Genomic DNA, 56008 nt, shown 5'->3' on the forward strand with positions numbered 1-56008 from the left:
GCCCGCCCGGCGGCCCTGCCGGCGGCTGGCGGCGGCGCGGCCACGGCCGAGGACTCCATCGATATCGAGAAAATCGATGGTCAGGTGAAAGCCTCGTCGCTGAAGAAAGTCGCCAATATCGTTGAATCCCATCCGGAAGAATCGATCTCGATCCTCCGGTCCTGGCTGCATGAGAGTTGAGTCCGACCATGGCTGAGAAGCGCGCCATCGAAGACCCGTCCCGCCTGACCGGCCCCGAGAAAGCGGCCGTCATGCTCCTCGCCCTGGGCGATGAGGGCGAAGGGATGTGGCAGCATCTGGACGAGGAGGAAATCCGCGAGGTCTCCCAGGCCATGTCCAATCTGGGCACGGTCACCTCCAGCGCTGTGGAAAAACTGATCGTCGACTTCGTCGGCCAGATGTCGTCCACCGGCTCGCTGATGGGGTCATTCGAAGCAACCCAGCGCCTGCTCAACTCCTTCCTGCCCGGGGAGAAGGTCGAGTCGATCATGGAGGAGCTGCGCGGTCCCGCCGGACGCACCATGTGGGACAAGCTGGGCAATGTGAATGAGGTTGTCCTCGCAAACTACCTGAAGAATGAATATCCGCAGACCGTGGCTGTGGTCCTGTCCAAGGTGAAGCCGGAGCATGCCAGCCGTGTGCTGGGTGCCCTGCCCGAAGATTTTGCCATGGAAGTCGTCACCCGGATGCTGCGCATGGAGCCGGTCCAACGGGAAATTCTTGATCGCATCGAAGAGACGCTGCGCACCGAATTCATGTCCAATCTGGCCCGCACGTCCAAGCATGACAGCCACGAGATGATGGCTTCGATCTTCAATAATTTCGATCGCCAGACCGAGAACCGTTTCCTGGCCGCCCTGGAAGAACGCAATCGCGAGAGCGCGGAAAAGATCCGCTCGCTGATGTTTGTCTTCGAGGACCTGTCCAAGCTCGATCCGGGTGGCATCCAGACCCTGATGCGCGCCATCGACAAGGAACAGATGGCCCTGGCCATGAAGGGCGCGTCGGACAGTTTGCGCGATCTCTTCTTCTCCAACATGTCCGAGCGCGCGGCCAAGATCATGCGCGAGGACATGGGCTCCATGGGTCCGGTTCGCCTCAAGGATGTCGACCAGGCGCAGCAATCGATCGTCACCATGGCCAAGGACCTCGCCGCGAAGGGCGAGATCATGCTGGCCGATGGCGGCGCCGACGACGAACTCATCTACTAGGGAGGTTGAACAATGAATCCTGTCAAATTTGATTTCGATACAGAGTTCGACCAGGATGGTCAGATCCTCCGTGAAGGTGAGAGCTACAAGCGCTTCTTCACCCAGGATGATGTCGATGCCGCCCGCATGTGGGGAGTCGAGGAAGGCCGTGAGATGGAAGAGGGCCGCTGCGCGCAATCGCTGCAGGCGATCGCCTCCCAGATGCAGCTCATCCTCGCCCGCCTGTCGCATGAATCCGACGCCCTGCGCCAGGAAGCCGCCGGCCTCGCCATGGCTGCGGCCCGCAAGATTGCCGGTGAGGCCCTGGCCGCCTATCCGATCGACACGATCGAACAGGTCGCACTGGAAGCCGTGCAGGACCTGCGGTCCGAGCCGCGCCTGTCGGTGCGCTGCAATCCGGAACTGGTCGAAGCCCTCGCCGAGCGCCTGGAAAAAACCGCCCGCGACGCCGGTTTCGACGGCGCCATCATGGTGCGCGGCGATGACGGCCTGGCCAATGCCGATGTCCGCCTGGAATGGGGCGCCGGCGCGGTGCAGCGCAGCGCCGAGGAAATCGAGCATCGACTGAATGACGTCGTCGCACGCTGGCTGGCATCGCCGCCAAGCGACGAGGAAACCCAATCTGACGCGCCCGGCGACCCCGCCGCCGGCGTAAGCGCGGCTTAAGGAGGCCTGACATGGCTGACGACAATCTCGACCTTCCCGATCTGGGCGATGACGGCACGCAAGTGCCCGTCGAAGCGCCCCAGCGCGGCGAGCAGATGATGGATGAGGAAGAAAAGAGCGCTGCCGACCTGGCGCCCGTCTTCGACGTTCCCGTCAATATTTCCGCCGTGCTCGGCAAGGCCCATATCGATGTGAACTCGCTGTTGAAGCTGACCTCCGGCTCGGTGGTCGAACTCGACCGCAAGATCGGCGAAGCGATCGACATCTACGTGAATAACCGGCTCGTCGCGCGCGGCGAGGTCGTGGTGGTCGACGACCGGCTCGGCGTGACCATGACGGAAATCATCAAGGACGGGGACGCAGGCTAAGGCCTCGCGGAAAGGACGGAAATATCATGCGTATTCTGATAGTTGGCAGTTTGGGCGGACAACTCCACACCGCCACCAAGATCGCCCTCGACCGCGGCGCGAAAGTCTCGCACGTGGACACGATCGAACAGGCCACCGCCCATCTGCGTGCCGGACGCGGCGCCGACCTGCTCATGGTCGACCTGCATCTGGACGTCCAGTCCCTGATCGAGGCCAATGCGGCCGAGCGGATTTCGGTTCCCGTTGTCGCCTGTGGCGTCAATGTCCGTCCCGAAGCCGCCGCAGCCGCCATCCGGGCTGGCGCCAAGGAATTCATCCCGATGCCGCCGGACGCCGATCTGATCGCCGCCGTCCTGGCCGCGATCGCTGATGACGAACGCCCGATGATTGCCCGCGACCCGTCCATGCAGGCCGTCATCCAGCTCGCCGATCGCATCGCCGGCTCCGACGCCTCCGTCCTGATCACCGGCGAAAGCGGCTCCGGCAAGGAAGTCATGGCCCGCTATGTTCACACCAAGTCGAAGCGTGCCCAGGCGCCTTTCATCTCGGTGAATTGTGCGGCCATCCCCGAAAACCTGCTGGAAAGCGAACTCTTCGGCCACGAGAAGGGCGCCTTTACCGGGGCGATTGCCCGCCGCGTGGGCAAGTTCGAAGAGGCCGATGGCGGCACGCTGCTGCTGGACGAAATCTCGGAAATGGATGTGCGCCTGCAAGCCAAGCTGCTGCGCGCCATCCAGGAACGTGAAATCGACCGCGTCGGTGGCACCAAGCCGGTGAAGGTCAATATCCGCATCCTCGCGACATCGAACCGTGACCTGCGCAAGGCCGTCGCCGATGGCAGCTTCCGCGAAGACCTGCTCTTCCGCCTCAATGTCGTGAACCTGGCCCTGCCGCCGCTGCGCGAGCGTCCGGCTGATATCGTCGCCCTGTCCGAGCATTTCGTGAAGAAATACTCGGCCGCCAATGCGATCGATGAGCGCGCGATTTCCGACGCTGCGAAGACCTCGCTCCTGGCGCGTGAGTGGACGGGCAATGTCCGTGAGCTGGAAAACGCCATGCACCGCGCCGTGCTGCTGGCCTCGGGCCGCGAGATCACGCCCGACGCGATCCGCATGCCGGACGGCTCGGCCTTCACGGGCTCGGGCAATAATGTCGTCCGCCAGGCCGCCGATACCGCCCAGTCGGTCCAGGCCGACATGATCGGTCGCACCGTGTCGGAAGTGGAACAGGATCTGATCCTGAACACGCTCGACCATTGCCTGGGCAACCGGACCCATGCCGCGAACATTCTCGGCATTTCCATCCGGACCCTGCGCAACAAGCTGAAACTCTATTCGGACCAGGGCGTCGACATTCCCGCGCCCAACCAACCCGCCCAGGGTGTTTCCGTAGCCTGATTGGACTGACCATTGGCCGATACCGCTGCTTCTCCGACCCCCGCACCCGCTGCGGGTGGGTTTGACCTCCGCGCCTTCCTGAACCGCACACTGCGCGGTGATGTGGCGCTGGCGGTCGGCATCCTCGCCATCCTGGTGATGCTGATGCTGCCCATGCCCAGCTTCCTGCTGGACATGTCACTGGCGATATCGATCTCGATGTCGGTTCTGGTCCTGATGACCGCGCTCTTCATCAAGAAACCGTTGGAATTCTCGGCCTTCCCGGCCCTCCTGCTGATCACCACCCTGCTGCGCCTGGGCCTGAATATCGCCTCGACGCGCCTCATCCTGTCCAAGGGGCATGAGGGCACTGACGCCGCCGGCGAGGTCATCGAGGCCTTCGGCTCCTTCGTCATGCAGGGCAATGTCGTCATCGGCATCATTGTCTTCGCCATCCTGGTGATCGTGAATTTCGTCGTCATCACCAAGGGTTCCGGCCGGATCGCGGAAGTGGCGGCCCGCTTCACCCTGGACGCCATGCCCGGCAAGCAGATGGCCATTGATGCCGACCTTTCCGCCGGTCTGATCACCGAAGACGAAGCCCGCAAGCGCCGCACCGAGCTGGAAGGCGAAAGCAATTTCTTCGGCGCCATGGATGGTGCCTCCAAATTCGTTCGCGGCGATGCCATGGCCGGCCTGATGATCACCGCCATCAACCTGGTCGGCGGCATCATCATCGGTGTGGTCCAGTCCGGCATGCCCTTCGCGGAAGCGGCCTCGGCCTATTCCTCGCTGACCATTGGTGACGGCCTGGTCTCGCAGATCCCGGCCCTGATCATCTCGGTCGGTGCCGGCCTGCTGGTCTCCAAGGCCGGCGTCAACGGCCAGGCCGACAAGGCGCTCTTCGGTCAGCTGACCGCCAACCCGCAAGGCCTGGGCCTGGTTTCGGGCGTGGCCCTGATGGTCGGCCTCCTGCCCGGCATGCCCCTCATCCCCTTCGCCATGATGTCCGCCGGTGCCGGTGCCCTGGCCTGGATGAATCGCGACATCGCCGAACGCACGGCCCAGGCCGAAATCGACGCGGTCGCCGAGAAAGAGGCCGAAGCCGCTGAATCCCAATCCGAACAGGAAGCCCCGATCGAGGACAGTCTTGCCATTGACGAGCTGAAGATCGAGCTGGGCTATGGCCTGTTGCCGCTGATCAATGATGTCGACGGCCGCAAGCTGACCGACCAGATCCGCGCCCTGCGCCGCTCGCTGGCCGAGGAAATGGGCTTCATCACCCCGGCTGTCCGCATCATCGACAACATGTCGCTGGGCAATCACGAATACACGATCCGCATCAAGGAACTGGAAGCCGGTCGCGGCGAGCTGGAATTGCACAAGCTGCTGGTCATGGATCCCGCCGGCATGCAGATCGACATGCCCGGCAAGCACGTCAAGGAACCGACTTTCGGCCTGCCCGCCACCTGGATTGATGAAGGCCTGCGCGAGGAAGCCTCTTTCCGCGGCTATACAATCGTCGAGCCGGCGGCCGTTCTGGTCACCCATCTGACCGAGCTGCTGCGCGAAAACATGGCCGACCTTCTCTCCTATGCCGAGGTCGAGAAGCTGATCGCCAAGCTGTCGAAGGAACACAAGGCCCTGGTCGATGACATCACGCCGAACCAGATCAGCCGCGCCGGCATTCAGCGTGTCCTGCAATCGCTGATCAAGGAGCGCATCTCCATTCGCGACCTGCCGACCATTCTGGAGGGCATTGCCGAAGCCAGCGCCACGACCCAGAATCTTGACGCCATTGTCGAACATGTCCGGACCCGCCTGGCGCGCCAGATCTGCCACGCCAACAAGGCCCATGACGGTGTCCTGCCCGTCCTGGCCATGGGTCCGCAATGGGAGCAGGCCTTCATGGAAGCCCTGGTCGGTGATGGCGATCGTCGCCAGCTCGCCCTGGCGCCGTCGAAACTGCATGATTTCGTGGCGGCCATTCGAAACTCTTTTGAAACCGCATCAGCTCAGGGTCATGTACCAGTGCTGCTGACGAGCCCTCTGATTCGTCCGTATGTGCGTTCTCTGGTTGAGCGTTTTCGCCCGCAGACCGTGGTGATGTCGCAGAATGAAATTCACCCGAGCGCGCGCCTTCAGACGATGGGCCATGTCGGTTGAGCGACCGAATTTGACCTGTGATATGATCCGAGCCCATGCATCTTAAAACCTTTGCCGCCCCGTCCCTGACCCAGGCCATGGCCGATGTCCGCCGTGAAATGGGTCCCGACGCCGTGATCATTGCCACCGGCGATGGTCCTGACGGCGGCGTCCAAGTGCGCGCAGCCAGCGAAATGTCCCGCATCGCCGAACCGGTCGAGCAGGTCCGTGACCGCTCCATCCGCCTCGCCGGCGAAGCCGATATCGAACGCGGTCTGCGCGAGGACAATGAGCTGGACCGTGTGATCCGCGCGCTCGGCTTCCACCGCGCGCCGGGCTCTGCCGCCCAGGCCCTGATCCGCTCGGCCCACGATCTGTCCGATGGTCAGGCCGTGGCCCGTCTCGCCCACGCCATCGAGAGCCGCTACACTTTCCAGCCCCTGCCCGCCGTGCCCGAACATGCCGTCCTGTTTGCCGGGACACCGGGCGTCGGCAAGACCTCGGCCCTGGCCAAGACGGCGGCCCGCGCCATCACCGCCGGTGCCGTGCCGACGCTGATTTCCTGTGATGGCGAGCGCGCCGGTGCCAATGACCGGCTGCAGGAACTGGCCCGTCGCATGGGCGCTGGTTTCCGCGCCGTCGACGATCCGCGTGAGATGATCGACGCCGTCGACGAGATTGACGGCCCGGTCCTGATCGACAGTCCGGCGGTCAATCCGTTCGAGCTGGATGATCTCGACATGACGCTGGCCTTCGCCGACAGCGCCAATGCGGAAATTCTCTATGTCTTTGACGCCGGCCTGACGCCGGAAGATGCCGAAGACGCCGCCTCGCTCTTTGCCTCCATCGGCGCCAGCCGCTGCATCCCGGTCAAGGTTGATTGTGCCCGCAGGCTGGGTGCCGTGCTGGGTGTCGGCGAGACCGGACTGGCCTTCGCCCAGATTTCCTCGACACCCTTCATCGGCGGCGGCCTGGCTCCGGCCACCCCGCTGCGCCTGGCCCGGGTCCTGATCGAGGATCGCAACACCCCCTTCGAGGAGGAAGACTGATGAAGATCGCGTCCGCACCGCAGGACCGCTCCGCCGGTCGCATCCTCGCCATCGCCTCCGGCAAGGGCGGCGTCGGCAAGACCATGCTGTCGATCGGCATGGCCCGCGCCTTTTCCCAAATGGGCGAACGTTGCCTGTTGATGGATGGCGATCTTGGCATGGCCAATATCGACGTCCAGCTGGGCCTGCAGCCCAATTCCGACATTTCCAGCGTCATCAATGGCCGTGTCCATATCCAGGACGCCGTCTGTCCGGCCATGGGCGGCGCCGCCCAGAAGGGCGGGTTTGACGTGATTTCCGGTCGCTCGGGCTCCGGCGCGCTGGCCAATCTGTCCGGTCCCGGCCTGACCAAGCTCGCAACCGGTGTTGCCGCCCTGGCCCTGTCCTATGACCGCGCCATTCTCGACCTCGCCGCCGGCGCTGACCGGGCCACGATCCGGCTCGCCCTGACCGCCGATGATGTCGTGATTGTGCTCAATGACGAGCCGACCTCGCTGACCGACGCCTACGCCTTCGTGAAGACGCTGCGCCTGCATGATGACGGCGCCTCGCCGCTGGTCGTGATCAATAATGCGCCGGACATGAATGCCGCCAATGAAGCCTTCGGCGCCTTCCGCAAGACCTGCGAGGCCTTCCTGAGCTTCACGCCGACCCTGGCCGGCATTGTCCGCAAGGACGCGACGGTGCCGGCCGCCATCCGGGCCCAGACCGCGGTCTCCCTGCGCTCGCCGCAATGCGAAGCGGCCAAGGACATCCAGGCCTTGGCGGGCTCGCTGGCGCGTGGCAAACAAGCCGCCTGATCGACCCGGGGGGAGGCTCGACCATGTATGACAGTTTCGCAGATCGCCTGAGTGCCGGTTTCACACCCTTTGACTGGTGGCTGATCATCGTCCTGTCGCTGGTCGCCGCCCTGATCATGCGCAAATGGCCGCAATGGCCGGCCGCCGCCTCGATCGCCTTCCTGATCGATGCCTGCGCGCCCTTCTTCTATCGCTGGTCGACCGGCATCCCGCCGGATTTCGCCTTCGACTTCGCCTTCTCGCGTCTCGATGAGCGTGGCGGCGTCGTTGTGATCATGCGCCTGGTCATCTACATGGCGACCATCGGCGCCATCTTCTGGGCCAAGCGCCGCTACGGGCGCTGACACGAGAAAGGGCGGCTCCCGATGGTGCCGCCCTTCTTCGTTCCAGACTGGTAGCTGACCCTATTCAATCACCGTGATCTGGCTGTTGAGATAGGTTTCGGCCTCTTCGAAAGCCGTCTCGGCATCCTCGATACCGAAGAGAACCCGCTGGCCCGCTTCCAGGATCGGGCCGTAGAGAAGCGTGCCCTCAGCATCATCCTCAATATGGAAACGGCGCGTGCCATCGGTTTCCAGGGCATCGAAGCGGGCCCGCACCAGCGCCCAAAAATCCTGCGTGGCATCCCAATAGTCGTAGGCGGCCTGCGCATTGGACAGGTCCGTGCGGCGATAGGTATTCACCCCGACTTCGCGCACCAATTCATGGGCGACACCGTCTTCCAGGGCGAGCTTGGAATTGTCCTGCTCATGGGTCCAGCCCCAGTCGGTCACGGTGTGGCGATTGACGGCAGCGATGACGTCGTAATCGTCCCGCGTGGTGTCGTCGCGGCGCGGCAGCGGACGCCAGGAGACCGGCGGTTCCCAGGTGGAGATGCCATCGGCGTCATGGGTCCAGGGCGCGACGGCCGCATAGCGCGGGCTGTCATCGACCTGGTAGACGGTCTGTGACCAGGCCCCGGCCCGATCGGCAGCCGCAACATCCTCGACGGTCCAGTCATCAAAGCCCTGGAAGGCCAGCACGGTAGCCGGCTGATAACGCCAGTCCTGGCGCCAATGCTTGACGATAAAGGGATTGTCGCCCTCACCCGCGATCAGCAAGTGTTGCAGCATGATGAAGTCGCCCGTGTCCTCGACCACGACCACGATTTCCCGGGCCGGTGTGATCTTCGGGTCGGCCAGCTCATAGCCCGGCGCGATCGGCACCATTTCGCGGAAATCGAAGGTGACGGCGTATTCGCCCTGCATGGCGAGAATAGCCTGGCGATCCCGTTCGAATTCGGTCTGGCTATGCGCCGGAAGCGCCGCGGCGGCCGCCGGTGTTGACGGGTCGATGGAATTTGTAGCGCAGCCGGCCAGCGTCAGCGCGGCGACGGCGATATAGGCGAGTTTCATAAGCCCCTCTTTGTCTCTGGATTGCGGTGGGTCTCTGGAATGACCCTGAGGAAAATGACGTGTTGTTGATAAAGATTCTCACTTGCATTCGCATAACGCAAGCGGCAGAACGCAGCAAGTGCAAATCATTCGCAAACACGGGACTTCATCATGAAACGCGTTTTTCTCGCCACGACCGCCCTCCTCACCCTGGCCACGCCCGGCCTTGCCCAGCAGGGCGAGGCGGAGACCGGCGAGGATGTGATCATTGTCGAGGCGACCCGGACCCGGCTCGACAGCTTCGTCTATCCGGGGGCCACGGCGAGCGTGGACACCGAAACCCTTGACCTTACCCGCCCGGCTGATCTCGATGATCTTCTGCGCCAGCTGCCCGGCGTGGAAGTCTCCGGCGGACCGCGACGGACCGGGCAAACCATTTCCCTGCGCGGCCAGGGCCGGGAGAACACCACCCTCCTGCTAGACGGCGCACGGCAGAATTTTGGCTCGGCCCATGATGGCGTCTTCTTTGTCGACCCGGCCCTGCTGGTCGGCATCGACGCGGTGCGCGGGCCGGCTTCGGCGCTATACGGGTCCGGCGCCTCGGGCGGCGTGGTCGCCTTCCGCACCGCCAGCGCCCATGATCTGCTGAATGCGGGCGAGACCTGGGGCTATGGGCTGGGGGCGGGCTATCGCTCGGTCGACGAAGAAGGCCGCGGCTCGCTCAGCCTCTATGGCCGCTCGGGCGCCTTCGACGCCCTCGCCTCCGTCTCGGCCCGCCAGTCCGGCGATATCACGCTGGGATCCGGGGCCGACCTGCCCGCCGAGGATGAAAGCGTCTCCGGCCTGTTCAAGCTGGGCGCCGATCTGAGCGATGGCGTCCGCGCAGAACTCAGCTGGCAGAGCTTCAATGGCAGTGCGACCGAGCCCAACAATGCCCAGGGCGTGGCCGGTGTCGGATCGCTCAACGCGCTGGTCGACAAGGAGATCACATCCGATGCGATCACCCTCAACGCGTCCATCGCGCCGCCCGCAATCAGCTGGCTCGATCTGGACGTCACTGTCTATCGCAATGAGACCGGCGTCGATGAGACCGAGAGCGTGTCGGGCCGCGAGCTCCGCCGTGATCTGGAGACCTCCGGCATCCGCCTCGACCAGCGTTTCGACTTCACCCTCGGCGCCTTTGACGCCGGGCTGACAGTCGGCGGCGAGTATTACGAGGACAGCCAGGATGGGTATGACAGTGCCGAGACCGGCGGTGTCCGCGGCGGCGCGCCGGATGCCGACAGCCAGTTCTCGGCCGGCTGGGTCCAGCTGGAACTGGACGGACCGGCCCCCTTCGGCCTGCCGGGCCGGGTCATCCTTCTGCCGGGCGTGCGCCAGGACTCGTTCGAAACCTCGACCCCGACCACCACAACCGTCTCAAGCGATGCGACCTCCAGCCGTTTCGCGGCGACCTATGCCCCGATCGAGGATTTCAATGTCTTCGTCAGCTGGGGCGAGGCCTTCCGGGCGCCGTCGATCAATGAGCTCTACCTCGACGGCACGCATTTCTCCCTGCCGCACATCATCCTGGGGCCGCCAACCTTCATCTCGAATGAATTCATCGCCAATCCGGACCTGCTGCCGGAAGAAACCGAAACCCTGGAAATCGGCTTCCGGATGGACCTGGCCGACCGGATCAATCTGGACCGGCTCGATGTCAGCGCCTCCTGGTATCAGACCAAGGCCGACAATCTGATCGATCTTTTCGTCGATTTCGCCTTCGACCCGACGTGCTTTGCCCCGCCTTTCTTCGCCCCCTGCTCGGCCGGTACCACGCAGAGCCGCAATGTCGGATCGGCTGAACTGGAAGGCTATGAGGTCCAGCTCGGCCTGAGCGAAGGCGCCTTCTCGCTCGACGCCTCGCTCACAGGCATTGACGGCAAGGACGTGGCGACCGGCGATCCGCTCGGCTCGCTCGCGCCGACCCGCCTCTTTGTGGATGGCCGCTGGCATTTCGAGAACAGCCGTCTGACCCTGGGCGGACGGATCGCCGCGGCGACCGCGTATGACCAACCGCTGGACGTCGCCGAACACCGGGCCGGCTATGTCGTCGCCGACGCCTATGCCCGCTGGCAGCCCTTCGCCGATAGCGGCCTGCGCCTCAATGCCGGCATCGAGAACCTGCTCGACCATGATTATGACCGCGTTTTCGCGGGCACCAGCGAGCCGGGCCGGTCGGTCCGCCTCGATGTGAGCTGGTCGCAAGCGTTCTAGCCAAGTGGGGACAGTTTCGATCAGTTTGACCGCAAGTTTGTCATCCCTGATGGACGCCCGGCGCAGGCCGGGCGAAAGTCAGGGACCAAACTGATGGCCACCACTTGGGTCCCCGCCCTGCGTCCCGCCTTCGCGGGACTTCCGGCGGGGATGACAATTGGTTGCACGGAGCCCCATCCAAAACACAAAAGGCCCCGAACCAGCAGGTTCGGGGCCTTTTGTGTGGTCACAGTGCTCGCTGGATCAGTGCGAGGCGCGGCCGTGACGGATCTGGGCGATTTCGTCGAGTTCGTCCTGTTCGGCCGCGCGCACGGATTGTTCGATCCGGGCGAGACGGCGTTCTTCCAGGAGCTCGTACTTCTTGAGATCGGTGAAGGCTTCCGACAGGCGGTCACGCAGTGCGTCGGCCTGGACATCCACCTCGTCCAGCGAAGCGCGGATGTTTTCCTTCCGCTTGATCACTGCCTGCGCATAGGAGCCATAGGCGACATAGCCTTCCTTGGACTGGGCCGCGGCTGCCTGCTCTTCCGGAACGGACGCTTCGAGGCGTTCGATCTGACCGATCAGGGCTGCGCGCGAGCGATCCAGCTCGGCCATCTGTTTTTGCAATTCTTCCACCTTGAACCGGGCCAGCCGGATCAAGGGTTCATGTGAGCGTGTCATTGCCGCACTCCTTCACCACCACCCAAAATCTCGGACAGCATTGCGAAAGTCGACGGAATGTCCGCCGCATCGTCTTTTTGCTGGCCGAGGAACGCTTCCAGCGGTTCGTTGAGCTCTATGGCCCGGTCCACCGCGGGATTGGATCCCTGGGTGTAGGCACCCAGACGGATCAATTCTTCCATGTCGGCATAGGCCGACAAATGCTTGCGCGCTTCCGCGACCAGGGGTCGCTCGGCGGGATCATAAACCTCGGGCGCCGTCCGGCTGACCGACTTCAGGACGTCGATCGCGGGGTAGCGTCCCCGTTCAGCAATGGCTCGGCTCATGACCACATGTCCATCCAGGATGCCGCGAACGGCATCGGCTATGGGTTCGTTATGATCATCACCATCCACCAAAACAGTGAAAAGACCGGTAATGGAGCCTGTTTTTTTGCCGTCTGTGCGCTCCGGACCCGGGCCGGCACGCTCAAGTAGCCGTGGCAATTCAGCAAATACCGATGGCGTGTAACCGCGCGTGGTCGGCGGTTCACCGGCCGCAAGGCCGATTTCGCGCTGGGCGAGGGCAAAACGGGTGACACTGTCCATCAGGCAGAGCACGTCGAGACCCTGATCGCGGAAATACTCCGCGGTGGTCAGGGTCAGGTGCGCGGCCTGTCGGCGGGCCAGGGCCGGCGCATCCGAGGTTTCGGTGATGACGACCGAGCGCTTGCGGCCTTCCGGGCCCAGGACATCATCGACGAATTCACGCGCTTCCCGGCCCCGTTCACCGATCAGGCCAATGACGATGACGTCTGCATCGCAGGCCCGCGCCAGCATCGACATGAGGACCGACTTGCCGACGCCGGAGCCGGCGAAGATGCCCAGACGCTGGCCTCGGCGCATGGGAACGAAGCTGTTGAGAACGCGGACACCCAGGTCCAGCCGGTCACCCAGACGGGCCCGGCCATGGGCGCTGGGCGGATTGCCTTTAAGGGGATAGGGCGTCCCGCCCTCGGTCAGCGGAGTGCCACTATCCAGTGGACGCCCGAAACCATCGAGCACTCGTCCCAGCCAGGACCGGCTCGGACGAACCCGCGCGGCCTCCGGCTGCAAACGCGCCCGCGCACCGGGACGAACCCCTTCCAGCGGACCGAAGGGCATCATCAAGGCTGTCTCGCCGCGAAAGCCGACAACTTCGCATTCCGCGACACCGTCCCCGGTCTCGATCTGCGCATGCGCGCCCAGGGACAGACCGGCCTTGGGGCCTTCGGCTTCGACGAGCAATCCGTTGAGCGCCGTGACCCGTCCTTCCAGGACACGGTCATCCAGGCGTCCGACGCGATCGATCAGGGTTTCCATCATTACGGGTCAGCCCGCCTTGCAAAGCGTGGCACAAAAGCCACTTCCAGAACAGTTTAGAGGCTGTCGGTTGCCTCGACGTAAACACCCGGCAGATTCTGCAGCCCCGTTTCGCAGCGATTCTGGTTTCGTCCGGATTCCGATTCCGTTATCGAGTCTCGGACTGGTAGAAATCCCTTGTGGATAAGTTGGGCAGCGTTCTCGAGGCTCAGATTGATCCGATTTGCCCGTCACCACAGGCAAAAACCGACGGCCACTGTGAATACTTTATATCGCGCATATTTGATCAATTTTCGCGCACAGCGCCAAATCCCAACCGATTTGCGTCCGTTAACCCTTGAATGGTTAACGCGAAATTCGAATCAAGCTTTCCAGCGAAATTTCGCTAACTGGACGATTCTAGATCTTGGTCAAGACGCAGTTAACTTTCGTTAAGGGTTTCCGCATAGCGTCCGAATAAGGTTAATCACCAGATGAGACCGGGCGCGCACTGATTCGCCCGGGTAGCAAAACCGGAGGCGGACCAATGCGGGTTCTTCTTATTGAGGACGATCGGGCAACGTCCCAGTCCATCGAATTGATGCTGAAATCCGAGGGTTTCAACATCTACACCACCGATCTCGGCGAAGAGGGCGTGGATCTGGGCAAGCTGTATGATTACGACATCATCCTGCTTGATCTGAACCTGCCGGACATGCCGGGCTTCGATGTCCTCAAGACGCTGCGCGTGGCCAAGGTCGATACCCCGATCCTGATCCTCACCGGCAATGCGGACATCGACAACAAGGTGCGCGGCCTGGGCTGTGGCGCCGACGACTACATGACCAAGCCCTTCCACAAGGACGAAATGGTCGCCCGCATCCACGCCATCGTGCGTCGGTCGAAGGGCCATTCCCAGTCCATCATCAAGACCGGTTCGATCGGCGTGAATCTCGACGCCAAGACGGTCGAGGTCGAAGGTCAGCGCGTCCATCTGACGGGCAAGGAATACCAGATGCTAGAGCTGCTCTCCCTGCGCAAGGGAACGACGCTCACCAAGGAAATGTTCCTGAACCACCTGTATGGCGGCATGGACGAGCCGGAATTGAAGATCATCGACGTCTTCATCTGCAAGCTTCGCAAGAAGCTCGCGGCGGCCACCAATGGCGAACACTATATCGAGACGGTCTGGGGCCGCGGCTATGTGCTGCGCGACCCGGTCGAGGAAAAAGCCTCCGCCTGATCCACCGGTCTCAGCGTTAAGGAAAGGCCCGGGCTGCCCGCCCGGGCCTTTTTGTTGTCTGGCTGTCAGGTCTACAGCGCGCGCCTAATGGCGGGACGGCTCATCATCAACCTCTTCACCGGCCTCTTCAAACGTGTCGGTCTCTTCGCCGGTTACGTCCTCGATTGCGGCATCAATATCTTCGCCGGCATTTTCGGCATCGCCATCTGTACATCCCGCCAGGGCGAGGGCGGATACGGTAAAGGCCAAGGGTATCATCTTGCGAAACATTGGAGTTCCTTTCTGGAGCTTCAGGCAGGTTGGTTGCAAGCGCGACAGATGCGCGGACTGCGTCCGCGAAACAGGCTTACCACGACCAAGAGCGCGAACAGGAAGAGGAAAAGAAAGAGAACGATCTAGGCGACCGAGGCCGCGCCGGCCGCAATCCCGCCAGAACCCAGCAGCGCCGCCACCAGGGCGACGATGAAGACGGCGAGCGCCAGTTTGAGCATAGACGTCTCCTTTATCCGCTACGCCCAGGCAACGTCCGGATCGGACGATCATTCCACTCGCCCCACAGCGCATCGGGCCGGACACCGGTCGAGTCTCGCTCGCCTCCCCTATTCAGGGGCTGTGCACACCTCGCAACTTGCGCCTATTCTTTCCTCAGCCAAGGGAGGGGATGATGATCAGACAGGTATTGATAGCCGCCGCTTTGACGGCGGGCCTGCTGGCGCCGGTCGCGGCGCAAGACCATGAACGAATTTCAGGACCCGAGATTGTTGCGGACCTCCATCGCATCGCCGCCATGGCCGGGGATCGCTTCAGCCTAGCAGGTGGGCAGGAACTTGCCCTGCAGATCGACGATCTCAGTGACCAGCTGGAGGCTCGCGGAGCTGCGCATGCGGGCGAATGGAGCGCGGCCATCGGTTTTCACATGGCCACCACCGAGCCGGAGGCCGATCCATGCGACACGATCGAGCCGGTTCGTACGGTCAGTCGCAGCGGTGTCGCCTTTGACGGCACGCTATGCCTGCTTGCCGAGGATGTGGACGGCGCTTCCGCGCTCACACGCGATCTCCTGCTGCAGGCGCCCCTCGACGGTCAGACCCTTTATCTGCGCAGCATGGCGACCATACAGGCGACCGATCCGGACCTGCTGGCCGATGGCATGACCTTGCTGGCCGCCATGTCCGACGCGGTTGTGGCGGATATCCGCTTCAACGAAGCGGTGAGCGTGGACGGCGATAACCTCGTCCAGCAATGGGCCGGCCTGATGGACGACATCACTGCCCAGTCGGAAGGCTATATTCGCTTTCCGGAAACCGCTGCGACTGCCGAGCAATTGGCACATGCTGCGCGCGAGCTTGACGCCGCGTCAGATGCCGCCAGCGCGACCTGGGGCATCAGTGTCAATTTCCAGGCGGTGGACAGCGCTACGCACAGCAATGGACAACCAGAAGCCGCCGAACCGGACCCCGCGCCAGACACCTGTACCCGTCTGCCTGACATCACCCTGTCTGACGCGAATGGCGCCTCCCATGTCTGGCATCAATGCGTCGCGCCGGTGCCGGGCGACGAGGAGGGGCGGCAAGCCTTCCTCATGATCTGGCGCAACACACAAGGACCGAGCTCTCGCGGTTGGGTCGAGCTGAACCTGGGCGCGTCGACAGACACCCCCGCCTTCCGGGACACGGTCGTTCGCGAAGCCGGCCTCATCCTGCAGATGCTCGCCTCCGGCGCCGTGATCCAGCCTCCGGAGAGCGACAACTAGTCCAAGCATCCGTTGTCGGTAACCAGAATGACAGGCCCGACCCGGTGGATCAGATCCAGGCGTGGCAATTCGGGAACCCAGGCACCGGACACGACCCCATCCAGATAGAGCGCATTCTCACTGCCCAGGCCGTCGCGAAAGAAACGGGCGAGACGTCCAAAAGAGACCGGCTCGAGGCTGAGCACGAAGGCGGCGCGGTCCGGACTTGTGATACCGACGCCATTGCGCACACGCCGGGAGGGGCCGTCATGCTGGATGGCCGGGTGCAGCGCGCCGTCGATCACCAGCATCGGACCGGACTGGGTGGCCCAGACAGCGTCGGCCTCATGAGCGGGCCAGTCGCCACTGGAGATAACCGAGGGACGCCCCTCCGCATCGGTGAAAAACACACCATTCGGCATGAGATAGAAATTGCCGCGATGTCCCGTGCGGGTGTTCAGCCCCCGCCCTGTCCTGCCCTCGGCCACATAGAGGCCCAGCGGGCGACCGCTTTCCTCGAACATGCCGGCATTCATGGCAAAACGGACACGCCCCGCCTCAATATCCGGATCCCGCAGCAGCGCATCCATCCGCCGCGAGCGGTCGGGGTCGAGATCATTGCGGACCAGGCAGAGCTCATGGCGAGCCGCGTCATACTCACAGACGAGAAAGGGCGACGTCTCGAAACTCCTGATCTCGCAGGCCGGGGACGGCGTGTTCGCGGCCTCATCGGGACTTTGAACCAACGCGAGGCTCAGGATGGCAATGGCGAGGATGGAGCTCATTCAGACACGATCACTTTCCCGGGCTCCAATAGGCCGCGGGGCCCCGTCCCGGTCAAGAAAAAGGCCCCGCAGGGGAGCTGCGAGGCCTTCATCAAATCTGTGTCGGTTGGCCGGATCAGGCGGCGGCCGACTTGGCGACGGCCGCGCGGCCATACAGGCCGCGGCGCCCTTCGACCGGCGAGAAATCGCTGGACAGGCCGACAACAGTCTCCGCAGCGCCCATGATCAGATAACCGTCCTGGGCCGTCTGGTGCGCAATACGGCTGAGCACCTTCTTTTTGGTGTCGGCATCGAAATAGATCAGCACATTGCGGCAGAACACCAGATCGAACGTCCCCATCTGGGCGAAATTCTCCAGCAGGTTCTGCTTCTGGAAGGTCACCATGGAGCGGATGTTCGGCTTGACGCGCCATTGCTCGCCCTGCTGTTCGAAATGCTGGACCAGGCGCTGGACGGCGAGGCCGCGCTGGACCTCGAACTGCGAGTAAATGCCAGCCTTGGCCTTTTCGAGCACGCGGGGTGCCATGTCGGTGGCGACGATCTCAACACGCAGATTTCCGAGCCGGGCGCGCTCTTCCTCGAGCAGCATGGCCAGCGAATAGGGTTCCTGGCCGGACGAGCAGGCCGCGCACCAGATGCGAATCTGACCGTTATTGCCGCGGGCACGGGCGAGAACCGGCAGCACATCCTGCTTGAACAGATCGAAGGGCGTGTTGTCGCGAAAGAAGAAGGTTTCGTGAGTCGCCAGGGCTTCGGTAATGGCCCACAGGAGGCGACCGTCGCTATCGCGACGCGCCGACGAGATCAGCGCCTCGATCGAGGGATAGCCTTCAGCCCGCGCCAAGGGCGCCAGTCGGCTTTCCAGCAGGTAGCCCTTGTCGGCAGACAGGACGAGACCCGAGCGTTTGAACGCCTCTGCGGCCACGAAAAGGATGTCATCGTGTTTTATCATTTTTACAGTCCACCTTTCGCGCGCCGGACAATGCCCGGACCCATCTGCGACAGAGACAGGATTTCATCGGCCAGGCCGGCTTCCGCCACGGCACCCGGCATACCCCAAACAATACTCGTCGCCTCGTCCTGAGCCAGAATGGTGCCGCCGACATTGCGCAGCATGCGTGCACCTTCCCGGCCGTCATGGCCCATGCCCGTCAGAATGATGCCGAGGGCTGCGCCGCGCGTGACCTCGGCCACGGACTGGAACAGGGGATCGACTGCCGGACGACAGAAATTGATTGGCGGTGTTTGATCGAGCACCGCATAGAAGCCCGCGGCATCCTTGCGGATGGTCATGTGGAAATCGCCCGGCGCGATATAGACGCAGCCCGGCTTCAGACGCTCATTGTCTTCCGCTTCCTTGCACACCAGCTTGCCGGCCTTGGTCAGGTGTTCGGCGAGAATCTTGGTGAACAGGGCCGGCATGTGCTGGGCAATAACGATCGGCGCGCGGACATCGGCGGGAATGGCGGAGATGACATCGCGCAGGGCTTGCGGGCCGCCGGTCGAGGACCCGATGGCGATGATTTCCGGACGCCCATTGTGCCGAGGGGTGCCGCGCGTTTGCGGTGGCTGCGCCACCGGCGCATGCATTTTTCTTGCTGGCGCGGCGGGCGGCGGGGCGGTTGTGGTGCGCGCGGTCGGCGCGACGGGCGCGGTCGGCGCGCTCGGTTGTGCGAGATTGCCTTGCGTGGGGACCGGAGGGATCGGACGCGGCGCGAGGGCTTTCAGCTTGGTCAGCAGATCGCGGCGGAACTCCTCGGCGCCGGCGAGTCGGCCGGCCTGGGGTTTGGACGCATAATCCGCTGCGCCCATGGAGAGCGCGCGGATGGTCACTTCACCACCACGACGGGTCAGCGTCGACGCCATGACCACTTTGCAGCCCGGCACGGCCTTGAGCAGCAGCGGCAGGGCCGCGAGGCCATCCATTTTCGGCATTTCGACATCAAGCACGATCAGGTCGGGCTTGAGTTCCTCGGCCTTGCGAAGGCCTTGCTCACCATCGACGGCGGCGCCGACGAGCGTGAGATCCTTGTCCTCATCGACCCAGCGCGTCATGAGACCGCGGGCAACCGCGGAGTCATCGATCACGAGAACCCGGGCGATGGATTGGGCGGGAGACGCCGTGCGGGCGAGTTCCGTCATTGGAAACCCCTCAGGAAGCGCGCAGCAAACCCGTTTGCTGGAACTTGGACTCGATGATGTCACCATCAAACGGCTTCATGACATACTCATCCGCACCGGCTCGAAGGGCTTCGGTGATGTGTGCCATGTCATTTTCGGTCGTACAGAAGACCACGACCGGCTGGTCGCCGGTCTCTTCGCGGCGCAGCGCCTTGACGAAATCCAGCCCGTTCATGACCGGCATGTTCCAATCCAGCAGGATCGCATCCGGCATCTGCTTGCGGCAGGCTTCCAGGGCTTCCGACCCGTCGCCTGCTTCGACACATTCGAACTGAAGTTCTTCGAGTATTTTGCGCGCGACTTTCCGGATCACCCGAGAATCGTCGACAACCAGACACGTTTTCATCCCAACACCCTCCGCTAGGCGGCTTCTGCCTTGGCGCCAGCCGTTCCGATAACGGCCGAGACGTCGAGGACTGCCAGCAATTCCTTGTCCAGACGGTGCACACCCTTGACCATCGACCGCCAAGTCGCATCGACATGGGCCGGCACCGGCTCCAGCTCCGCCCTAGGACGACGAAGCACTTCACCGACACTATCCACGATAAGTCCAAAAATTTCGCTACCACGCTCAACGCCGAGCGCCATTCCGGATTCGGTGGCTTCCCGCGGCGGCAAGCCGAGACGCCGCCGGGCGTCAATCGCTGTCACGATGCGGCCGCGCAGATTGAGCAAACCGGCCACTTCACACAGTGCAAGCGGAACCGACGTTACCGATTGCGGCGCGAAAACTTCGCGGATCGCGTCAACCGGCGCGCCGAAGAGCTGGTCACCAATACGGACCGAGACGTATTCATTCATGGACTCGGCACTCAATTCGGCATTGTCGCCATGATGCGTGGTCATGCCACCTTCTCCTCTTGAGACACCGAGTCGAGGGCGGCGATCAGGGCGCCACGATCCGATCTCGGCAGCACGGCCGTCAGGCCCTCGGACTGCGTATCTTCCGGCCAGTCAGTGACGGCCAGGGTCGGCAGGTTCGGCCACAGGCCTTCCTGGCGAATGCGCGACAACGCGGACGGGTCGCCAACCATGGCGTCAAACTGCTCGCCCGCCTCGGCGATGGCGTGCACTTCATGCATGCCGCCCGTCGGCGTGACGTCGTAGCCCGCCGCCGCCAGCAGGGGTGCGATCATGCGGCGCGCGAAGGCATCGGCATCGACCAGCAGGATGCGGCGGCGGCGATTGCTCGCCTTGCGCTGGATATTGCCGGCGCGGGACTGGTCGAGATACCAGGCGATATCGACCACATCCGTGGCCTTGCCCTTGATGATGGCGGAACCGATGATCCCGGGCTTGTCCGACGACATCTGCATGTCGACACGCTCTTCGACAACATCGACAATCTCGTCGACCGCCAGGCCGATCGAGGTGTGGTTTTCGGCAAACACGAGAACCGGCTGGCGCTGACCTTCGACCGTGCGGATTTCCGAACCAATCGGAACGATCGGCATCAGGCGGCCACGATATTGGACCACCAGGCGTCCATTGGTGCTTTCGATCGTGTCCGGATTGAACTCTTCCAGCCGTGTGACCAGGGCGAGCGGAACCGCTTTCGGCTCGGAGCCACCGGCGCGAACGAGAAGCAGGCGCTGCGTATTGGTGGCCTCGGCATTCTTGGATGCAGACGCTTCGATCGAGGCCTCTTCGTCCATCGCCGTGACGATTTCGCCAGCCAGGCCGTTCGGATCGAGGATCATGATAACCGAGCCATCGCCGAGAATGGTGGCGCCGGAATAGGCATGCACGCCACGCAAAGAGTCCGAGAGCGGCTTGACGACGATCTCTTCCGTGTCGAGGACATTGTCGACGACCAGGCCAACATTGCGGCCGCCGGCATCGAGGACAACCACGAAGCCGGTTTCGTCTTCCTTGCCGTTATAGGCCTCGCCAACGCCCAGCACATCGTGCAGGTCGACCAACGGCATGAGCCGGTCACGCAGACGCATGACGCGGGCGCCATTGAGGTTTTCGACTGTGTGCTCGGACCCGGCGCCGACCCGCACCAGCTCACGCACGGCGAGCTGGGGAATGGCAAAACGCTGCTCGTCGCAACCGACAATGAGCGCCGACACGATGGCCAGGGTGAGCGGGATCTTGATCGAGAAATGCGAACCCTTGCCGGCCGTCGAGGTGACGTCGATGACGCCGCCAATCTGCTCGATATTGGTGCGCACCACATCCATGCCGACGCCGCGGCCGGACAGATTGGTGACTTTCTCGGCGGTCGAGAAACCCGGCGCGAAGATGAAGCGGTGGATCTGCTGCTCCGTCATCCGCTCGAGTTCTTCGTGCGTGGTCAGCCCCTTCTCGAGGGCCTTCTCGCCGATACGGGCCGTGTTGAGGCCCATGCCATCATCGGAGATGGCGATAATGATATGGCCGCCTTCATGATAGGCGGACAGCTTGATCGTGCCCTTTTCGGACTTGCCCGCCTTGGCGCGGTCAGCCGGCATTTCCAGGCCATGGTCGGCGGAGTTGCGGACCATGTGGGTGAGCGGGTCCTTGATGAGTTCGAGAACCTGGCGGTCGAGCTCGGTCTCATTGCCCTCCATCACCAGTTCGATTTTCTTGCCAAGATCGGTAGAGACATCGCGGATGATGCGCGGCAGCTTGCGCCAGGCATCGCCGATCGGCTGCATGCGGGTCTTCATGACCCCGTCCTGCAGCTCGCCGGTCACGGCGGAGAGGCGCTGCAGCGGGCCCTTCAGATCATCATCTTCCAGACCGCGCACGGTCTGCATCAGCTGGTTCCGGGTCAGGACCAGCTCGGACACGGTGGTCATCAGCGCCTCGAGCACATCGACACCGACGCGCACGGTCTGCTGGACCTTCACACCGCCTTCACCGGCGACATGATCGTCACCGCCCTTGAGCTCCGCCATGGCGGTGGCGAGCGCTTCGGCCTGGCTCATATCCTTGGTAATCAGCTCGGCTGCAGCAGGCGCCACCTCGACTTCCGGCTCGGCGCTGGCAAAGGCGGCTTCAAGCTCGGCGGCGGACACTTCGCCCGGGCGCAGCTCGCGGCCCAGATCGGGGTCAAATTCACCGACGCCAATATGCACGACCGGCTCTTCAGGAGCCGCGTCGGCGACCGGTGTAGCGACACCATCGACTTCCGGCTCGGCGCTGTTGAAGGCGGCTTCAAGGTCTGCCAACGAGACTTCGCCCGGACGCAGTTCGCGGCCCAGGTCATTGTCCCAGTTATCAGGCTGTTGCGGCACGGTCTCGTCGGCCTGCTCAGGCAAACGCCCCATGGACGCGTCTTCGAGGCGACCGATCAGCTCGGAGTCATCACCGGCCGGTTCAACGCCGGTATTCTCAAGGGCTTCCAGCACAACCTTGATCTGATCAATGGCCTGCAGGACCAGCGTGACCATTGGCGGTGAAACACTCAGCTCGCCGTCGCGGAATTTGCCCAGCAGGGTTTCACCGGCATGCGCCACCGCTTCCAGCCGCGGAAGTCCAAGGAACCCGCAAGTCCCCTTGATGGTGTGCAGAAGGCGGAAAATATTATCGAGGATCGCCCGGTCTTCCGGGTTGTTCTCGAAGCGCACCAGTTCAGAATCGATGACATCGAGGCTTTCGCCCGTTTCCGTCAAGAATTCGCTGATGAGATCGTCCATGGCAGGCCCCGTACGGTTCTGATTCCACAGCAACCTGACAGGCCTTAGTTAACGGACTCTTGGCTGAAAGCGTCTTCCGGCAGCGAAATCATTCATACGATATGAGGGCGCGCCCGGGCCCTCATCCCGTCAACCGATCATACCTTCCGGTCCCTTCACGAGGGCAATGAATTCGACCCGGTTCTCATCCGCCTGGGCGCTGACACGGCCACCATTGGTGCGGGCAATCAGGCCAGTATAATAGGGTTGGATAGAGCGGCCGTCATAGCCGTTCTCCGGGGCATGCGCCTCAAGGGCACGGGCGGTACCCTCCTCGAGACGGGCACGGGGGCCTTCCGAAATCACGCGAAGACGCGCACCGCCCGCGGCATCGGCCGCTTCAATGGTGACTGTCCCGCCGCGCGGTGCCGCGTCTACCCCCAGAAGGCACATATTCAGGAGGAGGCGCGCAGCCTGCTTTTCGAGCCCGGCCGAGTCGACCTTCCAGACGATGTCCGGCTTGACCGACGAAAACATGTTCTCGGTCAGGCGCTGTAATTCGCGGCTGTCCAATATCCCTGGCGCAGACCCGCCAGCGCCAAAGGCGAGGCGACAGAATTCCAGTTTGGACTGGGCCTGGCGTGAGCTTTCGCGGACCAGCTCCATGGCGTCATCATGCATGTCGCCACTGTCCGGATCATCGAACACGCTGAGCGCAGCGCCCAGCGCCGAGACCGGGCTGACGAGGTCATGACAGAGCCGTGCACAAAGCAGGGCGGCGAGTTGGTCGGCCGGGATTTCGGCGGGGATATCGTCTTGCATGGCATTTTCCATACACGATTCTTCGGCGCCTCGACCGGTTTTCGCACTGAAACTGCATTCACCGCACCGGAAAGGTCTTGGCAACCGGATCAGTCCAAGACATGATTCGTTCCCGGCTGTGGGGACAGGTTTCGCGGGAATACGGGGCAGCCCGGCAAACGGTGCGAGACTTGCTTGATGAACCAGACACACGAGTGTCGTTTGAGCAGACCGGAGTTTTGCGCCAGTGGCTGAGTTTGACGTGACCCGCGCTGATACCCGCCGTACGCAAGGCCTTGTGGCCCTTGCCAGTCTCACTCTGTCCGCCGGCCTGCTGGCCGCGCTGATGCTGGGTGGCGAGCCCCGCAGTGAAGCCGCCAGCGGCGAGGCGATCAGCCTGGCGGTTGCCGCCCCGATCGACGCAAATACCGACGCGCCCCTCTCAGCCGATGTCTCACTGCAGGACACTGCTCCGGTCGAGCCGATCTCGATCCTGCTCGACTCCAGCGAACTGCTCCATGTCAATGACGCCGCCTTCACCCAGTGCGCCAGCTGCCCGACCCGTATCCAGGCTGAACGCACCGTGCCGCGCGGCGGCACGCTGGCGGGTGTGCTGGATGATGCCGGTGTCGACCGGGTCCAGGCCGCCCGCGCGATCGCCGCGCTGGGCACCGTCTTCGACCTGCGCTATCTGCGGGCCGGCGAACGCATCAACCTCTATTTCGAGACCGAGACCCCGGCCGATGGCAGCGAAGCGGTCACGCGCTTTGACGGGCTCTCCTTCCGTCCCGATGTCGAACGCTCGATCACCGTGGCGCGCACGTTCGATGACACATTCCGGGCCCGCGAGACGATAGCCGAGTTTGACCGCGAAATGGTGCGCGCCTCCGGCTCCATCACGGCCTCGCTCTATGTCGACGCCCTCAATGCCGGTGCCACAGACCGAGTTGTTGTCGAGCTGGCTGGCGTCCTCGCCTATGCCATCGACTTCCAGCGCTCGATCCAGCCCGGCGATGAATTCGACATCCTGTTCGAGCGCTTCGTCGACGAGGAAGGCAATACCGCCCGCACCGGCGACATCCTCTACGCCATGTATGACGGTCGCGGCGATGCCAAGGAATTCTTCCGCTACGAGACCGAGGACGGGATTGTCGGCTATTACAGCCCGGACGGGGCCAGTGCCCAGCGCCTTTTGATGCTGACCCCGGTCAATGGTGCCCGCCTCTCCTCATCGTTTTCGAGAGCCCGCCGCCACCCGATCCTGGGCTATACGCGTCGCCACAACGGCACAGATTTCGCCGCCCCGCGTGGCACCCCGGTCATGGCCGCCGGCAATGGAATTGTGGAGCGGGCCAATCGTTTCGGCAGCTTCGGCAATTATGTCCGCATCCGTCACGCCAATGGCTATGAGACCGCCTATGCCCATCTGAACGGTTTCGCCCGTGGCATCCGCGCCGGCAGCCGCGTCACCCAGGGCCAGGTCATCGCCTATGTCGGCACGACCGGGCGCTCTACCGGTCCGCACCTGCATTATGAAGTCCATCACAATGGCACGCCGCGCAATCCGATGACCCTGGACCTGCCCACCGGGCGCCAGCTGTCGGAAGACGAAATCCCGCTCTTCGAAGCCGAACGTGATCGCATCATCGCCATCCGCGACGCCGCCCGTCCGGCCGCCGAGAACGAGACGCCGCTTGTGGCCGATGCCGGGAATGGGGCTCAGTAGGGGCTGGGGCTTCTTCCACGTGACCGACATCGAGCCCAGCTGCCGCGAATTGATCGACTGCCAGGTTGAACTTGTGAGCGAATGGGCCCGGCAATTCGGCCGTCACTACAAATTCACAAGCTGAAACAATGGCAATTAATCGCGGCCGTCGCCTGCCACCGCGCGCGACGCGTGGAGCAGTCCAAAGATCACTTGTCAGCCAGCGGGCCGTATCGGGTTTCGAGGTCAAGGGTGCCGCAGGCGCCGCTCCGCGGGCATGCCCCTTGAGCTCAAGAACCGGGTACGGCTTTCTCTCGGCAAGTGATTTATGGCCGAGCGTGCGCCACGGGCGCGGTAGCTTCACCTGTTTCCTCCCTATGCCAGCCCTGCCTCGGGAGGCGAATGGTTCGTGCATCAGGGACAACGGTATGTGTCCCCAGCCGGCCGCGGTCACCGCCTGTCATGGGCGCCAAGCGGGATTGCAACGCGTCTGATCTCGCTATTGCCAGGCCGTCCGGCTTGTTAGCGATTGGCTGATGCGAGACGCGTCGACATCGGGAGATACGCATGATGCAAAGGTTCACATCCGCCTGTCTTCTGATTGGACTGGGCTTGTTCGGCTATGCCGGGACCGCGTCTGCCCAACAAGCCGCCCCGCCTGTTTGCGGTCAGGACGTCGCACCGTATTCGGATTTCGATTTCGTGATCGGCGAGTGGGACTTCTTTACCGCCGACGGACAACAGATCGGCACCCAGACCTATACCCGGCGGGAGGCTGGCTGTCTGGTGGTTGAAGACTGGTCGACCTTCGATGGCGGAACAGGCACAGGAATGACCTTTGTCGACCCGGCTACCGGGCATTGGCGGCAGGTCTGGATGAGCCCGCGCTTTCACATCGACTATTCAGGCGGACTCGACGCAACGGGCGCGATGGTCCTGGAAGGCCGGTTGCACAGCAATGCGGACGGCAGCGAAATGCAGGTCCGTGGCGTTTGGGCACCGCAGGAGGACGGCAGCGTTCGACAGGAATTCTGGGTCCGCCCGGACGACACGTCTGATTGGGCCCAACTCTTTGTCGGATACACCCGACGCCGGTAACGCGGCTGGCCGAAAAACGGCGACACACCATTTATCTGATCTCCGCCGGCCTTTGCGGGGCGTCCGTCAGAGATGACAACCGGCATCGACGCCCATTGACCACCGCCCTGCCCTAGCCTATCAAGCAATTCAGGCATGGAGATGCCCGCCGCTCGCAGGCTTTTGGCCCTGGTGAAATCTCCCTTGGACACGACATTTCCCTCATCGTCATTGCGACATGCGGCGGGATGGCAAGGCGAGCCCCATCATTCGATCCGCATGCCAATACGAAAGGGCATGTCATGACCCCAACTTCACCGCTTTCGCGCGACGCGCTGAAGGCCCAGGCCCGGCGTTTGCGAAAAGCGCTGGAAGCCGAAGGCAATTTTATCTCGCACAGCGAGGCGCTGGAATTGCTCGCCCATCAGATGGGCTATCGCGACTGGAATACCTTGAGTGCCACTGCCGGCAATCGTCCCGACACACCGCTCGCCGTCGGCGGGCGCGTCTCGGGCCGTTATCTCGGCCAGGCCTTTGAGGCGGACATTCTCAGCCTCACCGCCATTGCCGGCGGAGCTGGAGGCTGGCGGGTGACGCTGGATCTGGACGAAGCCGTCGATGTGGTGACCTTTGACAGCTTCTCGGCTTTCCGACGCCGGATCAACGCCACGATCGGCCGCAATGGCCGCTCGCCGGCCCGCACCTCGGACGGTCGCCCGCATCTGGAACTCGCCCTTCGCTAAAACGCGAAACGAATTTCGGTTGAAGCCCGGTCCAACTGCGCTTACGACCCCGCCTGACGTCAATGAGGCGGGCGGGGTCGCATGCTCAATATCCTGGTTCTGTGCACGGGCAATTCCGCGCGCTCCATCCTGGGCGAAGCCCTGATCAATGCGCGTGGCGACGGCCGGGTCGCGGGATATTCGGCCGGCTCAACACCGACCGGCCAGCCCAATCCACTTGCGCTCGAAACGCTCGCTGCCCACGGCCTGCCCGCGACCGGCTACAGCTCGAAAAGCTGGGATGTGTTTGCCGCGCCGGGCGCGCCTGTCCTCGATGCTGTCATCACGGTCTGCGACAGCGCTGCGGCGGAAGTCTGCCCGGTCTGGCCCGGCGCCCCGGTCAAGGCCCATTGGGGCCTGCCCGACCCGGCCGCCATCGCCGACACCGAGGCCGCCCGAAACGCCTTCCATGACACGTTCAACGCCCTTGATGCCCGCATCACGGCCTTGATGGCCGCGCTTGACGGCGATGATCGCGAAGCCCTCAAGCGGGCCTTCGACACTCTCAGCCCCCGACAGGACCTATCCACATGACCGACGCCACCGCAAAGGACGCCGCCCCCGGCGGGATCGGATTCTTCGAGAAGTGGCTGTCGGTCTGGGTCGCCATGGGCATGGCCGGCGGTATCGCGCTGGGCGTGATCGTGCCGGACCTCTTCGCTTGGCTGGCCGGGTTTGAATACGCCTCGGTCAATCTCGCCATCGCGGTGCTGATCTGGGCCATGGTCTGGCCAATGATGATCCAGATCGATTTCGCCTCGCTGACACGGGTCGGCGAACGCCCCAAGGGCCTGATCATCACCCTGATCACCAACTGGCTGGTCAAACCCTTCTCGATGGCGCTTCTGGGCGTCCTCTTCTTCGAGCATGCCTTCGCGCCGTGGCTGCAGCCCGAGGACGCCCAGCAATATCTCGCCGGTGTGATCATCCTGGGCGCCGCACCGTGTACGGCGATGGTCTTCGTCTGGTCACAGCTGACCAGGGGCGACGCCAATTACACCCTGGTGCAGGTCGCCGCGAACGACCTCATCATGGTCGTCGCCTTTGCCCCGATCGTCGCGCTCCTGCTGGGCGTGACCGACATCACCGTCCCCTGGGACACGCTCCTGCTGTCGGTGGGCCTGTATGTCGTCATCCCGCTGATCGCCGGCTGGCTGACCCGCAAGGCGCTGTCGCGCGGCAAGTCGGCCGAGGCGGCTGACAAGGCCGTGGGCGATTTCACCGCCCTGATCAAGCCGGCTTCGATCATCGGCCTGATCGGCACGGTCATCATCCTGTTCGGTTTCCAGGGCGAGGTCATCCTGACCCAACCCATCACCATCGCCATTATCGCGACGCCGCTCCTGATCCAGACCTATGGCATTTTCGCCATCGCCTATGGTGCCGCCTGGCTGTGGAAGACCCCGTTCAACATCGCCGCCCCCTGCGCCCTGATCGGCACCTCGAATTTCTTCGAGCTGGCCGTCGCGGTCGCGATCAGCCTGTTCGGCCTCAACTCCGGCGCCGCCCTGGCGACTGTGGTCGGCGTGCTGGTGGAAGTCCCGGTAATGCTGTCGCTCGTGGCCTTTGCCAACCGGACACAGGGATGGTTTGCAGGGCGGTAGGCAAAAAGGGGACAGGTACAATTAGCGCGCGGCGCTAATTGTACCTGTCCCCAACACTCCGGGGCGGCCTTGCGACCGCCCCAAACCTCAATTCACCGCTTCCAGCTTCGGCGCTTTCACGCCGACCGCGACACCATTCACCGTCAGTACGCCGGCTTCGGTGGAGACCTGGATGTTGTCGCCATCCTTGATGCCGCCTTCCAGCAGCAAGCGCGCCAGCGGATCCTGGAGCTCCTTCTGGATGACGCGCTTCAAGGGGCGCGCGCCATAAGCCGGGTCATAGCCCTTGGCGGCCAGCCAGGCGCGGGCGCCGGCATCGATCTCGATCGTCATGCGGCGATCGTCCAGCAGGCGCTGGAGATAGCCCAGCTGGATATCGACAATCGCGCCCATATGCTCCTCGGCCAGCTTGCGGAAGAGAATGACCTCGTCGATCCGGTTGAGGAATTCCGGCCGGAAATGGCCGCGCACGGCTGCCATAACGCTGTCGCGGGCATCCTCGGCATCATCGACCAGCTGCAGATGCTCGGCCCCCAGATTGGAGGTCATGATGATGATGGTATTGCGGAAATCGACGGTACGGCCCTGACCATCGGTCAGGCGGCCATCATCGAGGACCTGCAGCAGCACGTTGAACACGTCCGGATGCGCCTTCTCGATCTCGTCCAGGAGGACGACCTGATAGGGACGCCGGCGCACGGCTTCGGTCAGGGCACCGCCCTCCTCATAGCCGACATAGCCCGGCGGCGCGCCGATCATGCGGGCGACCGAATGCTTCTCCATGTATTCCGACATGTCGAGGCGCGAGACGGCGGTCTCGTCGTCAAACAGGAATTCGGCGAGCGCCTTGGTCAGCTCGGTCTTGCCGACGCCGGTCGGGCCGAGGAAGAGGAAGGAGCCGATCGGACGGGCCGGATCCTTGAGGCCCGCACGGGCCCGGCGCACAGCGTCGGACACGGCTTCCAGCGCCGGGTCCTGACCAATCACACGGCCGCGCAGCGCGTCTTCCATGCGCAGAAGCTTGTCGCGTTCGCCCTCGAGCATCTTGTCGACGGGCACACCGGTCCAGCGCGAGACAATCTGGGCGATCTGCTCGTCATCAACGACTTCCTGCATCGTTGTCCCAGCCTCGCCTTCGCTCTCGGCGGCGGCGAGCTTGCGTTCCAGATCGGGCAATTGGCCGTACTTGATCTCCGAGGCCCGACCCAGATCACCGCGCCGTTCGGCATCGGCCAGGTCCGAGCGTGCCCGATCGAGGGCTTCCTTGATCGTGGTCGCCGAGGCAAGCTTGTCCTTCTCGGCGCGCCAAGCGGCGGTCAGCTCGGCCGAGCGGGATTCCAGCTCGGCGATTTCCTTGGAGATGGTCGACAGGCGCTCCTTGGAGGCGTCATCGGCCTCTTTCTTGAGCGCTTCCGCCTCGATCTTCAGCTGAATGGCGCGGCGATCGATCTCGTCGAGCTCTTCCGGCTTGCTATCGATCTGCATGCGCAGACGCGCCGAGGCCTCATCCATCAGATCGATGGCCTTGTCGGGCAGGAAGCGGTCGGTGATGTAGCGATTGGAGAGATTGGCGGCCGAGACGATAGCGCTGTCAGCGATGCGCACACCGTGATGGACTTCATACTTCTCCTTCAGTCCGCGCAGGATGGAGACCGTGTCGGCCACGGTCGGCTCCTCGATCATCACAGGCTGGAAGCGGCGCGCCAGGGCGGCGTCCTTTTCGACATGCTTGCGATACTCGTCCAGCGTCGTGGCGCCGACACAGTGCAGCTCGCCGCGTGCCAGGGCCGGCTTCAAAAGGTTGGACGCATCCATGGCACCATCGGTCTTGCCGGCACCGACAAGCGTGTGCATCTCATCGATGAAGAGGATGATCTGGCCATTGGCACCCTCGACCTCCGACAGCACGGCCTTGAGGCGTTCCTCGAACTCACCGCGATATTTCGCACCGGCGATTAGGGAGCCCATGTCCAGCGCCAGGAGACGCTTCTCCTTCAGGCTTTCCGGCACATCGCCATTGACGATACGCAGGGCGAGGCCCTCGGCGATGGCGGTCTTGCCGACGCCGGGCTCACCGATCAGGACGGGATTGTTCTTGGTCCGGCGAGAGAGGACCTGGATGGCACGGCGGATTTCCTCGTCGCGGCCGATGACCGGGTCGAGCTTGCCCTCGCGTGCGACTTCGGTGAGGTCGCGGGCATATTTCTTCAGCGCGTCATAGCCTTCCTCCGCCGACTGGCTGTCTGCGGTGCGGCCCTGGCGCAGATCATTGATCGCGGTGTTGAGGGCCTGCGGCGTCACGCCGGCGGCCTTGAGGATGTCATGCGCCTTGGAGCCACTGGCCAGGGACAGCGCCTGCAGGACGCGCTCGGCGGTGACATACTCGTCGCCGGCCTTTTTCGACGCCTCCTCGGCAGCACCGAACAGCTTTGCGGTTTCGGGGGCGAGGTAGAGTTTGGCTTCGCCGCCCTCGACCTTGGGGATGGCGGCCAGGGCCTGGTCGACCCCGTCCTGGACCTGGCGAACACGGCCGCCGGCGGCCTTGATGAGATTGCCGGCGAGGCCGGCATTATCGTCCATCAGTGCCTTGAGCACATGGACGGGCGTGAATTGCTGATGGCTTGATTTCAGCGCCAAGCCTTGAGCGGCCTGGATAATCGACCGCGCGCGGTCTGTATAAGTCTCGAATTCCATGTCGATCCCCCGGATAAGGCGAGATAGGTTGCGTTTCGCCGCCTTGATCAAGCACGGCCAAAACGCGTTTCAGACCGCATGTAGGTGTTGCATATGAACAACACAAGGGGTCGAGGCGCGACATTCTGACCACGGTTTCACCCGTCATCTGCGGAGCGACTCACACCCATGCCCCAGCTTACAGCCATCACGCGATTTCCGATCAAGGGACTTGGGCCGGACAGCCTCGACCGTATCGCGCTGAGCGCAAACAAGACGCTGCCCATGGACCGCGCCTGGGCCATCGAGAACGGCCCCTCGCCCTTCGATGAGCGCGCGCCGGGCCATGTGAAGAAGAAACACTTCCTGATGCTGGCCGGACAGGCCGAACTGGCCAAGCTGAATTGTCGCTATTCTGACAAGGAGGGGACGTTTTCCGTCACCCTGGACGGCGCCATACCGGTCACCATCCGTCTGGAGGCCCCGGACACCCACCCGGCGCTATTCGACGTCTTGCGGGTCCTGGTCGGCGACGCTGTTCGCGGACCGCTGCGCCTGGTGCATGCCCCCGGTCAGGCAATGACCGATATCCCGCAGCCGCAAATCTCGCTGATCAATGCCGCCTCGGTCCGCGCGCTGTCAGAGAAGACCGCGCAGACGCTCGACCCGCTCCGCTTTCGCGGCAATCTGCTGATCGACGGCCTGGCGCCATGGGAAGAATTCGACCTGGTCGGGCACGAAATCCGCATTGGCGGCATCGCCTGCCGGGTGGAATCCCGCATCCGGCGCTGCGTGGCCACCAGCGTCGACCCGCAGCGCGGCGAGATTGATACAGATGTGCCCGCAGCGCTGTTCGAGCACTACGGGCACATGGATTGCGGTGTCTATCTGTCCGCTCTGGAAGACGGCGAGATTGCCCTGGGCGATCCGGTCAGCCTGGCTTAGGCCGCCTGGGTTTCCGGGCCGTCGCCACCGGTCTTGTCGCCATCGCCCTCATCGGCCGAGGCCGAGGCGTTTTTCAGCGCGGCTTCCGCAGCGCGGGCGGCTTCCATTTCGGCCTTGGTGCGGCGCGGACGGCGGGTGCGGCGGCGCGGCTCTTCGCCCTCGCCATCGCTATTGCCATCATTGCGGTCCGACGTGTCGGCCGGCGTATTGTCGCCCTGCGGTGTCACCACGCCCATCGGATCATCGGCCCGCTCGCCATCATTGTCCTGGTCGCGATCCTGGTCCCGATTGCCCGACGGCCGTCCGCGGCCATTGCGGCTGCGGCGCTCGCGCCCTTCGCCCTGATCACGATTATCGCGGCTGTCGCGATTATCGCGGTTGTCACGGCGCGGGCGGGACTGGCGCTCCTGGCCCTGGTCCTCATCAGTCTCGTCATCGGCGTTGTTGTCGCCGTTGTCGTCCTGATTGGGATCACGCTTGGGCTGGTTCGCCTGGAGAATGCGCAGGTAGTGTTCGGCGTGCTGGTACAGGTTTTCCGCCCGGACACGGTCACCGGCGGAGGACGCATCCCGGGCCAGCTGCATGTATTTGTCGTAAATCTGGGAGGCGTTGCCGTTGATCTTCACTTCGCCGGCGCAATTGCTCTGAAAGCTCCGGTTCGACGGATTGCCGGGCTTACGTCCTCGACCACGTTGACGCTTCATTTCGCGTATTCCTGTTCAACAGCGATGCAAATCAAATCGGGCTTTGCGGTGCATTCGCAGGTGCAAGCCTGTGCGCTGATACTTGGGGATCCAATGATTTGACCGGATAATGGCAGGTGGGTCATCCGGCCGCGCGAGACCCCCGTACTGGCGCGATCCACCTGCCTTGGTCGGGACCCTAGACTGCGAGGCCGGTCATTCCAAGCCCTTTTAGCGGTCAGGCCACGGCTCGGCGTCCCGACACCACCCGGTCCTGCCCGGCCAGGTCCTGTTTCACGTCAATCGCGACAAGGCCGACCTCCGCTGCCAGCGCGCTGACAGCCTCGCCCTGATCATAGCCAATCTCCAGGGCAAACAAGCCGCCCGGCACCAAGAGGCGTGGCAAATCCGCGATGATGAGGCGATAGGCATCCAGCCCGTCCGCGCCGCCATCAAGCGCCAGCGTGGGCTCATGATCGCGCACTTCCGGCTCCAGAGCGGCCAGCACATCGGAGACGATATAGGGCGGGTTGGACACGAGAATGTCCGCCGCGCCATCACCGAGCGCCTCGCCCCAGCGGCTGCGCAGGAATCGGGTCCTGTCGGCAAGACCACAGGATTGCGCATTGCCGCCCGCAACGGCCAGCGCCGCATCGGACAGATCGACACCGATCCCGGTCCAGGTCGCGCGCTCGGACAGCAAGGCCAGCAGGATCGCCCCGGACCCGGTGCCCAGATCGACGACACACGCCGGGGCATCGCCGGTCTCGGCCAGCACGACCTCCACGAGGGTTTCAGTGTCCGCGCGCGGCGTGAGCACATCGGCCGTCACGGCGAGATCAAGCGTCCAAAAGGGCTGGTTGCCCAGGACCTGGGAGAGCGGAACGCGCTGGAGCCGGCGCCAGCTCAGCGCGGCGAGGGCTTCGGCCTGCTGCCAGGAGAATAAGGCTGGATCCGCGAGTGCCTGGGCCAGGCTGGCCGGTGCCAGGGTGTGATTGAGCAGAAAACGCGTCTCCTCGGCGCCTTCCTCGATCCCGGCGCCGATCAGGCGCTGCGTCAGGTCGCGGCGGATATCCGCAAGAGGCAAACCCTGCCAGGCTTGCAGGAGCGGTTTGTGGGCCGCCGCATCAAAGTCCGACTGCGCAGCCTCGACCAGCTTGTCGAAGGGCCCGCCCATCACCCGGCCTTATGAATTGTCTTCGAGGGCAGCGAGGCGCGCGGCCTGGTCCTCGGAGATCAGCGCTGTGACCACCTCATCCAGCCCGTCACCGGCCACGATGTCGTCGAGCTTGTAGAGGGTCAGATTGATGCGGTGATCGGAGACCCGGCCCTGCGGGTAATTATAGGTGCGGATGCGTTCGGAGCGGTCGCCCGAGCCGATCTGGCCCTTGCGCTCGGCAGCCCGCTCGGCATTGGCAGCTTCGCGCTGCATGTCATAGAGCTTGGCCTTGAGCAATTCCTGCGCCCGGGCCCGATTCTGGTGTTGGGATTTTTCCTGGCAGACCACCACCAGACCCGTCGGGATATGCGTCATGCGCACGGCCGAGTCGGTCTTGTTGACGTGCTGGCCACCCGCGCCGGAAGCCCGCATCGTATCGACTCGCACATCGCCCATATTGAGCTCGATATCGATGTCTTCTGGCTGCGGCATGATGGCGACCGTGGCGGCGGAGGTGTGGATACGGCCCTGGCTCTCCGTGGCCGGGACGCGCTGGACCCGGTGCACGCCGCTCTCGAACTTCAGCCGTCCGAACACGCCATTGCCGGAGATCGCCGCAACCACTTCCTTGAAGCCGCCATGCTCGCCCTCCGAGGCGGAGACCAGCTCCCAGGTCCAACCCTGCAGCTGGGCGTAGCGTTGATACATGCCGTAGAGATTGCCCGCGAAGATCGCGGCTTCATCGCCGCCCGTCCCTGCGCGGATCTCGATCATCGCATTGGCGCTGTCATCCTTGTCCTTGGGCAGGAGAAGGAGGCTCATCGCGTGTTCGAGCTCCGGCAGCTTGTCCTTGAGCGCGTAATATTCCTCGCGCGCCATCTCGGCCATTTCCGGGTCGCCGCCCTCCATCATCTCGGAGAGGTCTTCCAGCTCGGCGCGCGCGGCCTTCAGCGCATTGGCCTTTTCGGCCACGGGCTTGAGCTCGGCGTGCTCCTTGGAGAGCTTGACGATTTCATCGGGATCACCGGCGGCGCCCAGGCGGGCTTCCACCTGGTCGAACCGGTCGATCACTTGGGCGAGTCTGGCTTCGGGTGCGTGCATGGCAGCTAGATAGCGGGAATTTCATCGTTCCGAAATCCGCGAGGCGCAGCTTGTTGGGCAGCAGGCGTCGTGCAAAAGTTGTTTTCCCGCCACCTGCAACAATTCGGGTCCTCTCATGCTAATTACATTCCTCCTGGCTGCCGGTCTCGTCGGCCAGGCTTCCGACGACGCAGCTTTGGATGCCGCCATTGATCGTGCCCAAACCCATCTTCGGGAAACGATCTGGGACCCGAAAAACCTGATTGCCGACCGCGAGCTGGCCCACAATTACCTGTTTATCTCAGGACACTATGGTCACGGCTCGGTCACGGATGTGATCGCCATCGATCTGTCCCGCGGGAGCTGGGTCGCGCGCACCACCGGGATTTCCGGAGACCGGCCCGCCCCGGCTTATGGGCTGGATCGGCAACTGGCCGAATTCATCCTCGCCGCCCCCCGCCAGGACGTTGAGCGCCTTGCGACCACCCTGCCGATCGAGCGATATGTGGCCCGGTCAGCGAATTGCCCCGCCGCAAATGAACACATGATCCGCGGCGGCGCGTTGGACTGGATAAGCGATAGCGCACGCCAACGTCTGGACCCCGCGGCGGAGGCCACGAACATCATCGTGCTCGACGGCGTCTGGCACACGGTCGAGCTGGAATCGCACAATTATTCTGTTCGCATGACAGGCCATGCGGCGATGGAACCGGTCATCGACTGGGCTACCGGATTGATCGCCGCCCTCGAACCCTGCTGGCAGCGGCCCGACTAGGCCAATACCGCCATCACGTTCCGCACGGCCATGATGACCAGCACGATCGATCCCAGGCAGAAGACCAGGAAGCGCATCGGGATGAAGTTCCACAGGCACTGGATAAGCGAATGGATCACGCGGATCAGCACATAGGCCCAGGCCAGCATGATGTTGAATTCGTCCGACACGCCGACAAGATGCGAATAGAGCACCAGGGCGTAGAAGATCACCGGTTGTTCGTGCAGGTGATTGTAATTGTCGGCGATGCGTCGGACCTCGATGGGCAGCTTGTCCATCACCGACTTGTCTTTCGCGGTGGCGGGATCAATCCCCGCCTTGCGCATGGCCGGAAGTCGGGTGGCATACATCCACACCCACATGATCAGCGTCCAGCTCACCAGCGCCAGTATCGGCGTCATCATTGATTGGAACATCTTGCAGCCCTCCCCGGCCATTTTCCAGCAAGGTAGTGCGCGTCGTGGCGGTTTGGCGAGGCGAAATCAACGCGATGCGGTAAATCCGGCGGCCTGCCGCCCCTCTTGCATCCGATCTTCGCCCGCCGGGCATCAACTGGACTGACGTCCAGTTTCAAGCGACACACGAGCATGTCGGATACACAGACCCGCACGCCAGCACCGAAGCGCTCCCGCTTTGAGCGCAATCACGACCGCATCTATGACGCGGCCATCGGCCTGTTTGCGGCACGCGGACCGGACGCCGTGACCATGGAGGATATTGCCGTCGCGGTCGGCATGTCCCGATCGAGCATTTTCAACCATTTCCCGTCGAAGAATCTGATCCTCGCCACTTTCTTCACCCGAATGACGTCTGAAATCATCGCGGAGGCCCGGGCAAAGCCGATGCGTGGCTTTCGGCACGCCATCATCGATCTGGGTCGCATCGCCGGCGCCCACGCCACGCACCATGGCCCGATCGTCGCCGCGATCGCCGGCCTGACGGCCCCGAGCCAGCCGCTCGCTCCGGCCGAACAAGCGACTGATGCCGCCATGCGCACTTATTTGCTGGCGCTCATTCGGGCAGGTCAGGCGAAAGGTGAGGTGCGGAACGACCATTCAGCGCACGCCTTGGCCAACCTGCTGCTGGCGGTCCTCACGGCGAGTGCCCACGAATGGGTTGCTGGCGGACAAGGCGAGGACCTCTCCACCCTTCTGGAAGGCCGCTACTCACTCGTCCTCGACGGCTTGATGCAAAAAAGCTGACCCGATCTGCATCCATTCCCGAACCGGGCTGCATCTTCTGATCATGACATTTGGACTCAAGTCCAATTTGATGAAACGGAGACTGCATGACGCGCATTTCAACCAGCCTTGCCGCCCTGAGCCTGGCCCTCGTCGGCGCTACTGCCCTGGCCCAGTCAGCACAGCATGACGCGGACGCCTGGGCCGAGGATCTCAACGCCCTCGTCGAGGTGCTGGAGACCAATCATCCCAATCCCTTCCACACCACATCGCAAGCGGTCTGGGAGGCCCAGCTCGACGCGTACCGGACCCGTTTGCCCGCCATGTCTGATGCCGAACGCATTGCCGGCATGGCGCGCCTGCTGGGCATGATCGGGGATGGTCATACCTGGATGCCCATGCATGCCTTGCCCTTCGGCGGGATGCCGCCAGGGCCCGGCTTCCGCTCCCTGCCGGTGCGCTTTGAACTCTTCGATGACGGCCTCTTCATCGTCGGCGCAACAGACCCCGACCTGGTCGGCCTGCGGGTCGAGGCCTTCGGGGATATCCCGGTCGCCGAAGCGCTGGCACGCACGCTGGAAATCCTGCCCCGCGACGCCGTGAACTTCTCGCGCGAGCTGGCACCGGAATGGATGATGCAGGCCGAATTGCTGACCGCGCTGGGTCTGGCCGCTGATGCTGACAATATCGTGCTCACCCTCACCGATGGCGAAACCAGCCGCGTTGCAAGCCTTCAGCCCCTGGGCGCGCAGGTCCGCTATGACTGGGCCTTCTCGATGGATGGCGGACCACAGACCGACGAAGACTGGTATACGGCCGCGGCCGACACGCCACTCTGGCAGGAGCCGATGACCGTGCCGGTGCGCCTCGTGACCTCACTGGAAAACGCGGCCTATCTGCAGCTTTTCTCGATCGCGAACGGCCCCGAGCGTTTCGCCGATCTGGCCCGCCAGGCCGTCGCCCTGGCCGAGACCCTGGACGAGCCCGTGCTCATTCTCGACCTGCGGCGCTGCCTGGGCGGGGACGGGTCGCTGAACCCGGCATTCGTCGACGAATTGGTGGCCAGCGCGGCGCTGTCCCGGCCCGGGCGCATTCGTGTCCTGACCAGCCGCCAGACCCACTCCGCCGCCATCATGTTGCTGTCACGCCTGGCCAACCGGACCGGGGCGGTCCGTTTCGGACAGGCCGCCGCCGATCGGCCCAATCATTATGGCGAAACCAATATATGGGTGACACCGAATACCGGCCTGCCGGTGATCCATGCCAGCGAGCACTACGCCACGGCGACGCCCGGCGACACCCGTGCCCATCACGCGCCGGACATCACCATTCCCTACCGCTTTGACGATTACGCCGCCGGCATCGACCCCGTGCTCGCGGCTGCGCTCACCTACAATCCGGAGATCTGATCCATGACCAAGACCCTCACGCTCGCCACAACCGCCCTCGCCCTCCTGACCAGCGCCTGCCATGCCGACGAGTTCGTGCATGCCGCCGAGAACGACCATGTCGGTCGCATCCTCTATTATGAGCGCACCAATCAGGATGGCAGTCTGGATGAACGCATCACCGTCTATCGCGCCAGCCCGACCTCGCTGGAAGTCTATAAGGAGAACGGGCTTTGCGGCAATGCCGCCCTGGTCACCGCCGAGCTCGACCTCACCACCTTCTCGGCGCGCGAATTGGTCGGCGGTCGGCTTCTGCCAGAGGCGGAGGTCATGCAGTTCGCCTTCCTCGAGCAAAACGAGGCCGGCGACCGGATGGATATGGTTGTGCGACTGCCCGACATGGAGATTCGCAATGAGTTCGAGATCGCGTCGCCGCACTGGCATTTGTTCGACTTCGATCTCGCCAGCCTGACCGCAGTCACGCCTTACCTGGCCACCCCGGACGCAGCCTTCGGCTTTGGCATGGCCCTGCTGTGGGCTGACCCGTCCGCCGGGGATCCGCTGGTCTGGATGGGGGATGTCACCGCCAGCCCGACCGGGATGGACAATGGCGCGTACAGCTATGCGCTGAGCGGATCGGCGCTCACCGGTGACCGCTCGACCGGGTCGGCCGGTACACTGCGCATCGATGCGGCGGAGGGTTACATCACCCATGCCGCTTTCCCGGTGCCCAACCATCCCGGCTATACCGACTTCGAACTGAATCTCCTGCGGGTCAGCGATGGCGGCGCCGAGGAGTGGGATGCCCTGCTGCGCGCCCATTGGGCCGATTGCGGCGACTGACACGCCGACACCCTGCCGGTTTCTGCCAACACCCTGCCCGCTCGGGCAGGGTGTTGTGCCGTCAGCCGCAATTCCGCCGCCATGCCTGCCAATTCCCGCCCCGGAACGGAACTAGCCTCTTGCGGGTTCAGTTCAGAACGCGTTCTATGGGAAAAAATTCGAGTATGCCGGATTCAACGATGGAATTTCACCGCACCAAGCGTCTGCCGCCTTATGTTTTCGAAGAAGTCAATCGCCTGAAGGCCCAATTGCGGGCCAATGGTGCCGACATCATCGATTTCGGCATGGGCAATCCGGACCTGCCAACCCCGCCGCACATCCTGGAGAAGCTGCGCGAGACCACCGAGAAGCCGCGCACCAATGGCTATTCGGCCTCCCGCGGCATACCCGGCCTGCGCAAGGCCCAGGCGCGCTATTACAAACGGCGCTTCGATGTCGACCTGGATCCGGACAGCGAAGTGATTGTCACGCTGGGCTCCAAGGAAGGCTTTGCGAATCTTGCCCAGGCGATCACCGCGCCCGGCGATGTCATCCTGGCGCCCTCGCCCTCCTATCCGATCCATACTTTCGGCTTTCTCATCGCCGGCGGCACGATACGGCATGTCCATGCGCCGTCGCCGGAAGATTATCTGCGCGGACTCGAGCATGCAGCGAGGCATTCGGTTCCGAGTCCGATTGCCGTCGTGGTCTGTTTTCCCTCCAACCCCACGGCACAGACCGCCTCGCTGGATTTCTACAAGGAGGTCGTGAAGTTCGCGACCCGGCACGATCTCCTCATCCTTTCCGACCTCGCCTATTCCGAGATCTATTTCGGGGATGAGCCGACCCCGTCCATGCTGCAGGTCGAAGGCGCCAAGGAGCGCACGATCGAGTTCACCTCGATGTCGAAGACCTATTCCATGGCAGGGTTCCGGGTCGGTTTCGCGGCCGGGTCGCCGCGTCTGGTCGGCGCGCTGGCGCGGGTCAAATCCTATCTCGATTACGGCGCCTACACGCCGGTACAGGTGGCAGCCTGTGCCGCGCTGGACGGCCCGCAGGACTGTGTCGACGAGGCGCGGGCCATCTACAAGCATCGCCGCGATGTACTGGTGGAGAGTTTTGGCCGGGCCGGCTGGTCCATTCCGTCGCCGGAAGCCTCCATGTTTGCCTGGGCTCCGCTGCCACAGGGCTGCGAAGAGATGGGCTCGCTGGAGTTCTCAAAACAATTGATGGAAGAGGCCGGCGTCGCCGTCGCGCCGGGCATCGGTTTTGGCGAGCATGGCGAGGGCTATGTCCGCCTGGCCCTGGTCGAGAATGAGCAGCGCATCCGCCAGGCCGCCCGCGGCGTGGGCGATTTCCTCAAGACAAGACAACCGGCAATCCGGGCGGTCTGACCGCCCGGATCGCCTGTCGAGACAGGACCGGTTGAGGGAGGATGCCGGTCCCGCAGTTCGGCCAGACCCTAGAAGTAGTGGTGCACCGCACCGGTCGAATGCCCCCAGGTGCCACCAGCCTTGGCCCGGCCACGACGGCGGCGCATACGGTTCTGCATGACCTTGCGGACATCTTCGAGCGGCGGCATTTCGGCGGCCTCCGGTGATTTCAGATCCTCGCGGTGGGCCACAAACTCGGCATAGGCTTCGAGTTCCGGTGCCAGACCGGCCGCAACGAGCTCGATCATGATCGCATCGTCGATATAGCCAATGCCCGGTGTCGAATCGGGGATGAGGTCTTCCGGGTCAGCGAAATAGGCCAGCGCGTTCAGGACACGCTCGCGATCCTCGCCCTCGAGCTTCCAGTCTGCGTCATCGAGCATGCCGACGAGCGGGCCGAGCTGATTCAGGCGGGATTTGACGAATTCCGGCGGATTGGCCGCCAGCGCCTTGCTCATCATGTCCGCCACGCCAGCCGTGATACGGCTTTCGTCCAGATCGGCACGATCTGCGCGCGCCTTGTCGAGACGATCCCGGAAAAAGGCGAGATCGGTTTCGGACAGTTCGAACTCAACCTTGAGAGTCGGGGATGACGGGTTGCTCATGATGTTGGGGCACCTTCCTGTAGCCGTTGATTGATGGACACTGTGTCCCACACCGGCTTTCGCGCCAATAGCGGGAACAGAATTCTTCCCGTCCCGGGGGACACCTTGCCCCTTCCATCCGCCCTCGCCGGCCAAATCGGAGCACCGGTTACCCGGCCTTAACCATAAGACCAGTCTTCGCTGCGCCGGCCAGCCGCGAGGCGCTAGAGTGGCGCCATGAATGTCGCTTTCAATACCGCCGTTGCCGGCATGATGTCCGCCCAGTCCCAAGCCGGGTCTGCGGCGCGCGAAATGGTCAATAATGCGGCCAAGGGCGAAGACATCATCCAGGCGGCTGTGGCGCTGAAAAAGGCTGAGGCCTCGCATGCGGCCGCGGCCGTAACCGCGCGCATTGCCAGCGACATGACGGAGACCCTGCTGGACATCACTGTCTAGCCTGACTTCCGGTCGGTGGGTGGCCGGTGGGCGTCATCCCCCCTGTGCCAGGCTCGCGATGGCCTGACATCCAAGCCGGGGGGATGACGAGCCGGCCCATAGGATCAAACCCGCCTCGCCTCTCGCCATTTGCGCCAAACATCCCTAAATCGACGGGATGACCTACTCTGTGACTGTCGACATTGTCTCCGACCTCGTCTGCCCCTGGTGCTGGCTCGGCAAGCGCCATTGGGATGAAGCGCGCAAGCTGACCGCCGATATCAAGGTCGAGACGACCTGGCGGCCCTATCAGCTCGACCCGACGCTGGCCCGCGAAGGCCGCCCCTACAAGGATTACATGCGCGAGAAATTCTCCGGTCCCGAAGCCTCGGGCCGCTGGAAAGCCATGCGCGATCATCTCGAACAGGCCGGTCCGGGTGTCGGGATTGATTTTCGCTTTGACGATATCACAATGCGGCCGAACACCTTGAATGCCCACCGGCTGATGCGCTGGGCCGGCGGCCAGGGCAAGACGGACGCCATGGCCGAAGCTCTCTTCTCGGCCTTCTTTCAGGCCGGGCGCGATATCGGCGATACCGACACATTGATCGAGCTGGCCGCCGAGGCCGGGCTGGACCGCGATGTCTCCGCCGACCTCCTGGCCACGGATCGCGACGAGAAAGCGGTCTGGGAAGAAGAGCTTTTCTACCGCAAGCTCGGCGTTTCGGGCGTGCCCACCTATATTTTCAATGGCCGTTTTGCCGTGTCCGGGGCCCAGGAGCCGGCCGTGCTGGCCGATGCCATTCGCCAGGCCGTCAAGGAACCGGCAGAAACCGAATAAGCTCGCCGCCAGCGGGCAGGTCCAAGGGGGAGATACCATGACCGCACTCGACGCCTTCGCACTCTACACCGGGCTCAACGGCCTGCTGCTCATCGCACTCGCCTACAATGTCATTCGCCATCGCCAGCGGGCCAAGATCGGCTTCGGGACGGGCGGTGACGAGAAGCTGGAACTGGCCTGCCGGGTTCATGGCAATGCCGTGGAATACGTTCCAGTGACCCTGATCATCATCGGCGCTCTGGCCATGACGAGTGCCCCCATTCTTGTCGTGCACGGCGTCGGCATCACCCTGACCGTGGGCCGCGGCCTGCATGCGTGGGGCTTGTCGACATCCTCCGGCACGTCACCGGGCCGTTTCATCGGAACCCTGCTGAGCTGGATCAGCATCGTGATCGGCTCGCTCTTCCTGATCTGGACTGCCATCAGTTGAGCCATTGCCCGGCAGGGCCTCGCAGGGCTATAGCCGACACATGACACAGACCTTCCAAGCTCCCGACCCCGCCCGCCTCCAGGACATCGCCGCCGATCTGGTGGCCCGGGCCCTGAAGGCCGGCGCCGACAGTGCCGAAGCCTCCGTCGCCGAGTCGCGTGAAACCGAACTCTCGGTGCGCGATGGCAATCTGGAGGATATCGGCCGGTCGGAATCGCTGGATGCGGGCCTGCGGGTCTTCGTCGGCAAGCGCCAGGCCGGCGTCGCCTTCTCTGACCTGTCGGAGAAGGGACGGGACTTCACCATTGGCCGCGCCGTGACCATGGCCAAAGCGGCCCCGGAAGACCCCTATTCCGCCCTCGCCGATCCGGAACGCTTGTGCAAGGCGCCGCCGGAGATCGAGCAGTTCGAGGCCGGCGAATGGTCACCGGAGGAGCTGGAGGAAACCGCACTCGCCATCGAGACCGCCGCGCGGGCTGTCGAAGGCGTGACCATGACCGATGCGGCCTTTGCCTCCTCCGGTCAGGGCGCTGCCGCCTATGCCACATCAACCGGCTTCAATGCCGGCTGGAAGAAGAGCGTGTTCGGCTATGGCGCCAGCGTCATTGCCGGCAAGGATGGCGCCATGGAGCGCGATTACGCCGCCACCTCAGCCCGCCGCCGCGCTGATCTGCGTGACCGGATCGAGGTCGGTCGCGAGGCCGGTGAACGCGCGGCCCGGCGCATGGGTCCGAAAAAGCTGCCATCGGGCGTGATGCCGGTTGTCTTTGACCGCCGTGTGGCGACGACTTTTCTGGGTTCACTGGCCGGCGCCGTGTCCGGTCCGGCCGTGGCTAGAGGCGTCTCTTTCCTGCGCGACAAGCTGGGTGAGCGCGTCTTCGCGCCGGGGATCACCATTATCGACGATCCGCACCGCGCCTGGGGCCATGCCTCGGCGCCGTTTGACGGCGAGGGCACGGTCAATCAGCGCAGCGCCATCATCGAGGATGGACGCCTGACCACCTGGTTCCTCAACTCCGCCGCGGCCCGCCAACTCGACATGGCCCCGACCGGTCACGCCCGGCGCTCCATGGGCGGGTCGCCCGGCGCCGGCCCGACGAATTTCCACATGGAAGCCGGCGAGACCAGCCGCGAAGACCTTGTCGGCGGCATCAAGGATGGCGTGCTGATCATGGAAATGTTCGGCCCGTCGCTGAATTCCAATACCGGCGACTGGTCGGTGGGCGTGTCCGGCTATCGCATCGCGAATGGCGTCATCGACCATCCGGTCAGCGAAATCACCGTCGCCGGCAATCTGATCGACATCTATGCTCGCCTCATTCCGGGCAGTGATCTGGAATTTCGGGGATCTGTTAACGCCCCCAGCGTATTCGTGGACGCGATGTCCGTCGGCGGTCTCTAGATCGACCGGCCAGGACAGACCAATTCAAGGAGCCCGGCATGAGTGAAACCAAGATCAACAACCAGCTGCTGCACCTCGTCATCGGTGGCGAGCTGGCCTGCGTCGACCCGACCAATTGCGAGTTCAAGGATCTCGACGAGGTCGATTTCGTCGGCGCCTTCGGCAGCTATGCCGAAGCCCGCGCGGCCTGGAAAGGCGCCGCCCAGCGCACGGTCGACAACGCCCATATGCGCTATTTCATCATCCACGCCCACAAGCTTCTCGATCCCTCGACCGAGAAGAAGGACGGCTAGGGTCCGACACGCGGCGTGAGCGATCCTGACGATACCGCCGGCGCAAAACCGGCCTCGACCGCCTCGCTCGCAAAGCGTCTCTGGCGCGACTGGCTGAGCCGTCGCCCGGGCCTGGTCGCATTGGCGCTGGTCCTGTCAGCCATCACGGCCGGCGCGGCCGCCTCCTATGCCGGCGTGATCGCCTGGACCTTCGACAAGCTCAATGCCGGAGCCGCAGACTTCTTCCCCCTCGCCCCGCTGGCCGTGATCGGCCTGGCGACGGTGCGTGGGGTCAGCCTCTATCTGCAGACCGTCCAGACCAACCGGCTCGCCCTGAATGTGATGCAGGACCTGCAGAACGCCATGTTCGGCAAACTGGTCCGGGCCGATTTCGCGCGCCTGCAGGCCGAAGGCACGGGCTCGCTGGTCTCGCGCTTCACCAATGACATCACCCTGCTGCGCGAGACGATTGTCCGCCTGGCCAATAATCTCATGCGCGACGTGCTGACGGTGATCATCACCGTGGGCGTCATGCTGAGCCTCGACTGGATGCTGACCTTGCTCATCCTGGTTGTCTATCCGATCGCCGCCTGGCCGGTGATCCGGATCGGTCAGCGCTTGCGCAAGACCTCCTCCCAGGCCCAGAGCCAGATGGGCGAGGTCACCAGCCAGCTCGAAGAGAGCTTCTCCGGCGCCCGCATGGTCAAGACCTATGGGCTGGAAGGCTATGAGAGCGAGCGGGCGCGCAAATCCTTCTTCGACCGCCTGCGCTTTCTGCTGAAAATCACCGAGAACAAGGCCCGCGTCGATCCGATCCTGGAGGTCGTGGGCGGTCTGGCCTTTGCCGGACTGGTGGCCTTTGCCGGCTGGCGCATGCTCGAGGGCGAGACCTCGGTTGGCAATATCATCGGCGTGCTGACCGGGATCGGTGTCATCTCGCCGGCCATCCGGGCGCTGGGCACACTCAATGCGGTGGTCCAGGAAGGCTTTGCCGTCCTCGAACGCATCTTCACCATTCTCGATACCGACGAAACCGTCACTGCCGCACTCGACGCGCCGGCACTGAGCGTCGATCGCGGCGGCGTGGAGCTGGACTCGGTGAACTTCGCCTATCCCGACGGATCCGTGGCCTTGCGTGATTTCTCGCTGAAAGCGGCTCCCGGCGCCACCATCGCCCTCGTCGGCCCGTCCGGTTCCGGCAAGTCGACCATCCTCAATCTCCTGCCCCGGCTCTATGATGCGCAATCCGGCACGATCCGGATCGATGGCACGGATACCCGTTCGGTCTCCCTGACCTCCCTGCGCCAGGCCATGGCCCTGGTCAGCCAGGATGTGACCCTGTTCGACGACTCGGTGCGCGCCAATATCGGGTTTGGTGACCTGGAAGCCGACGAGGCCGCCATCATCGCCGCTGCAAAGGCCGCCGACGCCCATGACTTCATCATGGCTCTGCCGGACGGTTATGACAGCCCGGTCGGTCCGCGCGGCAGCAATCTGTCCGGCGGCCAGCGCCAGCGCCTGTCGATTGCCCGGGCCATCCTCAAGGACGCGCCCATCCTGCTGCTCGATGAAGCCACCAGCGCGCTCGACACCGAGTCCGAGCAGCGGGTGCAGTCGGCTCTGGAACGGCTTTCACAGGGCCGGACCAGCCTGGTCATCGCCCACCGTCTCTCGACCGTCCGCGATGCGGACTGGATCTATGTGATGGATCAGGGCTGCGTCGCCGAACAGGGCAAGCATGACGATCTCGTCGCCCGCGACGGGCTCTATGCCCGCCTGTGCAAGATGCAGTTCGGCGACTAGCCCTCCCGGGCCTGCATGATTTCGCTGCGACGTCCGCTTTCCGGCAAGGTGACAGTGAATTTGGAGCCGGCACCCGGGGCACTTTCCACGACAATGTCACCGCCCATCAGCTCGGCCAGCTTCTTGGCGATCGCCAGGCCAAGGCCGGTACCGCCATTCTTGCGCTGCATGACCGCTTCGCCCTGGGCGAAAGGCATGAAGATGCGCTCCATCAACTCGCCATCCATGCCGATGCCGGTATCGCCGACCTCGAAGGTGACGTCATGGGTCCGATCAGCTGTCTGGGTCATGAGGCAGCGCACCCGCACCTCGCCGCGATCCGTGAACTTGACGGCGTTGGACAGGAGGTTGGACAGGATCTGGCGCACCCGGGCCGGATCACCGACCACGTCACGCTCGGCAACCGGGTCGATTTCAAGGTGCAGGTTCAGCCCCTTCTCCATCGCCTTCATGCGATAGGGACCGGCGACAGTGCGGACCAGTTCGGCCGGGTTGAAACTGTCCTGCTCGACCTCGAACCGGCCGGACTCGATATTGGCGAGGTCGAGAATGTCGTTGAGAATGGTCAGGAGCGACTGGCCGGACCCTTCAATCAGATTGACCATTTCGCGCTGGGACGGTTCCAGCTCGGTATTGGCCAGCAGGGCGGACATGCCGAGCACGCCATTCATCGGAGTGCGGATTTCGTGCGACATGGTGGCCAGGAAGCGCGACTTCGCGCGGCTGGCCTCGGTGGCCTGCTGGCGGGCTTCGACCAGGTCGTGAATGTCCGTCATCGCGCCGACCATGCGGACCGGGTCGCCATCCGGCGTGCGCACGGCTTCGCCGCGCATTCGGAACCAGCGGTGCAGGCCACCGACCACCCGCAGACGCACGGTGAGGTCGAAAGGGCGGCCAGCCCGAAAATGCGCCTTCATCGCCGACTCGAAGCGCGGCCGGTCATCGGTGTGGAGGAGCGTGGTGAAGCTGTCCGCGCCAGCGGTAAACTCACGCGGCTGATAACCCAGCAATTCGCGCCCCCGGGCGGAAATATAGATCTGGTCGGTCTCGAGGCAGAAATCGAGAATGCCGTCGGACGTGCCCTTCATGGCCAGCTCGGCGCGATCGCCGGACTCGGCCGCCAGGATCTCACCGGTCAGGCGGCGGCGATAATGGTTGAAGACCGAGAGCAGCTCGTCGGCAATGTCGATCGGGCGTTTGAACATGGCGACGACGATGCCGACCGACTGGGCGCCATTGTAAAGCGGCATGCCGACATAGGCGCGCATGCCCATTTCCTCGAGCATGAAATCGCGCGGATAACGTCCCGCAACATTGTCCTCGAAAATGTCCGCGCCCGCTTCCATGACGTCGGCGCAGGGTGTGCCTTTGAGTTCGTAACAATAATTCCCGACCAGCGCGCTGCCGCAGGCAACCTTGAGCGTGCGCATGCGCGAATGGGTGGCGTCGATGCGGGCGATGAAGAGGCGATCGGCGGCAAAGACCTCGGCGGTCTGCTTGACGAAACCCTCGAGAAAGGCCGGACCACACTCACGGGACAACAGGAAATTGAGTCGGTTCAACCGCTCCTGTGAGTAGTCCGTACGTATGGCCAGATCCGGCATAAGCCCCTCTCCCTGCACTGCCCCCCGAGCGGGGAACTGAACGTGGTTAACGAGCATTAATGTGACTCAATCCTGTGGAAAGAGTCGTCATATCTGATGAATTCACTGGTTATAAAAAATGGGTGCTCGCTATTCGCGACGCAACAGCTTCTCGGTCAGCAGGTTACCCCACCAGCTGGACATGAAGCTGGCCTGCACGGACTCGCGATCATAGACGGTTTCCACCCATTCCCAGAAGTCCATCGGATGGGCTTCATTGTAGGTGCGATAGCTCTCGAAGAAATAATCCAGCACTCCGGTCTTGCCTGCCTTCACGTGCAGGTATTTCAGCGACAAGTGCCGGATCGCCTCGTCATAGGGCAATTTGAGATGGGTCAAGGCAAACAGGACGGAGATGATGCCGGCCCGGTCCGCGCCCGACTTGCAATGGATCAGGGCGGGATACTGGATCGTCTCGAAAATCTTCACCGCCCGCTGCATGCGGTCGACATAGGGCGCCTCGCGTGAGCCGAAGGGCATGTCGATCATCTCGAGACCGAGACGCTCGCAGGCATCCTTCTCCAGATCGTAATAGCAGACACCCGGCTGGGTCCCGCGAATATTCAAAATGGTCTTGAAGCCGTCCGTCGCCAGGTTTTCGAGACGCTCCGGAGACGGCTGGTTGGACCGCCACATGCCGCCGCCGACTTCGTGCATGTTATGGAATTTCTGACGCAGAATACCGTGATCCTTCCACAGGAAATCCTGCCAGGCGCGCTCACGGTCCTTCGGGTCATTCAAGTCATAGGGCATGCTGGGCCTTTCATCTGGCTGCGCATTTAGGCCGGTCTCGGCGATGACGCAACCGCGCGCCATGCTTGACCTTTTGCGCCACGGAGGTGAGCTAGGGTCCGTCATGACCAAACGCCTGCTCTCCCGGCCCTGGGCCCAGGAAGTCCTTGCCTTCTTCGTCCTGCTCTATCTGGAGCTGGTCCGGCACTCCATTCGATGGGAGCACCGCAATACGGACTATGTCCAATCGGTCTGGGATGAGCGCAAGGCCATTCTCGGCTGTGTCTGGCACGGGCGGGTCCTGATGGCCCTGCACGGCTGGGCCCGCCAGAAGGACCGCATGGTCGCCCTCGCATCGCGCTCGCGCGAAGGCGAGATCGGGTCCCGCCTGGCCCGCTGGTACAAGGTGGGCGTGGTGCGCGGGTCCTCGCGCAATCCCAACAAGCCGGGGGCGGCCAAGGGCGGCGAAGCGGCCTACCGGGCCATGGTCAATCATCTCAATGCCGGCGGCTGCGGCGCCGTGACGCCGGACGGGCCGCGCGGTCCACGCATGCGGGCCGGCTTCGGCGCCGTGCGCATGGCCCGTGATACCGGCGTCCCCATCCTGCCCTTCACCTGGTCGACCCGGCGCAAGACCGTTCTGCACAAGGCCTGGGACCATCACTGCCTGCCGCATTTTTTCACCCGCGGCGTAATCATCTGGGGCGAGCCCATTCATGTGAGCAAGGGCGCTGACGCCGCTGAACTGGAAGCGGCTCGGCTCAATCTCGAAACCCAGCTCAATACGCTGACCCACGAGGCTGACGAAGCGGTGGGCGGCGAGATCGTCAATCCCGACCCGAAACACCGCCCGGGAACCGGCAAGACCAAGGTGACCGGAGCCAGCGGGGCGACGGCGTGAGCCTGCCAGCAACTCTTCTGGTGTATCGCGCGCTCACCGGGCTCGCCGCTCCGCTCCTGCCCGTCATTCTCGCCCGTCGCGCCAGGGCCGGCAAAGAAGACCCAGCCCGACGCCATGAGCGACTGGGTCGTCCACAGATCACACGTCCTGATGGTCGCCTGGTCTGGCTGCACGGTGCCAGTGTCGGCGAAAGCCTGGTCCTCGCGACCCTGGTTGACCGGATGGCCGCGGCCGATCCCGAACTGGAATTCCTGGTCACAACCGGCACAATGACGTCCGCCAGCCTGATGGAGAAACGCCTGCCACCACAGGCCAAGCATCAATACGTGCCCGTGGACACGCCGGGCGCTGTGCAGCGCTTTCTCGACCACTGGCGGCCGGATCTGGGTGTTTTCGCGGAATCGGAGCTATGGCCGAATCTCCTGCTTGAGGCGCGCAAACGGGCCATTCCGATGGCGCTGGTCAATGCCCGCATGAATGCGGCTTCGCTGACGCGATGGCGGCGCCGTGGTGATGCCCTGCGCAGGCTTCTTGAGGCTTTCAGCTGGATCGGAGCGGCCGACACCCGCACGCGCGACGGGCTGGAGGATTTGACCGGGCGCGAGATCGTGCTGGCGGGCAATCTCAAGCTTGAGGCCCGCGCGCCGGAGCCGGATGCCGCAGAGCTCACCGCGCTCAAGAACACCCTCGCCGGGCGCCCGATCTGGCTCGCCGCCTCGACCCATAGCGGAGAAGACGAGACGGTGTTGAGCGCGCATGCCTTGCTCCACAAGACCCAGCCCGGTGCCCTTTTGATCCTCGCGCCGCGCCACCCGGAACGCGGACCCGCGCTGGCAGAACTGGTTCAGGCGCGCGGTTTTCACCTCGCCTGCCGCTCGAAGGGCGATGTTCCGGACGGGCAGGACACGGTTTGGCTGGCCGACACGCTGGGCGAAATGCCCCTCTGGTTCGCCCTCGCGCCGGCCGCCTTTATCGCCGGCAGTCTGGAAGCGGGGATTGGCGGCCATAACCCGATCGAGGCCAGCCAGGCCGGCGCCTGTGTCATTAGCGGACCGCATGTCGACAGTTTCGATGATGTCTACACGGCCTATCGCGACCACGCGGCGATGCTGGAGATCGAGGATGCTGTGACCCTGGCCGAAGCGGTCGAGCAGGTCTGGCAGGGCCGGGCGCCGGGCAGGGCCGCGGCGCGCAAGGCCATCGCGGCAGCCTCTGGCGGTGCGATGAATACGACGCTGACAGAGCTCAACTCGCTTCTGGCCGCCGATACGAGTGGCGAGGCAATGACATGAAAGAGCCCGCTTTCTGGCGCACCGATGGCGGGCGTGGATCCGGCACCCTGGCCCGGGCCCTGCTGGCACCGCTGGGCTGGATCTATGCCTGGACGGTGGCCCGTCGCCTGCGCACCACCAAGCCGCAGCGCATTACTCCGAAAGTGATTTGCATCGGCAATCTCACGGTCGGCGGCACTGGCAAGACCCCCATCACCCAGAGTCTGATGCAGCGCCTGAGCGATATGGGGCATGTTCCGGCCTCACTCTCGCGCGGCTATGGCGGTTCGGAGCCGGGTCCGCTGCGCGTCCGGCCTGACGAACACAGCGCCCAAACGGTTGGAGACGAACCCCTCCTTCTTGCCCGAAGCGGTGCCGCCTGGATCGCCCGTGATCGGGCGGCGGGCGGACAGGCTATCGAGACCGCAGGCGGGGCCGATATTGTGTTGATGGATGATGGCCATCAAAACCCGGACCTCGCCAAGGATTGCTCCATCCTCGTCGTTGACGGCGTCACCGGATGGGGTCCCGGGACCATCTTTCCGGCCGGTCCCCTGCGCGAACCGGTTCGTTCCGGCCTGGCCCGCGCTGATGCGGTGATCGTCATGATGCCGGGACCGGATAGCGAGCCGGACTGGACAGGTCTCGGCTTGGCCGACCTGCAAGTCCCCGTCTTTCACGCCTGGCTGGAACCGGAAGGGCCTCCACCGCCTGGCAAGCTGGTCGCCTTCGCCGGGATCGGGCGTCCGCAGAAATTCTTTGACGCCCTGGTCGCAGCCGGCGGCAAGCTGTCTGAAGTCGCCGTTTATGGCGATCATCACGCCTTCACCGCCGCCGACCTACGGCATCTCGATGCCCTCGCCACCGCCCATGATGCGCAGCTCATCACCACCGAGAAGGATTGGGTGCGCCTGCCGGCGGAAGCGCGTGACCGCATCGCCGCCTGGCCGGTTCGCGCCGCCTTCACAAACCCCGGCGCCCTGGACGGGCTCTTGCGCGACGTCATGGACGCCACGCCCGAGGCTCGTTAAATCCGTTTAATGATAGAAGCCCAACGCAATGCCTCTGCGATGACCCGGATCGGCTGGCACTTTGAAGCCGCCGCCTGGGACGCCTATGCGGGCTGGTACAAGATCAAGGGGATCGACAAGGCCTCCGACGCCGCCGGTGAGCTCTTGCGCACACTCGGGCCGTTGATGCCCGTCCACAAGGTTGCCCGGATCAACATGCAGCGCTGCTTCCCGGACGCAGCAGAGCCCGAGATCGAGCGCCTGCTTGGCGGCATGTGGGAGAATTTCGGCAGACTGGCCGGCGAGATGCCGCATCTGGGCGTGTTCGCAGGGCCGGAATTCAATGACCGGGTCGAGTTCATCGGTCGCGAGAAATTCGAAGCTCTGCGCGATATGGGCAAGCCGGCCGTCATCATCTCGATGCATCACTCGAACTGGGAAATCGCGGCCGCCGCGATCAGTCAGACCGGCCTGCCCTGCCACATCACCTATCGCCCCGCCAACAACCCGCTGATCGACCAGCGCATCTCCGACATGCGCGTGGGCTATGGCGTGAAGACCCTCACCGCCAAGGGCGGCGATGGCGCCAAGGCGCTGATGCAGGCGCTTAGGGCCGGCGAGTCGGTGGCGCTGATGAACGACCAGAAAATGAATGACGGCGTTGAAGCCCCCTTCTTCGGCCATCCCTCCATGACCGCACCCGGACCAACACGGCTGGCCATGCGTCATGGCTGCCCGCTATTGCCACTCTCGGTGCGCCGCATGGGTGGCGCCCGCTTCCGCGTGGAAGTTCACGACCCCATCGAGATATCGACCAATCCCGACAAGTCCGCCGCCATCATCGAGACGGTGACGCGGATCAATCAATGGGTGGAAAGCGAAATCCGCCAGGCCCCGGAGCAATGGTTCTGGGTGCATCGTCGCTGGGCGAAATCGGTGTACAGGGGTTAGGTGGGGGTGGGGCGGATTTTGGAGCGTCTCGCATAGTGGCCGGGATCGGCTGACGGGGCTTGGCTGGTCCGAGAAAAAATGCTGCTCGGACCCAATTGTCCAATGAGAATTGGAAGTTTGCTCATGTTGGATTTCTATTCGAGATTCTTGAACCGCTTCGGTTTTTCCGTTGCGCTTTACCTGACAGTCGCGCTGGGCACCATTTTCCTCAGACGATTTTTGGGAATTCCAACGAGCGCTGTGCCTTGGATTATCGGCGGAGCATTCATTGTCCTCGTGTTGTACCAGTTGATCGTTGTGGCTGGCCGTTCAGGCCGTAAATAAGCGGCGGCATACACCATTACGGCCTCTTCACGTCTGAGCGCCTGGCGCAAACCCCACCATAAACCGCTTGCCGAGAGGTCGCCGAATCCGTTTCTTCAGCTCAAGGGTAAAGCCGCGAAGCGGCCGCTGCGCGGCCCTTGACCTGAAGAAACGGATTCGGCCTGCTGGCTGACAAGCGATGTATGGCTGACTGCGCGCGCGGCGCTCAAGTCCGACCGGGGGCCGCGCGCCGGGATCAAGCGCAAAGCCCTCCTGCCTAGCGCAAGCCGGACAGGTCCAGATCAAGCAAACTCTGCGGATCAGCATAAAACTGGTTGCGCAGCTTCACGCGCCAGTCGAGATGCGAGCCGGTGGCCCGGCCGCCCGCGCCCATGGCACCGATGAGCTGGCCTTGCTCGACGATATCGCCCTCGGACACATCGACACCCGACAGGTGCAGGAAGGCCGAGACCAGGCCCTGACCGTGATCGATGAAAATCAGGCCGCCTTCGTAATACATGTCCGGCTCGGCCAGAGTGACAAGTCCGCCCGCTGGTGCATAGACCGGCGTGCCGACTTCATTGGCCCAGTCCAGCCCCCAGTGCGGGCTGCCTTCATGGCCATTATTATAGACACGTGCCGAGCCATAAACGCCGGTGGTGATGCCCTCGGCGGGCGAGATGAACCCGTCGAGGAAGCCCTGCCCGTCCCAGACAGAATTGAAGGCCGCCTGTTTCTGCGCGTATTCGCGCTGGCGTCGCGGCAGGGTGGACGGGTCCGGCGTGACGGTCGCCTGGGGCACACCGTCAACATGCTGAAGATTGTATTCGCGCTGGGTGATGGCCCAGGTTTCGGTGTCTTCAATGCCCAAAACATCCCCGTATTCACCGACCGGAGCCGTCACACTGAAGATCAGGCTTTCTGGCGCACTGCGCGGGATAGCCAGTACAGCGAAACCGTCACTGTCAGCCACGGCAGACATACCACCGAGCTGTAGTGCGGTGCGTGGTGGATAGAGGCACACCAGGAAAGCGCCCTCTTCGCGGCGCCCGGTGCATCCAACATCATTTGATGTGATGAATGGGCCGACATCGGCCGGCGCAACAGCTTCACGCGCCTCCGGCGCATTTTGCGCGATCAGGTCACCGATCGGGTCCGCGCCCTCATCGACCAGCGCCGTTGTGGACTGCAGGGCGAAAGCGAGCGCGAGGCTGATCATTTGCCCGGCTCCGAATTCAGCTCGATCCAGCGCTGTTTGGCGATCTGGACGTCCTTATAGGCTTCCTGCTCGTCAACATTCCAATAGCGCAGCTGGTCCAGCTGGATCGGGTCGCCGGTCACCGCACAGCGCACAAAACTGCCCGCCTTCAGGATGATGAAGTCGCTGTCGCCGAATTCCAAGATGGCTTCGCCCTGGAAGTCCTTGTCGAAACTGAAATCACTCATGCTTTTGTCTCTAGCAGGGTTTGCGCGCGAGCGGGAGGCCCGGCCCGCATCAGAAAAGCCGACCCTGTCCTTCCGCCTCGGGCTTGCCGCGCGGCTTGGGTTTCGGCTTGGACTTTTTCGGCAGGGCTGGTGTTTCCGGGGCGCGCTTGGAGGGTTTGCGATCGCCTTCGATCCGCGCGGCGCGTTCGCCATCGGCAAAGACGAGATCAATGCCCGCCCCTTCCATCAGCGAGGCGCCGGAGCGCACCAGCTTGCCGGCCCGGTCGCGCACCAGCACGAAGCCGCGCTTGAGGACGGATTGATGCGACAAGGCCTCAAGGCGCGCCGACCAGTTTTCCAGATCACGTTTGCGGTCGCGGCGGACACGCTCGGCAGCGGGTGCCAGGCGACCCGCCCGCTCGGCCAATTGCTCGCGCTTTTGACGCAGATCGCGCGTCAGGGCTGCCGGTTTCAAACCCGCAGCGAGGACCAGCAGGCGCCCGCGTTTCTCCGCGGCATGATTGAGCAGGGCCGGATCGAGCTTGTCGGCGACCATGTCAAAGCGCTGGCGCTTGAGTTCCATCAACGCCGCCGGGCGCGGCAGGGCCCGGGCGGCCGAGCGCAATTCGGTGCGCCGCCGCTCGATATGGCGCGACAGCGCCGAGACCAGGCGTCCCCCCAGCTGGTCGAGATCGGCTTTCAGTTCCGCGCGCACAGGCACAGCCATTTCGGCCGCCCCGGTCGGGGTCGGCGCGCGGCGATCAGAGGCATAATCGATGAGCGTGGTGTCGGTCTCATGGCCGACCGCCGAGATCAGCGGAATTTCGCTCTCGGCCGCGGCGCGCACCACGATTTCCTCATTGAAGCCCCAAAGGTCCTCGATCGAGCCGCCACCGCGGGCCACGATCAAGACATCCGGGCGCGGGATCGGGCCGTCTGCCGGCAGGGCATTGAAGCCGCGAACGGCTTCGGCGATCTGCGACGCAGCGCCCTCGCCCTGCACCAGGACAGGCCACAGGAGGACATGACGCGGAAAGCGGTCGCGCAAGCGATGCAGGATATCGCGGATGACGGCCCCGGTCGGCGAGGTCACGACCCCGATCGTGGTCGGCAGGAAAGGGATCG

General features: G+C 63.7%; 55 protein-coding genes and 2 pseudogenes (1 of these 57 cut by a window edge). 34 read left to right on the forward strand and 23 right to left on the reverse strand.

What is annotated here, in order from left to right:
- The 9 genes and pseudogenes from Q0X62_RS01795 to Q0X62_RS01835 all read left to right on the forward strand — a co-directional run.
- Positions 1 to 180 (forward strand): annotated as a pseudogene (locus Q0X62_RS01795) (flagellar M-ring protein FliF); the annotation flags it as partial.
- An 8-nt stretch (positions 181 to 188) separates the two neighbouring features.
- Entirely contained in the window at positions 189 to 1211 is a 1023-nt protein-coding gene (gene fliG / locus Q0X62_RS01800) for a flagellar motor switch protein FliG (RefSeq protein WP_297730970.1), read from the forward strand.
- A 12-nt stretch (positions 1212 to 1223) separates the two neighbouring features.
- Positions 1224 to 1877, forward strand: a complete 654-nt coding sequence (locus tag Q0X62_RS01805; protein WP_297730972.1) for a FliH/SctL family protein — start codon at positions 1224 to 1226, stop codon at positions 1875 to 1877.
- 11 nt (positions 1878 to 1888) lie between these two features.
- Positions 1889 to 2245, forward strand: coding sequence for a flagellar motor switch protein FliN (gene fliN / locus Q0X62_RS01810; protein WP_295693014.1), 357 nt, complete (start codon positions 1889 to 1891; stop codon positions 2243 to 2245).
- A gap of 26 nt (positions 2246 to 2271) precedes the next feature.
- Positions 2272 to 3642, forward strand: coding sequence for a sigma-54 dependent transcriptional regulator (locus Q0X62_RS01815; RefSeq protein WP_297730974.1), 1371 nt, complete (start codon positions 2272 to 2274; stop codon positions 3640 to 3642).
- Between the two features lie 12 nt (positions 3643 to 3654).
- Positions 3655 to 5787, forward strand: a complete 2133-nt coding sequence (gene flhA, locus Q0X62_RS01820) for a flagellar biosynthesis protein FlhA (RefSeq protein ID WP_297730976.1) — start codon at positions 3655 to 3657, stop codon at positions 5785 to 5787.
- A 35-nt stretch (positions 5788 to 5822) separates the two neighbouring features.
- On the forward strand, positions 5823 to 6815 hold the full coding sequence (locus Q0X62_RS01825) for a flagellar biosynthesis-like protein (FlhF) (RefSeq protein WP_297730978.1): 993 nt from the start codon (positions 5823 to 5825) through the stop codon (positions 6813 to 6815).
- Positions 6815 to 7615 carry an AAA family ATPase gene (locus tag Q0X62_RS01830; protein WP_297730980.1) on the forward strand — a complete coding sequence of 267 codons (801 nt, stop codon included), beginning with the start codon at positions 6815 to 6817 and terminating at the stop codon, positions 7613 to 7615. Before Q0X62_RS01825 ends, Q0X62_RS01830 begins: the two co-directional genes overlap by 1 nt.
- A gap of 23 nt (positions 7616 to 7638) precedes the next feature.
- Positions 7639 to 7959: a hypothetical protein gene (locus tag Q0X62_RS01835; RefSeq protein WP_297730982.1), complete on the forward strand. Its 321-nt coding sequence runs from the start codon at positions 7639 to 7641 to the stop codon at positions 7957 to 7959.
- Positions 7960 to 8019: 60 nt separating this feature from the next.
- Here Q0X62_RS01835 and Q0X62_RS01840 read toward each other — a convergent pair whose 3' ends face one another.
- On the reverse strand, positions 8020 to 9009 hold the full coding sequence (locus tag Q0X62_RS01840; RefSeq protein WP_297730984.1) for a DUF6607 family protein: 990 nt from the start codon (positions 9007 to 9009) through the stop codon (positions 8020 to 8022).
- A 150-nt stretch (positions 9010 to 9159) separates the two neighbouring features.
- Between Q0X62_RS01840 and Q0X62_RS01845 the strand changes: the two genes are divergently transcribed.
- Positions 9160 to 11244: a TonB-dependent receptor gene (locus tag Q0X62_RS01845; RefSeq protein WP_297730986.1), complete on the forward strand. Its 2085-nt coding sequence runs from the start codon at positions 9160 to 9162 to the stop codon at positions 11242 to 11244.
- 243 nt (positions 11245 to 11487) lie between these two features.
- On the opposite strand, the gene Q0X62_RS01850 is transcribed toward Q0X62_RS01845, so the two are convergent.
- Together Q0X62_RS01850 and fliI are read right to left on the reverse strand one after the other, a co-directional pair.
- Complete coding sequence (locus Q0X62_RS01850; RefSeq protein WP_297730988.1) at positions 11488 to 11907, reverse strand: flagellar FliJ family protein; 420 nt, start codon at positions 11905 to 11907, stop codon at positions 11488 to 11490.
- On the reverse strand, positions 11904 to 13247 hold the full coding sequence (gene fliI, locus Q0X62_RS01855; protein ID WP_366946092.1) for a flagellar protein export ATPase FliI: 1344 nt from the start codon (positions 13245 to 13247) through the stop codon (positions 11904 to 11906). The genes Q0X62_RS01850 and fliI overlap by 4 nt, the downstream gene beginning before the upstream one ends.
- Positions 13248 to 13773: 526 nt before the next feature.
- Here fliI and ctrA point away from each other — a divergent pair.
- Entirely contained in the window at positions 13774 to 14469 is a 696-nt protein-coding gene (ctrA, locus tag Q0X62_RS01860; protein WP_075188927.1) for a response regulator transcription factor CtrA, read from the forward strand.
- An 84-nt stretch (positions 14470 to 14553) separates the two neighbouring features.
- On the opposite strand, the gene Q0X62_RS01865 is transcribed toward ctrA, so the two are convergent.
- On the reverse strand, positions 14554 to 14739 hold the full coding sequence (locus Q0X62_RS01865) for a hypothetical protein (RefSeq protein WP_297730992.1): 186 nt from the start codon (positions 14737 to 14739) through the stop codon (positions 14554 to 14556).
- A 128-nt stretch (positions 14740 to 14867) separates the two neighbouring features.
- Positions 14868 to 14960: pseudogene (locus tag Q0X62_RS01870) on the reverse strand (DUF1328 family protein); the annotation flags it as partial.
- 173 nt (positions 14961 to 15133) lie between these two features.
- Here Q0X62_RS01870 and Q0X62_RS01875 point away from each other — a divergent pair.
- A complete protein-coding gene (locus Q0X62_RS01875) occupies positions 15134 to 16222 on the forward strand; it encodes a hypothetical protein (protein ID WP_297730996.1) in 1089 nt (362 codons plus the stop codon).
- Here the strand turns inward: Q0X62_RS01875 and Q0X62_RS01880 are convergent.
- The 7 genes from Q0X62_RS01880 to chpT all read right to left on the reverse strand — a co-directional run bounded on the left by Q0X62_RS01880 (position 16219) and on the right by chpT (position 23594).
- The gene (locus Q0X62_RS01880) at positions 16219 to 16986 is read right to left on the reverse strand and encodes a phosphodiester glycosidase family protein (protein WP_297730999.1); all 768 of its coding nucleotides are present in this window, start codon (positions 16984 to 16986) and stop codon (positions 16219 to 16221) included. The two genes, Q0X62_RS01875 and Q0X62_RS01880, sit on opposite strands and share 4 nt — an antisense overlap.
- A gap of 115 nt (positions 16987 to 17101) precedes the next feature.
- Positions 17102 to 17938, reverse strand: coding sequence for a protein-glutamate O-methyltransferase CheR (locus Q0X62_RS01885; protein ID WP_297731001.1), 837 nt, complete (start codon positions 17936 to 17938; stop codon positions 17102 to 17104).
- A 2-nt stretch (positions 17939 to 17940) separates the two neighbouring features.
- Complete coding sequence (locus Q0X62_RS01890) at positions 17941 to 19128, reverse strand: chemotaxis response regulator protein-glutamate methylesterase (protein ID WP_297731004.1); 1188 nt, start codon at positions 19126 to 19128, stop codon at positions 17941 to 17943.
- Positions 19129 to 19138: 10 nt separating this feature from the next.
- Positions 19139 to 19513, reverse strand: a complete 375-nt coding sequence (locus tag Q0X62_RS01895) for a response regulator (RefSeq protein WP_297731006.1) — start codon at positions 19511 to 19513, stop codon at positions 19139 to 19141.
- A gap of 14 nt (positions 19514 to 19527) precedes the next feature.
- Positions 19528 to 20013, reverse strand: coding sequence for a chemotaxis protein CheW (locus tag Q0X62_RS01900; RefSeq protein ID WP_297731008.1), 486 nt, complete (start codon positions 20011 to 20013; stop codon positions 19528 to 19530).
- A complete protein-coding gene (locus Q0X62_RS01905) occupies positions 20010 to 22793 on the reverse strand; it encodes a chemotaxis protein CheW (protein ID WP_297731010.1) in 2784 nt (927 codons plus the stop codon). The genes Q0X62_RS01900 and Q0X62_RS01905 overlap by 4 nt, the downstream gene beginning before the upstream one ends.
- Before the next feature lie 129 nt (positions 22794 to 22922).
- On the reverse strand, positions 22923 to 23594 hold the full coding sequence (gene chpT, locus Q0X62_RS01910) for a histidine phosphotransferase ChpT (RefSeq protein WP_297731013.1): 672 nt from the start codon (positions 23592 to 23594) through the stop codon (positions 22923 to 22925).
- Positions 23595 to 23835: 241 nt separating this feature from the next.
- On the opposite strand from chpT, the gene Q0X62_RS01915 reads away from it, so the two are divergent.
- The 5 genes from Q0X62_RS01915 to arsB all read left to right on the forward strand — a co-directional run bounded on the left by Q0X62_RS01915 (position 23836) and on the right by arsB (position 28741).
- The gene (locus Q0X62_RS01915; RefSeq protein WP_297731017.1) at positions 23836 to 25299 is read left to right on the forward strand and encodes a M23 family metallopeptidase; all 1464 of its coding nucleotides are present in this window, start codon (positions 23836 to 23838) and stop codon (positions 25297 to 25299) included.
- A gap of 546 nt (positions 25300 to 25845) precedes the next feature.
- Positions 25846 to 26376: a hypothetical protein gene (locus Q0X62_RS01920; protein WP_297731020.1), complete on the forward strand. Its 531-nt coding sequence runs from the start codon at positions 25846 to 25848 to the stop codon at positions 26374 to 26376.
- Positions 26377 to 26657: 281 nt separating this feature from the next.
- A complete protein-coding gene (locus tag Q0X62_RS01925) occupies positions 26658 to 27098 on the forward strand; it encodes a glyoxalase superfamily protein (RefSeq protein WP_297731023.1) in 441 nt (146 codons plus the stop codon).
- Between the two features lie 81 nt (positions 27099 to 27179).
- The gene (locus tag Q0X62_RS01930) at positions 27180 to 27671 is read left to right on the forward strand and encodes an arsenate reductase ArsC (protein ID WP_297731025.1); all 492 of its coding nucleotides are present in this window, start codon (positions 27180 to 27182) and stop codon (positions 27669 to 27671) included.
- Positions 27668 to 28741 carry an ACR3 family arsenite efflux transporter gene (gene arsB / locus Q0X62_RS01935; protein ID WP_297731027.1) on the forward strand — a complete coding sequence of 358 codons (1074 nt, stop codon included), beginning with the start codon at positions 27668 to 27670 and terminating at the stop codon, positions 28739 to 28741. The genes Q0X62_RS01930 and arsB overlap by 4 nt, the downstream gene beginning before the upstream one ends.
- A gap of 87 nt (positions 28742 to 28828) precedes the next feature.
- On the opposite strand, the gene clpB is transcribed toward arsB, so the two are convergent.
- Positions 28829 to 31435, reverse strand: coding sequence for an ATP-dependent chaperone ClpB (gene clpB, locus Q0X62_RS01940; protein ID WP_297731028.1), 2607 nt, complete (start codon positions 31433 to 31435; stop codon positions 28829 to 28831).
- 168 nt (positions 31436 to 31603) lie between these two features.
- Between clpB and Q0X62_RS01945 the strand changes: the two genes are divergently transcribed.
- The gene (locus tag Q0X62_RS01945) at positions 31604 to 32359 is read left to right on the forward strand and encodes an MOSC domain-containing protein (protein WP_297731030.1); all 756 of its coding nucleotides are present in this window, start codon (positions 31604 to 31606) and stop codon (positions 32357 to 32359) included.
- Here Q0X62_RS01945 and Q0X62_RS01950 read toward each other — a convergent pair.
- The 3 genes from Q0X62_RS01950 to prfA all read right to left on the reverse strand — a co-directional run bounded on the left by Q0X62_RS01950 (position 32356) and on the right by prfA (position 35302).
- Positions 32356 to 33063 carry a DUF4167 domain-containing protein gene (locus Q0X62_RS01950; RefSeq protein ID WP_297731033.1) on the reverse strand — a complete coding sequence of 236 codons (708 nt, stop codon included), beginning with the start codon at positions 33061 to 33063 and terminating at the stop codon, positions 32356 to 32358. The two genes, Q0X62_RS01945 and Q0X62_RS01950, sit on opposite strands and share 4 nt — an antisense overlap.
- A 217-nt stretch (positions 33064 to 33280) precedes the next feature.
- A complete protein-coding gene (gene prmC, locus Q0X62_RS01955) occupies positions 33281 to 34219 on the reverse strand; it encodes a peptide chain release factor N(5)-glutamine methyltransferase (protein WP_297731035.1) in 939 nt (312 codons plus the stop codon).
- Between the two features lie 9 nt (positions 34220 to 34228).
- Positions 34229 to 35302 (reverse strand): peptide chain release factor 1, encoded by a 1074-nt coding sequence (gene prfA, locus Q0X62_RS01960; protein WP_297731037.1) that lies wholly within the window; start codon positions 35300 to 35302, stop codon positions 34229 to 34231.
- Positions 35303 to 35417: 115 nt separating this feature from the next.
- On the opposite strand from prfA, the gene Q0X62_RS01965 reads away from it, so the two are divergent.
- Positions 35418 to 36056, forward strand: a complete 639-nt coding sequence (locus Q0X62_RS01965) for a hypothetical protein (RefSeq protein ID WP_297731039.1) — start codon at positions 35418 to 35420, stop codon at positions 36054 to 36056.
- Here the strand turns inward: Q0X62_RS01965 and Q0X62_RS01970 are convergent.
- Entirely contained in the window at positions 36053 to 36472 is a 420-nt protein-coding gene (locus Q0X62_RS01970) for an MAPEG family protein (RefSeq protein WP_297731041.1), read from the reverse strand. The two genes, Q0X62_RS01965 and Q0X62_RS01970, sit on opposite strands and share 4 nt — an antisense overlap.
- Positions 36473 to 36643: 171 nt before the next feature.
- Between Q0X62_RS01970 and Q0X62_RS01975 the strand changes: the two genes are divergently transcribed.
- The 4 genes from Q0X62_RS01975 to Q0X62_RS01990 all read left to right on the forward strand — a co-directional run bounded on the left by Q0X62_RS01975 (position 36644) and on the right by Q0X62_RS01990 (position 40841).
- The gene (locus Q0X62_RS01975; protein WP_297731043.1) at positions 36644 to 37258 is read left to right on the forward strand and encodes a TetR/AcrR family transcriptional regulator; all 615 of its coding nucleotides are present in this window, start codon (positions 36644 to 36646) and stop codon (positions 37256 to 37258) included.
- 86 nt (positions 37259 to 37344) lie between these two features.
- A complete protein-coding gene (locus Q0X62_RS01980) occupies positions 37345 to 38646 on the forward strand; it encodes a hypothetical protein (RefSeq protein ID WP_297731045.1) in 1302 nt (433 codons plus the stop codon).
- Between the two features lie 3 nt (positions 38647 to 38649).
- On the forward strand, positions 38650 to 39468 hold the full coding sequence (locus Q0X62_RS01985) for a hypothetical protein (RefSeq protein WP_297731048.1): 819 nt from the start codon (positions 38650 to 38652) through the stop codon (positions 39466 to 39468).
- Positions 39469 to 39647: 179 nt separating this feature from the next.
- Positions 39648 to 40841, forward strand: coding sequence for an LL-diaminopimelate aminotransferase (locus tag Q0X62_RS01990; RefSeq protein WP_297731050.1), 1194 nt, complete (start codon positions 39648 to 39650; stop codon positions 40839 to 40841).
- 68 nt (positions 40842 to 40909) lie between these two features.
- Here the strand turns inward: Q0X62_RS01990 and Q0X62_RS01995 are convergent, their stop codons facing one another.
- On the reverse strand, positions 40910 to 41485 hold the full coding sequence (locus Q0X62_RS01995; protein ID WP_297731051.1) for a YkvA family protein: 576 nt from the start codon (positions 41483 to 41485) through the stop codon (positions 40910 to 40912).
- A 216-nt stretch (positions 41486 to 41701) separates the two neighbouring features.
- On the opposite strand from Q0X62_RS01995, the gene Q0X62_RS02000 reads away from it, so the two are divergent.
- From Q0X62_RS02000 to Q0X62_RS02025, 6 genes are all read left to right on the forward strand, one after another.
- Entirely contained in the window at positions 41702 to 41920 is a 219-nt protein-coding gene (locus Q0X62_RS02000; protein ID WP_297731053.1) for a hypothetical protein, read from the forward strand.
- Positions 41921 to 42089: 169 nt separating this feature from the next.
- Positions 42090 to 42740, forward strand: coding sequence for a DsbA family oxidoreductase (locus Q0X62_RS02005; RefSeq protein WP_297731055.1), 651 nt, complete (start codon positions 42090 to 42092; stop codon positions 42738 to 42740).
- Between the two features lie 37 nt (positions 42741 to 42777).
- Positions 42778 to 43170, forward strand: a complete 393-nt coding sequence (locus Q0X62_RS02010; protein WP_297731057.1) for an MAPEG family protein — start codon at positions 42778 to 42780, stop codon at positions 43168 to 43170.
- Positions 43171 to 43210: 40 nt separating this feature from the next.
- Positions 43211 to 44572 carry a TldD/PmbA family protein gene (locus tag Q0X62_RS02015; RefSeq protein WP_297731060.1) on the forward strand — a complete coding sequence of 454 codons (1362 nt, stop codon included), beginning with the start codon at positions 43211 to 43213 and terminating at the stop codon, positions 44570 to 44572.
- Positions 44573 to 44610: 38 nt separating this feature from the next.
- Positions 44611 to 44865 (forward strand): DUF4170 domain-containing protein, encoded by a 255-nt coding sequence (locus tag Q0X62_RS02020; protein ID WP_291843016.1) that lies wholly within the window; start codon positions 44611 to 44613, stop codon positions 44863 to 44865.
- A gap of 15 nt (positions 44866 to 44880) precedes the next feature.
- Positions 44881 to 46647, forward strand: coding sequence for an ABC transporter ATP-binding protein (locus Q0X62_RS02025; RefSeq protein ID WP_297731063.1), 1767 nt, complete (start codon positions 44881 to 44883; stop codon positions 46645 to 46647).
- Here the strand turns inward: Q0X62_RS02025 and Q0X62_RS02030 are convergent.
- Both Q0X62_RS02030 and Q0X62_RS02035 read right to left on the reverse strand, forming a co-directional pair.
- Entirely contained in the window at positions 46644 to 48251 is a 1608-nt protein-coding gene (locus Q0X62_RS02030) for a hybrid sensor histidine kinase/response regulator (protein WP_297731065.1), read from the reverse strand. The genes Q0X62_RS02025 and Q0X62_RS02030 overlap by 4 nt on opposite strands.
- 129 nt (positions 48252 to 48380) lie before the next feature.
- Positions 48381 to 49043, reverse strand: coding sequence for a sulfur transferase domain-containing protein (locus Q0X62_RS02035; protein ID WP_297731067.1), 663 nt, complete (start codon positions 49041 to 49043; stop codon positions 48381 to 48383).
- A gap of 103 nt (positions 49044 to 49146) precedes the next feature.
- Here Q0X62_RS02035 and Q0X62_RS02040 point away from each other — a divergent pair, with 103 nt between their 5' ends.
- The 5 genes from Q0X62_RS02040 (at position 49147) to Q0X62_RS02060 (ending at position 53479) form a co-directional block, all read left to right on the forward strand.
- Entirely contained in the window at positions 49147 to 49923 is a 777-nt protein-coding gene (locus Q0X62_RS02040) for a lysophospholipid acyltransferase family protein (protein WP_297731069.1), read from the forward strand.
- Positions 49920 to 51215, forward strand: coding sequence for a 3-deoxy-D-manno-octulosonic acid transferase (locus Q0X62_RS02045; RefSeq protein ID WP_297731071.1), 1296 nt, complete (start codon positions 49920 to 49922; stop codon positions 51213 to 51215). The genes Q0X62_RS02040 and Q0X62_RS02045 overlap by 4 nt, the downstream gene beginning before the upstream one ends.
- Entirely contained in the window at positions 51212 to 52225 is a 1014-nt protein-coding gene (lpxK, locus tag Q0X62_RS02050) for a tetraacyldisaccharide 4'-kinase (protein ID WP_297731074.1), read from the forward strand. The genes Q0X62_RS02045 and lpxK overlap by 4 nt, the downstream gene beginning before the upstream one ends.
- Before the next feature lie 9 nt (positions 52226 to 52234).
- Positions 52235 to 53155 (forward strand): lysophospholipid acyltransferase family protein, encoded by a 921-nt coding sequence (locus Q0X62_RS02055; protein WP_297731075.1) that lies wholly within the window; start codon positions 52235 to 52237, stop codon positions 53153 to 53155.
- A 123-nt stretch (positions 53156 to 53278) separates the two neighbouring features.
- A complete protein-coding gene (locus Q0X62_RS02060; protein WP_297731077.1) occupies positions 53279 to 53479 on the forward strand; it encodes a hypothetical protein in 201 nt (66 codons plus the stop codon).
- 256 nt (positions 53480 to 53735) lie between these two features.
- Here the strand turns inward: Q0X62_RS02060 and Q0X62_RS02065 are convergent, their stop codons facing one another.
- The 3 genes in view from Q0X62_RS02065 to xseA are tightly spaced (at most 49 nt apart) and all read right to left on the reverse strand, a layout consistent with a single transcriptional unit that may run on beyond the window.
- Complete coding sequence (locus Q0X62_RS02065; protein ID WP_297731079.1) at positions 53736 to 54677, reverse strand: M23 family metallopeptidase; 942 nt, start codon at positions 54675 to 54677, stop codon at positions 53736 to 53738.
- Positions 54674 to 54904 (reverse strand): DUF2093 domain-containing protein, encoded by a 231-nt coding sequence (locus Q0X62_RS02070; RefSeq protein WP_297731081.1) that lies wholly within the window; start codon positions 54902 to 54904, stop codon positions 54674 to 54676. Before Q0X62_RS02070 ends, Q0X62_RS02065 begins: the two co-directional genes overlap by 4 nt.
- 49 nt (positions 54905 to 54953) lie before the next feature.
- Positions 54954 to 56008: the 3' portion of an exodeoxyribonuclease VII large subunit gene (xseA, locus tag Q0X62_RS02075; RefSeq protein ID WP_297731083.1), read on the reverse strand. 403 nt of this gene lie beyond the right edge of the window; the window shows 1055 of its 1458 coding nt (coding positions 404–1458); the start codon falls outside the window, past its right edge; the stop codon is at positions 54954 to 54956.

Source organism: uncultured Maricaulis sp. (assembly GCF_947259345.1).
Lineage (GTDB): Bacteria > Pseudomonadota > Alphaproteobacteria > Caulobacterales > Maricaulaceae > Maricaulis.

Coding starts and splice junctions, on each gene's coding strand:
- Q0X62_RS01900 (WP_297731008.1), bottom strand. CDS start 20,013: ATGACCACGCATCATGGCGACAATGCCGAATTGAGTGCCGAGTCCATG.
- Q0X62_RS02030 (WP_297731065.1), bottom strand. CDS start 48,251: ATGCCGGATCTGGCCATACGTACGGACTACTCACAGGAGCGGTTGAAC.
- Q0X62_RS01890 (WP_297731004.1), bottom strand. CDS start 19,128: ATGACGGAACTCGCCCGCACGGCGTCTCCCGCCCAATCCATCGCCCGG.
- Q0X62_RS02065 (WP_297731079.1), bottom strand. CDS start 54,677: ATGATCAGCCTCGCGCTCGCTTTCGCCCTGCAGTCCACAACGGCGCTG.
- Q0X62_RS01840 (WP_297730984.1), bottom strand. CDS start 9,009: ATGAAACTCGCCTATATCGCCGTCGCCGCGCTGACGCTGGCCGGCTGC.
- Q0X62_RS02035 (WP_297731067.1), bottom strand. CDS start 49,043: ATGCCCTATGACTTGAATGACCCGAAGGACCGTGAGCGCGCCTGGCAG.
- Q0X62_RS02040 (WP_297731069.1), top strand. CDS start 49,147: ATGACCAAACGCCTGCTCTCCCGGCCCTGGGCCCAGGAAGTCCTTGCC.
- Q0X62_RS01950 (WP_297731033.1), bottom strand. CDS start 33,063: ATGAAGCGTCAACGTGGTCGAGGACGTAAGCCCGGCAATCCGTCGAAC.
- Q0X62_RS01825 (WP_297730978.1), top strand. CDS start 5,823: ATGCATCTTAAAACCTTTGCCGCCCCGTCCCTGACCCAGGCCATGGCC.
- Q0X62_RS01815 (WP_297730974.1), top strand. CDS start 2,272: ATGCGTATTCTGATAGTTGGCAGTTTGGGCGGACAACTCCACACCGCC.
- fliN (WP_295693014.1), top strand. CDS start 1,889: ATGGCTGACGACAATCTCGACCTTCCCGATCTGGGCGATGACGGCACG.
- Q0X62_RS01970 (WP_297731041.1), bottom strand. CDS start 36,472: ATGTTCCAATCAATGATGACGCCGATACTGGCGCTGGTGAGCTGGACG.
- Q0X62_RS01885 (WP_297731001.1), bottom strand. CDS start 17,938: ATGATAAAACACGATGACATCCTTTTCGTGGCCGCAGAGGCGTTCAAA.
- Q0X62_RS01850 (WP_297730988.1), bottom strand. CDS start 11,907: ATGACACGCTCACATGAACCCTTGATCCGGCTGGCCCGGTTCAAGGTG.
- fliG (WP_297730970.1), top strand. CDS start 189: ATGGCTGAGAAGCGCGCCATCGAAGACCCGTCCCGCCTGACCGGCCCC.
- Q0X62_RS01875 (WP_297730996.1), top strand. CDS start 15,134: ATGATCAGACAGGTATTGATAGCCGCCGCTTTGACGGCGGGCCTGCTG.
- Q0X62_RS01905 (WP_297731010.1), bottom strand. CDS start 22,793: ATGGACGATCTCATCAGCGAATTCTTGACGGAAACGGGCGAAAGCCTC.
- Q0X62_RS01985 (WP_297731048.1), top strand. CDS start 38,650: ATGACCAAGACCCTCACGCTCGCCACAACCGCCCTCGCCCTCCTGACC.
- ctrA (WP_075188927.1), top strand. CDS start 13,774: ATGCGGGTTCTTCTTATTGAGGACGATCGGGCAACGTCCCAGTCCATC.
- lpxK (WP_297731074.1), top strand. CDS start 51,212: ATGAAAGAGCCCGCTTTCTGGCGCACCGATGGCGGGCGTGGATCCGGC.
- Q0X62_RS01995 (WP_297731051.1), bottom strand. CDS start 41,485: ATGAGCAACCCGTCATCCCCGACTCTCAAGGTTGAGTTCGAACTGTCC.
- Q0X62_RS01945 (WP_297731030.1), top strand. CDS start 31,604: ATGCCCCAGCTTACAGCCATCACGCGATTTCCGATCAAGGGACTTGGG.
- Q0X62_RS01975 (WP_297731043.1), top strand. CDS start 36,644: ATGTCGGATACACAGACCCGCACGCCAGCACCGAAGCGCTCCCGCTTT.
- Q0X62_RS02060 (WP_297731077.1), top strand. CDS start 53,279: ATGTTGGATTTCTATTCGAGATTCTTGAACCGCTTCGGTTTTTCCGTT.
- Q0X62_RS01980 (WP_297731045.1), top strand. CDS start 37,345: ATGACGCGCATTTCAACCAGCCTTGCCGCCCTGAGCCTGGCCCTCGTC.
- Q0X62_RS02015 (WP_297731060.1), top strand. CDS start 43,211: ATGACACAGACCTTCCAAGCTCCCGACCCCGCCCGCCTCCAGGACATC.
- Q0X62_RS01930 (WP_297731025.1), top strand. CDS start 27,180: ATGCTCAATATCCTGGTTCTGTGCACGGGCAATTCCGCGCGCTCCATC.
- arsB (WP_297731027.1), top strand. CDS start 27,668: ATGACCGACGCCACCGCAAAGGACGCCGCCCCCGGCGGGATCGGATTC.
- clpB (WP_297731028.1), bottom strand. CDS start 31,435: ATGGAATTCGAGACTTATACAGACCGCGCGCGGTCGATTATCCAGGCC.
- Q0X62_RS01895 (WP_297731006.1), bottom strand. CDS start 19,513: ATGAAAACGTGTCTGGTTGTCGACGATTCTCGGGTGATCCGGAAAGTC.
- Q0X62_RS02000 (WP_297731053.1), top strand. CDS start 41,702: ATGAATGTCGCTTTCAATACCGCCGTTGCCGGCATGATGTCCGCCCAG.
- Q0X62_RS01920 (WP_297731020.1), top strand. CDS start 25,846: ATGATGCAAAGGTTCACATCCGCCTGTCTTCTGATTGGACTGGGCTTG.
- Q0X62_RS01865 (WP_297730992.1), bottom strand. CDS start 14,739: ATGTTTCGCAAGATGATACCCTTGGCCTTTACCGTATCCGCCCTCGCC.
- chpT (WP_297731013.1), bottom strand. CDS start 23,594: ATGCAAGACGATATCCCCGCCGAAATCCCGGCCGACCAACTCGCCGCC.
- Q0X62_RS01965 (WP_297731039.1), top strand. CDS start 35,418: ATGCTAATTACATTCCTCCTGGCTGCCGGTCTCGTCGGCCAGGCTTCC.
- Q0X62_RS02010 (WP_297731057.1), top strand. CDS start 42,778: ATGACCGCACTCGACGCCTTCGCACTCTACACCGGGCTCAACGGCCTG.
- Q0X62_RS01925 (WP_297731023.1), top strand. CDS start 26,658: ATGACCCCAACTTCACCGCTTTCGCGCGACGCGCTGAAGGCCCAGGCC.
- Q0X62_RS02020 (WP_291843016.1), top strand. CDS start 44,611: ATGAGTGAAACCAAGATCAACAACCAGCTGCTGCACCTCGTCATCGGT.
- Q0X62_RS01805 (WP_297730972.1), top strand. CDS start 1,224: ATGAATCCTGTCAAATTTGATTTCGATACAGAGTTCGACCAGGATGGT.
- Q0X62_RS01845 (WP_297730986.1), top strand. CDS start 9,160: ATGAAACGCGTTTTTCTCGCCACGACCGCCCTCCTCACCCTGGCCACG.
- Q0X62_RS01990 (WP_297731050.1), top strand. CDS start 39,648: ATGGAATTTCACCGCACCAAGCGTCTGCCGCCTTATGTTTTCGAAGAA.
- fliI (WP_366946092.1), bottom strand. CDS start 13,247: ATGGAAACCCTGATCGATCGCGTCGGACGCCTGGATGACCGTGTCCTG.
- Q0X62_RS02055 (WP_297731075.1), top strand. CDS start 52,235: ATGATAGAAGCCCAACGCAATGCCTCTGCGATGACCCGGATCGGCTGG.
- Q0X62_RS01830 (WP_297730980.1), top strand. CDS start 6,815: ATGAAGATCGCGTCCGCACCGCAGGACCGCTCCGCCGGTCGCATCCTC.
- Q0X62_RS01835 (WP_297730982.1), top strand. CDS start 7,639: ATGTATGACAGTTTCGCAGATCGCCTGAGTGCCGGTTTCACACCCTTT.
- Q0X62_RS01880 (WP_297730999.1), bottom strand. CDS start 16,986: ATGAGCTCCATCCTCGCCATTGCCATCCTGAGCCTCGCGTTGGTTCAA.
- prfA (WP_297731037.1), bottom strand. CDS start 35,302: ATGCACGCACCCGAAGCCAGACTCGCCCAAGTGATCGACCGGTTCGAC.
- prmC (WP_297731035.1), bottom strand. CDS start 34,219: ATGGGCGGGCCCTTCGACAAGCTGGTCGAGGCTGCGCAGTCGGACTTT.
- Q0X62_RS02070 (WP_297731081.1), bottom strand. CDS start 54,904: ATGAGTGATTTCAGTTTCGACAAGGACTTCCAGGGCGAAGCCATCTTG.